The organism is Mesorhizobium sp. BR1-1-6 (assembly GCF_020165355.1).
In the GTDB taxonomy this organism is placed as follows: Bacteria; Pseudomonadota; Alphaproteobacteria; order Rhizobiales; family Rhizobiaceae; genus Mesorhizobium.
Window position 1 is genome coordinate 392,430 of sequence record NZ_JAIUHZ010000002.1, and the last position, 54,781, is coordinate 447,210.

Below are 54,781 nucleotides of genomic sequence, written 5' to 3' on the forward strand. Positions count from 1 at the left end.
ACCTGGGGCGGTCTCATCCAGGAGATCAGGGCAGGGGACGTCATCTCGTTCGCGCCAGGCGAAAAGCACTGGCATGGCGCCGGGCCGAAAACGGCCATGACGCATATAGCCATGCAGGAAGCGCTCGAGGGCGTGCATGCCGACTGGCTGGAAGCGGTGACGCCGGCCCAATATGGCGGCTGAGTACCGTGTCGAGCCGATCTAAAAACCCGGCGTTTGGCCGGGTTTTGTTTTCACGATCAGGTCAGTGATGCCGTAAAGCGCTGGATGCGCGTGCACGCCTCCTCCAGCAGCGTCTCCGACGTGGCGTAGGAGATGCGGAAGTTCGGACCGAGGCCGAAGGCCGAACCGAATACCACCGCCACGCCCTCGGCCTCGAGCAGCTCCGAGCAGAAGGCCTCGTCAGTGTCGATCACCTTGCCGGCCTTGGTCTTCTTGCCGATCAGCTGGGCGCAGGACGGATAGACGTAGAAGGCGCCTTCCGGCGACGGACAAGAGATGCCGCGCGCCTGGTTGAGCATCGAGACGACGAGATCGCGGCGCCCCTGGAAGATCGCCTTGTTCTTGGCGATGAAGTCCTGCGGGCCGTTCAGCGCTTCGACCGAGGCCCATTGCGCGATGGTGCAGGCGCCCGACGTCTGCTGGCCCTGGATCATGTCCATCGCCTTGATCAGCTGGACGGGACCCGCGGCGTAGCCAATGCGCCAGCCGGTCATGGCATAGGCTTTCGACACGCCGTTCATGGTCAGCGTGCGCTCATAGAGCTTCGGCTCGACCTCGGCGATGGTCTTGAAGACGAAGTCGCCGTAGGTCAGATGCTCGTACATGTCGTCGGTCAGCGTCCAAACATGCGGATGCCTGAGCAGCACGTCGGCGAGCGACCGAAGCTCGGCCTCGGTGTAGGCGGCGCCCGACGGGTTCGACGGCGAGTTCATCAGCAGCCACTTTGTACGCGGCGTGATGGCCTTTTCCAGCACAGCGGCAGTGAGCTTGAAGCCATTGTCGATCGAAGTGTCGGCGAACACCGAGGTGCCGCCGCAGATCGCCACCATCTCGGGATAGCTGACCCAATAGGGGCGTGGGATGATGACCTCGTCGCCGGGATTCAGCGTCGCCATGAAGGCGTTGAACAGGATCTGCTTGCCGCCAGTACCGACGATTGTCTGTTCGGGCTTGTAGTCGAGATTGTTCTCGCGCTTGAATTTCTTCGCGATCGCTTCGCGCAGCGGTGCGATGCCAGACACCGGCGGATATTTGGTCTCACCACGGCGGATGGCCTCGATCGCCGCATTCTTGATGTTGTCGGGCGTATCGAAATCCGGTTCGCCTGCACCCAGGCCGATGACGTCGCGGCCGGCATTTTTCAGCTCGCGGGCTTTCTGCGTCACCGCGATGGTGGCGGAAGGCTTCACGCGTGAAAGGGTGTCGGCAAGGAAGGCCATGACCTTTTTCTCTCCAGAAAGGATCAGCGCGGCCAGGAGCGGCCGCGGCGCTTCTCATGTCGCATCATTCCCGTGAGTGCAAGCATTGTCGGCTGGGCCAGTGCCGCAAGGAGGTCAATGAGCCGTGATCGACAACAGAAAGTTCATTAACGGGCGGTAGAGGCTTGCGTGGCAGGATCGCAACCCAATTGCGCCAGTTCGCGGAGCGAGGAACCTTGTCGCGCAGCATCGGGCTTGCCCATATCATCCGTCATGATGACGGCACCTCGTCAGGTGTCTGGGGCATTTATACGCTGCAAAGCGCCTTCCAGCCGATCTTCGCCTTCAGGGAAGGCAAGCTGTCGGTTGCCGCCTTCGAGGGCTTGATCCGGCCGTTCCGCGACGGCGAGCCGCAATCGCCAATGAGCTTCTTCAGCACCTGCCCGGCCGCCGACCGGCTTCATGTCGAGGCGCTGACCAGGACGCTGCATCTGCTGAATGCCGGCGCCTGCCTGCCGCAGGAAGCGTCGATCTTCGTCAATTTCGATCCGTCGGTGTTCACCGAGCGCGCCGTTGCCGACAATGCCTTGCGCGAAATGCGCCTGGTGCTGCATGAGGCCGGCATCGATCCGGGCCGTGTCGTGTGCGAGGTGACCGAGCAGCGTCCAGCCTCGCAGGAGACCCTGCACGGTTTCGTCGCGGCGTTGAAGGGCAACGGCTTTCGCATTGCCGTCGATGACTATGGCGCCGACGATTCCGACATCAACCGCATCAAGGAGTTGAAACCCGACATCGTCAAGTTCGATGCCCACTGGATCACGCAGTTGATGGAGTCCGGCGCCGGCTTCGCGCTGCTGACGTCCATGGTGAAAAGCTTCGAGGCACAAGGCATCCGCACCGTGTTCGAGGGCATCGAGGAAGGCTGGCAGCTGGAGCTGGCCGAGAAATCCGGGGCTTCGATGGTCCAGGGTTTCGTGCTGGCACGGCCGGAACTGGCGCCGACCAGCTTCCGCGTCTTCGGCGAGGACGGGCCATCGCCTGCCGCCGACAGTGCATCTTCCGTCCCGGCAGCCGCGCCGCATACCGCGCGGGCGGCGAAAGCCTTTGGGCGCAGGGGCACACGATGAGGCCCGAGCGGCGGCGCGATGTCGGCGATGCGATCTTCATGGACGAGGTCGGTATCGAATATGGCGTTTATGGCGACTTCCGCCTGCGCAGCGCCTACCAGCCGATCTTCGCGCCGCGCGGCCGCTTCCTGCACGCAATCGCGGTCGAGGGCCTGATCGAGCCGCATCGCGCCGGCCGGCCGGGCGCCGCACGGGCGTTCTTCGAAGGCGTCGCGGCCGAGGACCGGCTGTTCGTCGAAACCATGTGCCGGGTGCTGCATCTCAGGAATTTCCGCAACATCGGCGTCGACGGGCTCGATCTGTTCTTCAACTACAATCCATTGGCCAACGCCCATCGGGGCCGGGCCTTGGCCGAAATCCGGCTGATGAGCAGGCATCTCGGCGAGCTCGGCCTGGCTCCCGGCATGCTGGTCTGCGAAATCACCGAACAGGCGGCCGACGACACGCTGCTGGCCAGGCTGGTGCGCGAGATGCGCCGCGACGGCATCCGCATCGCCATCGACGACTTCGGCACCGGCCACTCGACCGAGGAGCGGGTCAGCCTGCTCAAGCCCGATATCGTCAAGATCGACGGTGGCTGGTTCGCGCAATTCTGCCGCCACGCCGCCGCCGAGCGGTTCTTCCGCCCGCTGGTCTCCAGCCTGCACGACCGCGGCGCCAAGGTCCTGGTCGAGGGCATCGAACAGCCCACCCATCTGCGCGTCGCGCTCGATGGCGGCGTCGACCTGCTGCAAGGTTTTCTACTCGCCCGGCCGGCGCTGGCCGGGGTGATCTTCGACCAGCGACCGCTCGCCATCGACGCGCTGCTGGGCAGGGACAGCAAGGTGGTGCCGCTGTTCGGGTAGCGCCGTGTGCTACACATCAGCGGCGCTGATCGTCGCGCCAAAACTAATCATTGGTGAGGACGGCGCGGCTACGATAATCGCGTCTGCACAGGGCAGCGCTCGGGGGACCAGCGATGATACTTTACAGCATGATCGACAGCGGCAACTGCTACAAGCCGCGCCTGCTGATGGCCAAGCTCGGCCTCCCTTTCACCACTGTCGAGGTGAGTTCGCACACGGGTGATACGCGAAAAGCGGATTTCGTCGCCAAGAATCCGAACGCCATGGTGCCGCTGCTGGAGCTCGACGACGGAAAGCGGATCGCTGAATCCAACGCCATCCTGCTCTACCTTGCGGAGGGCACGCGCTTCCTGCCCGCGGACAAATATGAGCGCGGGCTCGCCTATCAATGGCTGTTCTTCGAACAGTACAGCCACGAGCCCTATATCGCCGTGCGCAAGGCGCTGCTGACCTTTCCCGAAAGGGCCAAGGACGCGACGCCCGAGCGGCTGGCGGTGACACTGGAGCGCGGCAACAAGGCGCTCGGTGTCATGAATAAATACCTGGAGAACAACGCGTTCTTCGCCGGAAACGCCTACAGCGTCGCCGACATCGCGCTTTACGCTTATACGCATACGGCGGAGCAGGGCGGCTTCCAGCTCGACGCCTATCCGGCGGTGGCTGCGTGGCTTGACCGCGTGGTGGCGGATCCGGGGCACGTCTCTATGGAGTGGGTAGGGTAATTTTATCCTCAACCTCGCCACCGCCCCGCGGCTCTTTTGGGCGAGGCGCGCCAAACAGGCGCGAGGCCCGGCCACCCATCGTCCGAGAAGCTGCGCGGGAGCTATTTCAACAAATGGTCGTAGTAGGCATGGGTGCCGATCCAGAACCAGATCACATCTTCATTGTTGCGTATGGCAACAGCCCGGTAGTTTCGTCGACCCGCGCCGACCAATAGCAACCTACCTGCTTGAAATGTAAGGAGGGATGAAAAGGATCGGAACGCAGTCTGAGAAAACTCCTGTCCGCCTTTGTTTTGATCGACGACGACAGTTTTTCATAAGCCTTCCGGAATGATGGAGAGGCGATGTTGTTCACAGAGGCCGAGTCCGGCCGGCGCGATGGTCAGCCAATGCCTGTTCGGCAAGCTTGTCCAATCGCCCCGCCCTCACGTCGGTCTCGATCTGCCGATCCCACAGGTCCGCCTGGAGCGCCTCGAACCATGCGGCAAACGCCTTCAGCTCCTCAGGGCTCAGTTCGGTGATGGACTTTTCGATTTGCTCAAGCTTGGTCATGGCCGGATAATACCACTCTAATGGTACCACAGGTGGGACTCTAGGCTCGGCTTTGCATGCCTGGAATCCAGGCAAATAAAAAGGCGGGACAATGCCCGCCTTCCCATTTCGGTAGCCTGATCGGGAGCGTCCGGTCCGGGCTGGCAGCTATCTGCTGATCCGGCTTGTCGGGTCTTTCCGCTCCGGCGCGCTTCTCGCGCGACCGTCAGTACATCCGTGACTTGCCGCGCGCCCCGGGCTGTCGCCCGGCGCGCGCCATTTTCAAAATCAGGCTGCCTTGCTCAGAGATCCAGCGGACGACTTGCCAGTGCGGCGGTCCTGCTCGATCTCGAAGTTGATCTTCTGGCCTTCGACCAGGGTCGACAGTCCAGCGCGCTCGACAGCGGAGATGTGGACGAAAACGTCCGCGCCGCCCGCGTCAGGCTGGATGAAGCCGAAGCCCTTGGTGGCGTTGAACCACTTGACCGTTCCAGTTGCCATAAAAATAGTCCTTCACATTTGCTTTGGTTTGACTGAACCGAGGTCCAGCCGGTGTGCATCGAGATTTTGGAGATAGACGTCAGCAAACGCGAAGATCGCGAGGCCCGGATCGATCGGCCGAAATATCAATGGGGCTGATATAGGCTGCTTTCGCACGAAATACAAGACTGCGTGAGAAAGCCGTGATCGAGGGACCGCCCAATGGCCGCCCCAATCCGGTGAAACCGTTGCGTCAGATGGCGCTGTCCGTGAGCCGCGCATCAGGGGAGAGGACCATGAAGACCATTCTGCTGGCAGCATGCCTGACGCTGATTGCCGCCGAGGCGCAGGCGATCTCGCGCTACGATCCGACGCGGATGGAGTGTGGCCGCGTGCAGGCGACGATCGCGCGGCAGGGCGCCGTCATCCTGCGTTACCAGTCGAGGCGGGTACCGGGACTGCCACTCTACGACCGCTACGTGCAGAGCCAGCAATTCTGCACAACGGGGGAGGTGAGGACACGCGCCTATGTGCCGAGCGCCGATACGAAATCCTGCTCGGTCTATAATTGCAAGCGCCCGGACAACGATCGGCATTTCCGCCGGCGGTTTTTTCATAACGACTAGGCCATAGCCTGGCGCGGCGGCTATCGTTTCAAAATCCGAATGAGACCTGCGCTGGCGGCGGCGGGCCGACGCGCACGCCTTCCATGGCCAGCATCTTTTCCTTGGTGGTCGAGCCGCCGGGCGCGGAGAAGCCGCCGATCTTGCCGCCGGCGGCGACGATGCGGTGACACGGAATGACCAGAGGCACCGGATTGGCGCCAAGCGCGGCACCCGTTTCGCGCGGCAGGCCGGCATGGCCGGCGCGCTTGGCCAGTTCGCCATAGGTGGTGGTTTCACCATAGGCTAGCTTTCGCGCCGCGCCATAGATGGCGAGGCGGAAATCGTCGATGCCGTCGAGATCGACCGGCACGGAGGAGAAATCGACGTCCTCGCCTGCCGCATAGGCCTTGATCGAGGCGATCAGTTCGACCACCCACGGCGGCTGCACGGTAGCGGCCGAAACGCCGGCATGGCGCAGCAGCCGCCGTTCCACTGCCTCGCTGCTGCGTTCGGGCAGGCAGAGCCGGATCAGGCCCTTTTCGCTCCAGGCAATCCCCATGAAGCCGATCACTGTTTCTAACACTGCGTGGCCGGCTGTGATCTGCGACGGCGTTTGCATGGCGTGCTCCTTTCGCAAAATGGCCAGAAACCGGCATTCATGCCGGTACATATCAGGAACAATATGGCATTTCGGCCCGAGTCTCGCCACCCGAAAACCACCTGAGCGCCCCGATTGCTCGCCAGGAATCGCTGGTGTAAGGGATTTCTTAACATCCGACGAACCGGACCCGAACGCGGCTTGCCAGCAAAACAAACCCTTATCGCGCTCGGCGTGATCGCGGCCATGGCCTGCGTCAGCGGTTGCACGTCGACATCGCAGATGAAATCCGCGTCTTCCCTGACCGAAACAGCGACCGTCGCCGGCACCGATGCCGGCTTCACCATACCGTTGCCGGAGACGGTTTCGGTGCTGCCGGAATCGTCGGGGATTACGCCCGTTCAAACCGCTGAGTTGTCCGCCGGCCCGACCACACAGGCGGCCGCGGCAACCGCGGCCTTTGCCGGAGCGACCCCAACCGCACCGGCCGTGCCGGCGGTGATGACCGCCAATGCCTGGCAGGCGCCGCCGCCGGCTGGCGCCGGCGCACCAATCAAGGCGGCAGCCACCTACGCCACCGCCGGGCTCATCGTGCCGGCGATCGCCAGGAACGATCAGAAAGCCATGCCCGGCGTGCAGCAGGCGGCCTATGTTGTGCCGCAGAATCCGGCTGCCCTCGTCCAGTTTCCTGCCGCTCCGGTGCAGGAAGAGCATGCGACCGGCGTGCGCGGCGATATCGACCGGCTGATCGTAAAATACGCCGCGTTTTATCAGGTGCCGGTCGACCTTGTGCGCCATGTCGTCAACCGCGAAAGCACCTTCAATCCCAAAGCCTACAACAACGGCCATTGGGGGCTGATGCAGATCAAGCACGCGACGGCGCGCGGCATGGGCTATGACGGACCGGCCAGGGGCCTGTTCGATGCCGAAACCAACCTGAAATACGCCGTCAAATACCTGCGTGGCGCCTGGCTGGTGTCGGACGGCAACGCCAAGCGCGCCGACTGGCTCTACCAGACCGGCTACTATTTCGACGCCAAGCGCAAGGGCCTGCTCGAGGCGACCGGCCTCGGCGTCGACCGCAAGCGGCGCCGCCTGCTGCCCGACGCCTGAGCGAAATGCCCGAACCGCGCCCGCCGGCTCCGAACGACATCCGGCTGCGCAAGATCCTCGACGAGACGCTGGTTCCCGCGCACTGGCCGGATGGCTTTGTCATGCGCACCCTCGAGCACGGCGATGCGCCGGCCTTGCATGCGCTGCTGAGCGAGGTGTTCGATGATGGCGCCGACGGCCCGTTCGACGAATGGTGGCCACGCATCTCAGGCGACCCCGAATTCGACCCTGCGCTCTGTTTCCTCGTCATCGACACCAAGGGCCTGCTGGTGGCGGCGGCGCTGTGCTGGACGAGCGCCTTCGTCAGGGATCTCGCCGTGCATCCGCAGGCGCGCGGCAGGGGCATCGGCGAGGCGCTGATGTGGCACGCCTTCGCCGTCTTTCGCGAACGCGGCGCAGACCATGTCGACCTCAAGACCAACACGGTGGAAAACGCCGCCGCTGTCAGGCTCTATCAGCGGCTTGGGATGAGCCCTGTCGCCTGGGAAGGCTGAAGCCGCGGCCCGGCCCACCGCCGCTCGCGGGCATCGCTCGGGAACCCAGAGCGCCGCTCCGCATTCAAAGAGTGGTGGAGGGGTCCGACGAGCTTCCGGAGCCTCGAAGGCTTGCGTCGCCGTTCCGAAAGGAGATCCTCCGCCGCCATGAGGCTCTTTCACGCATTTGCCACGTTGGTCGCTGCCGCGATGATTGCGGCTGTGCCTGCGCGAGCCGTCGAATTGTCAATCGTATCGGGCGACACAGGAATCGGCATCAAGGTGCTGCGTGAAATCCTCGACCGCTATGAGAAGGACAGCGGCAACAAGGTCAGCATCGTCGTCATGCCGGCATCCGGGACCGACCAGTTCGGCCAGTACAGGCTGTGGCTTGCCGCCGGCAATAGCGATATCGACGTCTACCAGACCGATGTGATCTGGGCGCCGCAGCTCGCCAGCCAGCTTGTCGACCTGACCGCGGCGACCAAGGATGTCGTCGGCGCCCATTTCCCCTCGATCATCCAGTCGCAGACCGTCAACGGCAGGCTGGTGGCGCTGCCGATCTTCACCGATGCGCCGGCGCTCTACTACCGCAAGGACCTGCTCGACAAATACGACGCCAAGGTGCCTGCCACCTGGAAGGAGCTGGCCGACACCGCCAGGCTGGTCATGGACAAGGAGCGGGCTGCCGGCAACAAAGATATCTGGGGCTTCGTCTTCCAGGGCAATGCCTATGAGGGGCTGACCTGCGACGCGCTGGAATGGGTGATGTCGAACGGCGGCGGCCAGATCATCGAGCCGGACGGCACCATCTCGATCAACAATCCAAAAGCGGCGGCAGCGCTCGACACGGCCAAAGGCTGGGTCGGAGCCATCGCGCCACCCGGCGTGCTGGCCTATCAGGAAGAGGAATCGCGCGGCGTGTGGCAGACCGGCAATGCGGTCTTCATGCGCAACTGGCCCTACGCCTATGCACTAGGCAATTCCGAAGGCTCGCCGATCAAGGGCAAGTTCGACGTAGCGCCGCTGCCGGCCGGCACCGGCGAAGGCGCGCGTCCGGCGGCGGTGCTGGGTGGCTGGAATCTTGCCGTGTCCAAATATTCCAAGCACCCGGACGCTGCGATCGGCCTCGTCAAATTCATCGCCTCGCCCGCGATGCAGAAATACCGCGCGCTGAGGAACTCCAGCCTGCCGACCATCCAGGCGCTCTATGACGATACCGACATCGCCAGACAACAGCCGATCGTTCCGCGCTGGAAGCAGATCTTCCTCAATGCGGTGCCGCGTCCCTCGGCCGCGGCCAGGATCAAGTACAACGAGGCGTCGAGCCAATTCTGGAACGCCGTCCACAAGACGCTGTCGGGCGATGGCACCGCGGGCGACAATCTGGCCGACCTCGAAGCCATGCTGACCAGGCTGAAGGGGCGTGGCTGGTGACGCCACAACGCGCCTCCATGTCCCGCCCGGCGCGAGGGATGACAGAAGCGGAGCCGAGGACTGAAGCCGTCGCGACCCGCCGCCCGCGCTCGCGGCTGATGCGCCAGCGCGTGCGTTCGGCCTGGCTGTTCCTGGCGCCGATGCTCCTGGTGCTCGCCGCCGCTGCCGGCTGGCCGCTCGCCCGCACCATCTATTTCAGTTTCACCGACGCTTCGCTGGCCGATCTCGACGCCCGCCAGTGGGCAGGTTTCGCCAATTACTTCTCGGTGCTGCGCATGCCGAGCGGCCGGGTGCTCTATGATGGCGTGCTGGCCGATCCGGTCTGGTGGAGCGCCGTCTGGAACACGGTGCGCTTCGCGGTGATTTCGGTGACTTGCGAGACGATCCTCGGCATGGTCGTCGCGCTGGTGCTCAATGCCGAATTCCCGGGCCGCGGCATCGTCAGGGCGGCGATCCTCATCCCCTGGGCGATCCCGACCATCGTCTCGGCCAAGATGTGGCAGTGGATGCTCAACGACCAGTTCGGCATCATCAATGTGGTTCTGCTCAATCTCGGCCTGATCGACACCAAGATCGCCTGGACGGCCAACGCCGACACGGCGATGGCGGCCGTGCTGGTCGTCGACATCTGGAAGACGACGCCGTTCATGGCGCTGCTCATCCTTGCCGCGCTGCAGATGCTGCCGCGCGAGATCATCGAGGTCGCCAGGCTCGACGGCGCCAATCCGTGGCAGATCTTCTGGCGGGTGACCTTGCCGCTGATCCGGCCTGCGGTGATGGTGGCGGTGATCTTCCGCGCGCTCGACGCGCTGCGCATCTTCGACCTAATCTATGTGCTGACGCCCAACAATGTGCACACCAAGTCGATGTCGGTGTTCACCCGCGAGAACCTGTTCGAGTTCGACAAGTTCGCCTACGGCTCGGCCGCCTCGACGCTGCTGTTCCTCATTCTTGCCCTTCTCACCATGGCCTATATCCGGATCGGCCGGATCAGCCTCGAGGGGGGCCGCTGAGATGTGGATCCTGAAGCGGACGGCTCTCTACCTGCTGGTCGGGATCATCGTGCTGGTCGCGGTATTCCCCTTCTATTACGCCATCGTCACCAGCCTGAAATCGGGGACCGAACTGTTCCAGGCCGACCTCTGGCCGAAGACGTTCAGCCTCGGCAATTACAGGAATGTGCTGACAGAAGGCGCTTTCGTGCGCAATCTCATCAACTCGCTGGTGGTCTCCGGCGCGGTCGTCGCGCTCTCGCTGTTGCTCGGTGTCACCGCGGCTTACGCGCTGGCGCGCGTGCGCTTCCGTGGCCGCTCGGCACTGATGCTCGCCATCCTGTCGGTGTCGATGTTTCCGCAGGTGGCGGTGCTGGCCGGGCTGTTCGAACTGGTGCGGATGTTCGGCCTCTACAATTCGCTTCTCGCGCTGATCTTCTCCTACATGATCTTCACCTTGCCGTTCACTGTCTGGGTGCTGACAGCCTTCGTGCGCGACCTGCCGGTCGAGGTCGAGGAGGCGGCGATCCTTGACGGCGCGACGCCGTGGATCATCGTCACGCGCATCTTCCTGCCGCTGATGTGGCCGGCGCTGGCGACTACCGGGCTTTTGGCGTTCATCGGCGCGTGGAACGAGTTCCTGTTTGCGCTGACATTCACCTCCAACAACGCCCAGCGGACCGTGCCGGTGGCGATCGCGCTGCTTTCGGGCAATTCCCAGTTCGAGATCCCGTGGGGCAACATCATGGCCGCATCGGTGATCGTCACCGTGCCGCTGGTGCTGCTGGTGCTGATCTTCCAGCGCAAGATCGTCTCGGGCCTCACCGCCGGCGGCGTGAAAGGGTGAAGGGGAAATTGTCGGAACCGACCGCAGCAGTCCGTCCTTAGGTCTCAGAGCAACCGCGCCGGGACGCCGGCGCTGTGACCAAGGAGCCGATCATGATCACCTTCCCCAACGAATCCGCCAAATACCGCGCCGCCCGCGAAAAGCTGCTGAAGAAGGAAATCGAGCTGCGCCGCGCCATGGAGGATGTGGCCGTGGCACGCCGCGCGTTGCCGCCGGGCGGGCTGGTGCCACAGGATTACGTGTTCGATGGGCTGGATGCCGAGGGCAGGGCGGCCGAGATAAAGCTGTCGCAACTGTTCGCACCCGGCAAGGACACGCTGATCCTCTACCAGATGATGTTTCCGCGCCATCCGCAGGAGACGCGCGACGTGGCAATGACGGGCGGCACGGCGAAGCTGGCTCGGCCGGACCAGCCATGCCCGTCCTGCACGGCGCTGCTCGACCAGTTCGACGGCGCCGTCGGCCATCTCCAGGCGGCCGGCTTCAACTTCGCCGTGGTGGCGAAAACGGCGCTCGAAAACCTCGTTACGCTCGGCCGCGACCGTGGCTGGAAGAACATGCGGCTGGTGTCGTCGGCCTCCAACAGCTTCAAGCGCGACTACAACGCCGAGGATGCCGACGGTGCGCAGATCCCGCTGCTCTCGGTGTTCCACCGCGACGCTGACGGCATCAGGCATTTCTGGTCGTCCGAACTCGGCTTCGCGCCGCCCGAACCCGGCCAGGACCCGCGCGCCATCGGCACCTGCGAGATCCTGTGGAACCTGATGGATTTCACCCCGGAGGGCCGGCCGAACTGGCACGAGCAGCTGCAATATGGCGAGGCATGCTGCCATTGACGGCAAGGCGCCCGGCGCAACTTCCGTGCATCTGCGGCGTTGGAATCCCGAGGGAACCATTCCGATCGGAGATTGCAGATGAAAACGCTTCTGACCATGACCGCCGCGGCCTTGCTCGCCGCCGCGCCCGCCGCGCTTGCCCAATCCACCGCCCAAACGACGCCGTTGGCAGCCGACAGCAAGGTCGACACGCAGACCTTCATCAAGACGGTGCCCGGCGCCAACGAGTTCGAGATCCAGTCGAGCAAGCTCGCCGAGCAGAAATCGGCGTCGGCCGACGTCAAGGCCTTCGCCAAACAGATGATCGAGGACCACACGAAGGCCGGCGAGGACTTCAAGGCGGCACTCGCGCAGGGCCAGACCACCGCCTCGACCAAGCCGGCCGGCCCGGCGCTTCAGCCGAAAGAACAGGGCCAGCTCGACGAACTCAAGGCCACCAGCGGCAAGGACTTCGACACCAAATACATCATGATGCAGACAGCAGCTCACAAGGACGCCGTCGCGCTCTTCAGCACCTACGCCCAATCGGGCGACGATCCGGCGATGAAGGAATTCGCCAAGAAGACGCTGCCGACGCTGAAGATGCACGAGAAGCATGTGAAGGAACTGGGCGCGGCGCATCAGGGGTGAGGGCGGTCGAGAGGGAGCTGAACCGCAGACGATAGCACTCTACGGCGCCCCCCTCTGTCCTGCCGGACATCTCCCCCTCTTGGGGGGAGATTGGCTGTTGCGAATGCTTTCGCCAAATTTTCGGCGTGGGCAGAAAGAGGGCCGTCGCCGAAGCTGCCAATCTCCCCCCTCGTGGGGGAGATGTCCGGCAGGACAGAGGGGGCGCCGTAGGGAGCGACGGCTCAAATCTCGCAACAGGGTTCTTCCCATGCCTGCGTGGGACTACACTGCCGCACCACCCACCCGGGGAAGTACCCATGCCCAAACTCGACCTCGCATCCCTGCCCCTCCGCAAGGGCTCGGGCTATCCCGCGCCCTTCGATGGCCCTTGCGCCGGCCGCAGGCGCCGCCGGCTTGGCGATGCCGGCGGGCTCACCGATTTCGGCGTCAACCTGATGACATTGCCGCCCGGCGGCTGGTCCAGCCAGCGCCACTGGCACAGCCATGAGGACGAGTTCGTCTATGTGCTGGAAGGCGAACTGACGCTGGTCGAGGATGGCGGCGAGACGCTGCTCAGCGCCGGCGACTGCGCCACCTTCGCCAAGAACAGCGGCAATGGCCACCATTTGATCAACCGCTCGTCCACGCCGGCGTTCTACCTCGAGGTCGGCTCGCGCAACCCTGACGATGTCATCACCTGCTCCGACATCGACATGATGAGCCCGAGTTCGGATGGACGCTTCCTGCACAAGGATGGCACGCCCTATCCGGGGCAGGGGTGAAGCGCTGGACAACGCGTCGGCGCCAGGGGGAGCGCCCTACGAGATTTCGCAGGCGAGGGACGAGTTCCGGCTCTGGACTGCGGGTCGGCGCTGGCGTTCCCCGGCCGGCACTATAAGCTCCCCCAAACCCAGGGAGCGTCGCCATGAAGAAAGAAATCATCGAAGTGCCGGTCATGTCGGACAAGGTGCGGGCGCTCGGCCTGCCCTGTTCGACGGCGGTCAAGGCCAACGGCTTCGTGTTCATCTCGGCGACACCGCCGGTGGACATGGTGACCGGCGAGATGGTGCGGGGCGACATCGAGGTGCAGACCGAGGCGTCGCTGAAGGCGCTGAAACACTGCCTGGAAGCGGCCGGCACCTCGCTGGACAATGTCGTGATGGTGCGCATCTACGCCGTCAATTCCGGCTTCTACAACGCGATCAACCGGGTCTATGCCAGGTATTTCTCGACCAACCCGCCGGCGCGGAGCTTTGTGCCGGTGGCTTCTTGGCCGATGGAGTTTGACATCGAGATTGAGTGTGTGGCGGTGGGGTGAGGTAAGAAATAGTTGGGAGAATTGTTTTGTCTACCGGAGCGAGCCTTGCGATTTCTGACAAACAAATTACGTTAGTCTCCTGAATTCAAAGTCGGATAGAATTTATGCAAAGCCCCACGATATCGTTGCGAGAATTTGATACCTTTGGTGATGTCGCTGCGGAAGACGACCCAGTTCTGGAATATTTCCTATCCACGAATGCCGTTGAGAGTATCAGAAAGAACGAATCATTTTTGGTTCTGGGGAGAAAAGGAACCGGAAAAACAGCGATTGTTCGGCATTTTACGGAAACTGGAGGGTCAACTTCAAAGGCTTTGAGCTTGCGAGGATATCCTTGGAATGTACACGCTCAACGCATCGACGGCGGAGCTTCCGATATTGAGGCTTACGTCTCGTCTTGGCGCTATCTAATAGCCGTCGAATTGGCCTCTCTAGTCTTGAAGCAAGAGGGTGCTTGGCAGAGCGGTCTAGTAGGTAGTTTAGATAATTTTCTGAAGGAAAATTATGGCGGCTCAAGCCCAAAATTGGAAGACTAAGGCCTAAGAGACTTAAATTGAACAAGATTTCCTTCATGCCGTCGGTTATGGGCAATCAGTTAGGCGGCGTTGATCTTGAACGGAATTCAAGCGACCATCAGTTCGGTTTGGAATTGAACGCCTTGACCTCGGCGATAATGGATGCCGTTCGCGATGCATTGTCATGGTCAAAAGCAGAGAGTTTAAGCCTGCATTTTGACGAATTGGATCAAGGTATTACGGTACTTGATGACAGCAGAGAGCGTATGATTATTGGCCTCATTATAGCGGCCCGTGAAATTAAAAGAGAAAGCGAGAAGTCAGGAAAGCCTATTAATCCTGTCGTGTATCTTCGCTCGGACATTTGGGAAGAGCTAAATTTTTCCGACAAAAATAAGATTAGTCAGACTTTAACACATATACTTGAGTGGAATTCAGGAACCCTACTTGATCTAATTGAGACGCGTATCAGGGCTAAGCTTGGCCCTTCGGCTAGTTGGGACAAAATAATTGAACCGGAGTTGATGCGCGGCTCTCAGCCGAAGTGGAATCACATTTTGAGTCGTACATTTTTGCGCCCCAGAGATGTTATCCGATTTTTGAATGGTGCGCTTAAGGAGGCGAAGAAGCGAGGTGTGGAGCCAATTTTGCTAAGCAATAAGGACATAGTTGGCTCCAGAGAGGATTATTCCTCCTATCTCAAAGCTGAGCTTGACGATGAAATAAGGCCGCACTGGCAGCATTGGGGAGAGGCGCTGCAGGCGTGCTCAGCAATAAGTACAATCACTTTCGAAAAGAATGATTTTGAACGTGAATATAAAGCGAGAACGAGTAGAGGAAACAAAATAAACACTGAGGAGGCGTTAAGCTTACTGTATCGGTTTTCAGTTATTGCTTACCCTACTCGAAGCGGATATGGAGGGTCGGGTTGGGTGTTCCAGTATATTGACCAACATTCGGGTTGGGACAGCGGTGCAAAGAATTTTAAGGTTCACCTTGGTCTGAAAGAGTACGCCAAGCTTAGAGAGGCTCGTTCTACATAGGCAAAAACAACACGTGGCGTGACAAACAACTTGTGTCGATACAAGCCACGAAGCCTTGACTAGAGCGCTCCCTCAAGCAAAATACTCCTGCAGCGGCCGCACCTCCAGGCTCCCCGCCTTCAACGCCGCAATCGCTTCCGCCACCGCGGCGGCACCCGACAGCGTCGTATAATACGGCACCTTCTGCATCAGCGTTGCCCTGCGCAGCGACTTGGAGTCCGATACCGCCTTCTGCCCGTCCGTCGTGTTGAAGACGATCTGGACCTGGCGGTTGCGGATGGCGTCCTCGATGTGGGGGCGGCCTTCGAGCACCTTGTTTATCTTTTCGGCGACGACGCCGTTTTCGGCGAGGAAGCGGGCGGTGCCTGAGGTGGCCATCACCTTGAAGCCGAGGCCGGCGAGGCGCTTGACCGCGGGCAATATGCCCTTCTTGTCCTCGTCGCGCACCGAGACGAACAGCGTGCCGGAGCGCGGCAGGTCGACGCCGGCCCCCAGCTGGCTCTTGGCGAAGGCGAGGGCGAAGTCGCGGTCGAGGCCCATGACCTCGCCCGTCGAGCGCATTTCCGGGCCGAGCAGAATGTCGACGCCGGGGAAACGGGCGAAGGGGAAGACGGCTTCCTTGACCGCGATGTGGCCAGGGTTCCTGGGGTCGGGCATGGCGCCATAATGGGCGAAGGCGTCTTCCAGGCTCTCGCCGGCCATGATGCGGGCGGCGATCTTGGCGATGGGGCGGCCGATGGTCTTGGCGACGAAGGGCACCGTGCGCGATGCGCGCGGGTTGACCTCCAGCACATAGACCGTGCCGTCCTTGATCGCGTACTGCACGTTCATCAACCCGCCGACATTGAGCGCGCGGGCAAGGGCCGCCGTCTGGCGCTCCAACTCGTCGACCAGCTCCGAGGGCAGCGAGTGAACGGGGAGCGAGCAGGCCGAGTCGCCGGAATGGATGCCGGCCTCCTCGATGTGCTCCAATATGCCCGACACGAAGGTTGCCTTGCCGTCGCAGAGGCAGTCGACATCGACCTCGATGGCGCCCGAGAGATAGGTGTCGAACAAAAGCGGGTTCTTGCCCAGCAGCGTGTTGATCTGGCCGGTCTTGTCGTTGGGGTATTTCTGCTTGATGTCCTCCGGCACCAGGCCGGGCACGGTGTCGAGCAAATAGGATTGCAGCATGCCCTCGTCATGGATGATCTGCATGGCGCGGCCGCCAAGCACATAGGAGGGGCGCACCACCAGCGGGAAGCCGAGCTCGCCGGCGACGAGGCGGGCCTGCTCGACCGAATAGGCGATGCCGTTCTTCGGCTGGCTGAGGTTGAGCTTGTGCAGCAGCTTCTGAAAGCGGTCGCGGTCCTCCGCCAGGTCGATCATGTCGGGCGAGGTGCCGAGGATCGGGATCCCAGCCTTCTCCAGCGCGTCGGCGAGCTTCAGCGGCGTCTGGCCGCCGAACTGGACGATGACGCCGACCAGTTCGCCCGAGGCCTGTTCGGCGCGCAGGATCTCCAGCACGTCCTCCGCCGTCAGCGGATCGAAGTAGAGCCGGTCCGAGGTGTCGTAGTCGGTCGAGACGGTCTCGGGGTTGCAGTTGATCATGATCGCTTCATAGCCGGCGTCGCGCAGTGCGAAGGCCGCATGGCAGCAGCAATAGTCGAACTCGATGCCCTGGCCGATGCGGTTCGGCCCGCCGCCGAGGATGACCACCTTCTTGCGTGACGAGACCTGCGCCTCGTTGGCGAGCGCGCCGGCGAAGGGCACTTCATAAGTGGAGTACATGTAGGCGGTGGGCGAGGCGAACTCGGCCGCGCAGGTGTCGATGCGCTTATAAACCGGATGAACGTCCAGCTTTTCACGAATCTTCTGAACGACTTCCACGTCGCTCTTCGTCAATGAGGCGAGGCGGGCGTCCGAAAAACCCATGGCCTTCAGCATGCGCAGATTGGCGGCGTCCTCAGGCAGGCCGTGCTCCCGGATGCGGGCTTCCATGGCGAGGATCCCGGCGATCTGCTCGAGGAACCACGGATCGATCTTGCACATAGCGTGCACGTCTTCGAGCGAGGTGCCCATGCGGATCGCCTGCGCCACCATGCGCAGCCGGTCGGGCGTCGGCGTGCCCAAGGCGGCGCGGATCGCGTTGCGGTCGTCGGCGCTGTTGGCGGAGCCAAGGCCGGGGATCTCGATCTCGTCGAGACCGGTGAGGCCGGTCTCCAATCCACGCAAAGCCTTCTGCAGGGATTCCTGGAAGGTGCGGCCGATGGCCATCACTTCGCCCACCGACTTCATCGCGGTGGTCAGCACCGGCTCGGCGCCGGGGAATTTTTCGAAGGCAAAGCGCGGGATTTTCGTCACCACGTAATCGATGCTCGGTTCGAACGAGGCGGGTGTCGCGCCGCCGGTGATGTCATTCTCCAACTCGTCCAGCGTGTAGCCGACGGCTAGCTTGGCCGCGATCTTGGCGATGGGGAAGCCGGTCGCCTTGGAGGCCAGCGCCGAGGAGCGGGAGACGCGCGGGTTCATCTCGATGACGACGAGACGGCCATCGGCCGGATTGACGGCGAACTGCACGTTGGAGCCGCCGGTCTCGACGCCGATCTCGCGCAGCACCGCGATCGAGGCGTTGCGCATCATCTGGTATTCCTTGTCGGTCAAGGTCAGCGCCGGCGCGACGGTGATCGAATCGCCCGTGTGCACGCCCATCGGATCGATGTTCTCGATGGAGCAGACGATGATGCAATTGTCCGCTCTGTCGCGGACGACCTCCATCTCGTATTCCTTCCAGCCGAGCACGCTCTCCTCGATCAGCACTTCGGTGGTCGGCGAGGCGTCGAGGCCGGACTGGACGATGTCGAAGAATTCGGCCCTGTTGTAGGCGATGCCGCCGCCGGTGCCGCCCATGGTGAAGGAGGGGCGGATGATGGCGGGCAGGCCGACATGGTCGAGCGCCTGGGCGGCGATCGCCATGGCGTGACTGATGTAGCGCTGCTTGCGGTCGCCTTCGCCGAGGTTCCAGCTTGTCTCCAGCGCGTCGAGCGCGGCGTCGAGGTTGTCGGGCTTTTCGGCCTTCAGTGCCGCGCGTTCGGCCTCATGCGTCTTGCGGTCGGCGTTCTTGACGTCGGTGGCGTTGGCCAGCATCGACTTCGGCGTTTCCAGGCCGATCTTCTTCATCGCCTCGCGGAACAGCGCCCGGTCCTCGGCCTTGTCGATGGCCGTGGCGTCGGCGCCGATCATCTCGACATTATAGCGCTCCAGCACGCCCATGCGGCGCAGCGACAGGGCGGTGTTGAGCGCGGTCTGGCCGCCCATGGTCGGCAGCAGCGCATCCGGGCGCTCCTTGGCGATGATCTTGGCCACGACTTCGGGGGTGATCGGCTCGATATAGGTGGCGTCGGCCAGTTCCGGGTCGGTCATGATGGTGGCCGGGTTGGAATTGACCAGGATCACGCGGAAACCCTCTTCCTTCAGCGCCTTGCAGGCCTGCGTGCCGGAATAGTCGAATTCGCAGGCCTGGCCGATGACGATGGGGCCGGCCCCGATGATCAGGATCGACTTGATGTCGGTGCGTCTTGGCATCTTTATGAATTCCGTTCGGCGAGCGGCTTGCACGAAAAACCGGGACGGGAGACCCGGCCGGTTGTGCTTGCGATTCTGGTATCAGGCTAGGAGGGCCTTATAGGGAAGAGTTTTGCGGGATGTAACCCCGAAAATGAGGGCAGTAGGGCAGTAGGGCAGTCACTCCAGGCACTTCACATATTGCCTTACTGCCCTACTGCCCTATTGCCTTCCAAACTAATCCCCAAACGCCACCGCGTCCGTAATCTCGAATCGCTCCGAGATGCCGACGCGGATCATGCTGAGGCTGCCTTCGCGGGTGAAGCGGAAATCGCTGTCGCCGTCGGAACCTGCGGGCAGGCCGCCGTAGAAGGAGATGACGCGGCTGCCGCCGTCCGGCCAGGTCACGGTGACGTCGGCCTTGTCGCTGCCCTTGTGCTCGACGCTTGCCGCGCAAAGGGTCATCGGCTGGCCAACATTGCGCGCACAGGGAATTTCAATGGCGGCGCCTCCGGCGCTGGCCTCCGCCTGAGGCGGATTCTCCCCAGTGGGCGGCGGTTCATTCGCCACCAGCGCCAGGCCGTAAGCATCCTGCATGGCAACTGCCGCCGCGGATTTCGGCGTGGTTGCAGCCGCGTTGTCGGCTCCGCCCAGCCTCGCCGTCAGGTCGGGCGGCAACGCGGGCGGCGGAGCGGCCGTCGGGCCGGCCGTTGCGTCGAGCGCCTGGCCTCCATCCGCCTGATCCGGATCGGGCGGCGAAGCCGGATTGACGGGGTTCAGGTAGCGGGCAGGGGTCCAGCCGCTGATTTTCGGGTTCTCGGCCTCGACCTTGCACCATTGCCGGCCGTCTACGTCGATGCAGCCGAGATTGTTCACGCTGGCGCCGTTGGCCAGCCGCGCCTCGGTCTTGCCGATCGGCGACGGATGGGCGCGGACGTTGAGGAGATCGTCGGGAGCGAGGCCGGTGACGATGGAGATGAACGGCCCATCCTCGGCATGGGCCACCGTCAGAAGCACAGGAGCGGCGATCAGCGCGAAGAGCGTCGTTCGGAGCGTAGACCAGCGCTTCATCACTTCGCCGTGGCCGATAGATTGCATTACCAAAGGCACCGCCAGATACGAAACGCCGCCACACGCGAAGCCGATTTTATAGGCGACGACGCTGCGCCATGTCCAGAAGCGAGATTTTGTTCCGGCAGGGACGGAGCTGCGTGAGGGCGATGATCGGAGAGCGGGGAGAGAGCAGCCTGGCGGCATGAATGCGAAGAGCATTCAGCCGGGAATGCAAAGAGCATTCAGCCTGGCGGCATGAATGCAAAAAGCATTCAGCCGGGCATGAAGCCGGTTCGCAGCGCATGGGCCCATTCGGGCCGTCCCGCCTGTTCGGCCTGGCCGGCGGCCGCCTCGTGATCATAGTCGACGGCGATGGCCTCGAAACGGTCGGGCCGGCCGGGCTCGCCTGAAGTGACGATGCCGTAGCGCGCATGCGGCGCGCCCTGCTCGGAGGAATGCGCCGGCCGCGTCGAGTCTTCATAGGCGGGACAGCCGACGCTGCCCGGGTTGAAGATCACCGGACCGCCTGGCAAGCGGATCAGTTCGGCCCGGTGGCTATGGCCGCACAGGGCCAGGCGGCAGGCCGGATCGAGCGCCTTCAACCGCCGCCGGATCGCCGCCAGCGGCGCACGCACCAGCCGGCCATCGGTGATCGCATCGAGCAGGTATTTCTCGTCATGATCGGGCCTGGCATGGAAAGCGATCACGCCGGGCGCGATCTCCAGCGTCAGAGGCTGCGCGAACAGCACCTCGCGCTGCGCTCCGGTCAACCGTTCCTGCGCGTAGATGTCGGAGGCCCACATGGTCTCATCGGCCGGATCGGCGGCGACGCGGCGGTCATGATTGCCGCGCACGGTCGGCAGGTCCAGCGCTTCCAGCCGCGCAAACGTCTCGCGCGGCCAGAGCGGACCCGAAACGCTGTCGCCGAGATTGACCGTGAGGTCGGCACCGCCGCGCCGCTCGAGGTCGGCGAGCACGGCGTCAAGCGCCAGCACATTGCCGTGGATATCGGCGAGGACAGCAATGCGCATGGGAGCTCCGGTTGTGAGGCAGCGTTTCCTCTCCCCATTACCGTGGGGCGAGAACCCAGATCCCGCGAGGTCAGGCCGTCACTTCGATATCATGGCCGCCGACGGCCGGCAGCGCTGGATCGTCGCCTGCGGCGGCAATAATGCTGTCGAGCAGGCCGGGGAAGCGGGCATCGAGATCGGCGCGGCGCAGCGTGATCATGCGGTTGGTGCCGGCCACTTCTGCGCGCGTCACGCCGGCCTCGCGCAGCTTTGCCAGGTGGTAGCTCAGATTGGTCTTCGAGGCGAGATCGAGGAATTTGCTGCAGTTCAGCGGCACGCCTTCCTTGCTGGCGAGATAACGCACGATCGCCAGCCGCGTCGGGTCGCCGAGCACGGCGAGCACGATCGGCAGGCTGATCTGGTCCGTATTGGGATGTGGCAGGCTCATGGCTGCAACCTAAGCACAGTTCCGGCCGATTTCAACGCATCCGCTCCGCGTCTGCCGTGCACACGGCTCTCCCCTTCACGACCGTGCTGACACAGGGCTGTCAGGATGGTTGTGCTATTTTTCCCTGGCTTCATTGACATCCTGCCCGGTTATGTCCAATTGTTCAATAACCTTTGAACTAAGGACACATCGCCATGGACAAGCGGATCTTCTGGCTTGCGCTCGGATCGTTTGCGATCTCGACCGAAGGCTTCGTCATCTCCAGCCTTCTGCCCGACATCGCCAGGGACGCCGGCATCTCCGTTCCGCTCGCCGGCACGCTGATCACCGCCTTCGCGCTCGCTTATGCGGTCGGCACGCCGATCCTGGCGACGCTGACCGGCGAATGGGACCGGCGCCGCGTCATCCTGTGGACGCTGGTGTTCTTCGTCATCGGCAACGTTGCCGCGGCCTTGAGCTCCTCCTTCGAAGTGCTGCTCGCCGCGCGCATCATCATGGCGCTGTCGTCTGGCCTGTTCGCGGCGACCGCGCAAGGCACGGCGGTGGCGCTGGTCGATGACCATCACCGGGCCCGCGCCATTGCCGTCGTCGTCGGCGGCACCACGGTGGCGGTAGCGGTGGGCGCCCCACTCGGCGCGCTGGTCGCGGCGATAGCCGGCTGGCGCGGCACGTTCTATGCCATCGCAGGCCTTGGCGCGCTCGCCGGCGCCATCCTCTGGTATCGGCTGCCGCGCGGCATCATCGGCACCAAGCTGCCGCTGAAGCGCCGGCTGGCGGCGGCAATGCGTCCCGGCGTGATGCCGATCCTGGTGACGACCACGCTTGCCCTCGTCGGCGCCTTCACCGTGTTCAGCTTCATCGCGCCGCTGGCCATCGAAGCCAGCGGGCTCTCTCCGATAGCGCTGCCCGGCATGCTGCTCGCTTTCGGCGTCGGCGCCGTCATCGGCAACATCGCCGGCGGCCAGGCCGCGGATCGGTTCGGCGCGACGCGCACCGTCGGCTGGTCGCTGGCGCTGAGCGCTGCCATGCTTGTCACCTTCTCGCTGATCCCGGCCTTCCTGCCACATCATCTCGCCGGGCCGGCGCTGATGGGCATGATGGTGCCGTGGGGCATCGTCGGCTGGGCCTTCCCGCCGGCGCAGGCGAGCCGCATCATCAAGCTCGCCCCGGACGCTGCCCCGATCGTGCTGTCGCTCAACGCCTCCGCGCTCTATCTCGGCGTGGCGCTCGGCGCGGTGGTTGGCGGCGCCGTGCTGCGCTATGGCGGGCCGGCCGATCTCGGCCTCATCGCGGCCGTCTTCCCCGTCGTCGGGCTCGGCATCGTGCTGGCCGGCCGGATGCTGGCGCGGCCGGTCGCCATGCCGGCGGAGTAGAGGGCGCCAAGCTTTTCGTCGCTGGTTCTTTCGCGGCCGCTTCAGCTGGAGGGGGCGGCCGCCCGCGTTTCGAGGTCCAGAGAGGCCACATCATCCAGCGTCGCACGCAGCTTCGCGGCTTGCTCCGCGCCGATCATCTCCTCGAAGCGCTGCTGGGCGACACTCCACAGCCTGATCGCCTCTTCGAGCTTGGCCTGGCCGTGCGGCGTCAGCCGGACGCGCTTGACGCGGCGATCGTCCTTATCGGGGAAGGTTTCGACATAGCCGTCGCGGACCAGCGGCTTCAGCGTATGGCCGAGCGCCGAGAGATCCATGATCAGCGCCTCGGCAACGGTCCCCATCGCCGGTTCGCTGCTGGCACTGATCTGAAAGAGCAGGCCAAATTGCGTGCCTTTCAGCCCGGAAGGCGCAAGCGCGTCGTCGTAGAAGCGGCCGAGCCTGCGCGCGGTGCGCCGCAAGGTGGCATTGTTGCACCGGCTGAATCCCGGCTGCTGAAGGTCGATCATGTCAACTCCTCGCTAGCAAAGAATGTGCCAGCCTGCCCGCAGAAATAGTTTTCGCGGCCGCCGTTGACAAGATAGCGGCATATACCTACTTCGCAAAAGTGGCATATGCCACCAAATGATGATCAAGAAGCTCGGCAGCCGGCGCATCCGTCGAAGCCGACTAGAGCGCAGAGCGCAAAAAGGAACAGGACAATGAGCAAGAATGAGAATAAGGGCACGGCCGTCATCACCGGCGCCTCCTCCGGCATCGGCGCTGTCTATGCCGACCGGTTGGCGGGGCAGGGCTATGATCTGGTGCTGGTGGCACGCCGCGCCGACCGGCTCGAGGAATTGGCTGAAAGGCTGCGCTATGCCTACAGCCGCAAGGTCAGCGTGATCAGTGCCGATCTGGCCGACGACGATGATGTGCGGCGGGTGGAGCGGACGGTATCGACGGATGACAGCGTCACGCTGTTGGTCAACAATGCCGGGCTTGGCGGTGCGCAGGTGGTTGCGACGGCGGACGCCGATGCGGCTGAACGCATGATCAAGGTCAATGTGATCGCCCTGACGCGGTTGACGCGTGCTGTGCTGCCGGGATTTCTCGCGCGCAACCGCGGCGCTATCGTCAACATCGCGTCGGTGCTGGCCTTCGACACCTCGTTCGGCGGCATCTACAGCGGCACCAAGGCCTATGTCGTCAACTTCACCGAAGCCCTGCAGCGCGAGGTCGCCGGCACCGACGTCCAGGCGCAGGTGGTGCTGCCGGGGGCGACCCGGACCGATTTCTGGGAAGTCGCGGGAAGCGATATCGACCAGCTTCCGAAGGAAATCATCATGACTGCCGACGATATGGTCGATGCTGCCCTTGTCGGCCTGGCCAGAGGCGAAGCCGTCACCGTGCCCGCGCTTGCCGATACGGCCAAGCTGGACGCCTTTCTTGGCGCCCGGCAGACCTTCTACGGCAGCCTGCACGCCGACAAGCCAGCCGCACGCTACGCGGCTTGACAGGATTCGGGTTCCTCGACTCGCCTTGCGGGGGCGAGGAACCCAGGTTCTGCAGGCCCATCTTACGCCTGCCGCCACATCGGAATGATCGATGCCGCCAGCACCAGGCCGAGCAGGATATTGAGCGCGCGCCATTGCTGCTCGGTCTTCAGCAGCCGGGCGAGCAGCATGCCGGCCACACACCATAGCGACAGCGAGAAGGCGGCGGTGAGGCCGAAGGTGGAGCCGAGCAGCAGGGCCAGCCGCGCCGGCCCGTCGGCGAGTGCGGCGAAGGATGCCGCGGCTCCAAGCCCCATCGCCCAGCCCTTGGGGTTCAGCCACTGAATGCCGGCACCGCCGAGAAAACTGTTCGGTTTGATCATCGTCACATCGAGCTTGGGCGCCCCCGCACGGCCGATCTTGAGCGCCAGCCAGACGAGGTAGAGCGAGCCGGCGATCTTCATGGCAAGCTGCAAGGACGGCATGGCGAGAAGCAGGCCGGCCAGCCCGGCGGCCGCCGCTCCGGTGACTGTGGCTAGGCCGGCCGCGCTGCCGACCACCAGCGGGATGGAGCGGCGAAAGCCGAACTGCGCGCCCGACGCCGTCGACAAGGTGGTGGCGATGCCGGGCGTGCTGGTCGCCACCAGGGCGAACAGGATCAGCGGGATGACGGGTTGGACCATGCGGCGTCCTCTGTCGAAGGCCCCATGTTAGATGCAGCCGCATATCAGTAAATGCAATGTTTACGATGACAGGCATTAGCATCTATAATGCAGGACATGATCCGCAACCTCGATACGACGCTCATGCGCACCTTCGTCACCGTCGCCGACAAGGCCAGCATGACGGCGGCGGCCAATGCGCTGCACCTGACGCAAGGCGCCGTCAGCCAGCAAGTCCGGCGGCTGGAGGAGGCGCTCGGCCGCAGCCTGTTCGAGCGCGACCGGCGCGGCTTGCGGCTGACCTCTTCCGGCGAGCGGCTGTTCGGCAAGGCAAAGCGGCTGCTCAGCCTCAACGACGAGATCTGGGCCGAAATGGCTGCCAATGTCGTGGCCGGCCAGGTGCGGTTCGGCGTGCCTTACGACCTTGTCGGCACGACGCTGGCGCCGGTGCTGAAGGCCTATGCGCAAACCTATCCGCAGGTCGAGATATCGCTGGTCTGCGCCTCCTCGCCGGAACTGGCCGCGGCGCTCGCGGCCGGCACCATCGACCTGGCGGTCATCGAGGAACGGGTGGGGGCATCGGATGGCGAGTGCCTCGCCATCGATCGGCTGGTGTGGGTCGGCGCCAAGGGCGGTGTCGCGCGCGCCAAGCGCCCCCTACCGGTCTCGATGGTCGCCGACAGCTGCGCCTTCCGGCCGGTTGTGCTTTCGGCGCTCCACGAGCATGGGCTGGAATGGCGCACCGTGTTCGAGAACGGCAATATCGACGCGACGACCGCAACGGTGCGCTCCGACCTGGCCGTCACCACCTGGCTGGCCTCGACGGTGCCGGCCGATCTCGACATATTGCCGTCCGAGTCCGGCCTGCCGCCGCTGCCGAATTTCTCGATCAACCTGCATCTGCCGAGGCACGGCGTCGGCCCGGCGGCGCAAGCGTTCGCACGGCATATACGCGACGGGCTGGCGCGCCGGCCGCAGGCGGCTTGAGGGAATTTTCAGAACCTGGTTTCCTCTCCTCCGCGTTCGTGGAGGAGAGGAAAAGAAGCGTTTACTTCCAGGTCCTGCGCCGCTCGAGCTCGGCGTCGGATGGCTCCCCCGTGACAAAGGAACCGGTCTTGATTTCGCCGGCGCGCTCGTAGGTCGCCATGATGACGCCGGTGCTGGAAGCCTGCGAGCGGGTCAGCTTGAAGGCGGCCGGCATCGCGTCATCGCCGAACAGCCGCTTGCCCTTGCCCAGCAACAGCGGGAAGATCATCAGCCGAATCTCGTCGATCAGCCCATTGGCGAGCAGGGTCTGGATCAGATTGGCCGATCCCTGGATGAGCAGGTCAGGTCCATCTTCCTGTTTGAGGCGGCGCAACGCCGGGACGATATCAGGCCCAAGCGATTGCGTGTTCTGCCAGGTGAGCGAATCCGGACGATGCGTCGCTACGTATTTGGTCGCAGGGTTGAAGGCATCCGCGATCGGATCTTTCTGATACGGCCAGTATGCGGCGAATATGTCGTAGGTTCTGCGGCCGAGCAACAGGGCGAAGGGTTTGGAGAATAGTTCATCCATTGCCGCGCCCGCCACTTCGTCAAAATAGTGGAACGTCCAGCCGCCGAACTTGAAGCCGCCGACGGGATCCTCCTCCGGGCCGCCCGGCGCCTGCATGACGCCGTCGAGGCTGACGAATGTCGCCGCTATGATCTTTCTCATGGGATGCTCCTCCTGTTTCGATCCACGCCGTCAGGGCCGGACTTCAGCCCAAGGACGGATGACTGGCTGGCCGTCCGACAGGGCGTGCCGAATTTCGGTTCGTCAGACCCGAGGCCGCGCATCGAGGCTGCGTGACGAAAACCAGACATGCTCAAAGATCGCGGTGGCGGTGCGGTCCGGCAACTTGTCCGCTGTCAGCCAGATCGAGCGGCTGCGCGCGGCCTGGTCGCGCGTCGGGATTTTTGCCGCGAGACTTGCAACCGACGCGCCGGAGCAAGGGATGAACCAGGAGCGCATGAAAGGGTCGCAGGCAAAACCGTTTTCGGTGCGGGTCACCAGAACGGCCAGGGGAACGCGCTCGGCCGGGCGCCACGGGAAGATCATGCGGCCGTCCGGCTTCAGCGCCTTGAGCCAGCCGGGTGGAGGTGCCGCGACGCCGGCATTGACATAGATGACGTCCGACGGCGGCAAATCCGATGTGACGGCATCGCCAGGAATGACAGTGACGTTCTCGTAGCCCGCAAGGTTTGCCTTTGCCCGCGAGGCAAGATCGGCGTCCAGTTCGAAGGCGGCAACGGTGCCGCCAGGTGAAACCAACCTGGCCAGCAAAGCCGTGTAGTAGCCGGTGCCGGCGCCGATGTGAGTGACAGCCTCGCCGGGCCTGGGCGCGAGTTTCCCGATCCACATGGCGTGCAGGAACGGCTCGCCATTGTTGATGCCCTTGTCGGCATCGAGCACCACCAGCACGTTCTGATAGATGAAGCGCGGGTCGGCGCTCGGGGTCTCGACCGCCCCTTGGCCGGCGACGATCGTCCATGGGCCAGGACCGAGAAACGCCTCGCGCGGCACGGCCGCGAACACCTCTTCAAGACGCGGATCGGAGGAACGCGCCTGGGCAGCCATCAGCTTGGCATAGAAGCTTCGGGATTGGGCTATCGTGGTCATGATCGACCGAGAAATAGCGCGGGCCGCGTCTTTGTCGCGGCCGATCTCAGCCGATCCCGAACAGCGTGTCGTAGAGCAGCTTGAAGTTGAGCACCAGGATGATGGCGGCGACCACCCAGGCGAGCGCCGCAACGCCGCGCGGGATGGCAAGGCTGCCCATCTTCTTCCTGTCAGAGACGAACTGGACCAGCGGGATTACCGCGAAGGGCAGTTGCATCGACAGGATCACCTGGCTGAACACCAGCAACTGGCCGGTGCCCTTTTCGCCGTAGAGCGCGGTGACGACCACCACGGGGATGATGGCGAGGCCGCGCGTCAGCAGGCGCCGCGCCCATTGCGGAATGCGCAGGCGCAGGAAGCCTTCCATGACGATCTGGCCGGCAAGCGTGGCGGTCACCGTCGAGTTCAGGCCGGAGGCGAGCAGCGCCACGGCAAACAGGATCGAGGCGATGCTCAGGCCGAGCAGCGGCGACAGCAGTTCGAAAGCCTGGCCAATCTCGGCGACGTCCTGGTGGCCGGTGTTGTGGAAGGCGACCGCCGACACGATCAGGATCGAGGCGTTGACGAACAGGGCCAGCATCAGGGCGATGGTCGAGTCCGTCGTTGCCCATTTGATGGCGTCGCGCTTGCCCTCGTCGGTGCGTTCATAGGCGCGGGTCTGCACGATTGAGGAGTGCAGATAGAGATTGTGCGGCATGACGGTGGCGCCGATGATGCCGATGGCGATGTAGAGCATCGCCGGATTGGTGACGATTTCGGATGACGGCACGAACATCGAATGCAGGATCGTGCCGGCTGGTGGCGCGGCGACGAAGATCTGGATGGCAAAGCAGCTGAAGATGATGATCAGAAGCGCGATGACGAAGGCTTCGAGATAGCGGAAGCCCTTGTTCATCAACAAAAGCACCAGGAAGGCGTCGAGCGCGGTGAGCATGGCGCCGCCGATCAGCGGAATGCCGAACAGGAGCTGCAGCGCGATCGCGGTGCCGATCACTTCGGCGAGGTCGCAGGCGATGATGGCGAGCTCGCAGGCGATCCACAGCACGAAGTTGACCGGACGCGGGTAGTAGGCGCGGCAGGCCTGGGCGAGGTCGCGGCCGGTGGCGATGCCGAGACGCGCGGCCAGCGCCTGCAGCAGGATCGCCATCAGGTTGGACAGCATGATGATGAACAGCAGCGTGTAGCCGAACTGGGCGCCGCCGGCGAGGTCGGTCGCCCAGTTGCCCGGGTCCATATAGCCGACCGAGACCATGTAGCCCGGCCCCATGAAGGCAAACAGGCGACGGAACCAGACGCCCGAATTCGGTACGGCGATCGAGGAATTGACCTCGCGCAGGCTTGGCTGCTCATCGCCTGGCCTGTCGAACCGCCACGTTGCTCTGGCTATGGCGGTGGCGTCGGTCTCGGACATGGCGAATTCCGCTTGATGCAATGGATGATGCCTCCTATCTATGCCACGGCTCAACATTATGCAATATGCTATATTTCATTGATCATGCTTTTGTGATGCGATCGATCGTGCTCCGACGCGGCGGCGATGCGGTTGCGCCTGGGCCCGAATGCAAATAAACGCCAGGATTGTCGGGGCCCGTGCTATGAATGCGGGCCGATTCAATCTTCGGGCAGCCAAGGAGGAGCGCATATTGGCGCTGAAGAACAGACCGGTCCCGCGTGAGCCGCTGCCCGATGCCGATGTCCATTCGGAAGGGTTCAGGCAGACGCGCGAAGCGCGCCGCAGCGCGCTGGTCGAGGACTATGTCGAGTTGATCGCCGACCTGATCGAGGACGGCAACGAGGCCCGCCAGGTCGACATCGCAGCCAGGCTGGGGGTCGCTCAACCGACAGTGGCCAAGATGCTGACCAGGCTGTGTGCCGACGGGCTGGTCTCCAGAAAGCCCTATCGCGGCGTGTTCCTCACCGAAGCCGGTCGCAAGGTCGCGGAAGAGAGCCGCATTCGCCACCAGACGGTGGAGGCTTTTTTGCGTTCGCTCGGCGTCAGCGCCGAGACGGCGCGCATCGATGCCGAGGGCATAGAGCACCATGTCAGCGCCGAGACACTGGAAGCGTTCCGCAAGGCGATGACGGCGGGCTAGGGACTTTGCCAAGCCGTTGGCTCGTTTCGCCGGCGATGCCATAGACATTCCACAGTCGCGGCCAGAGCAGCGGAGCCATCATACCAGCACGGCCACGGCTGCGAAAAATGCTGTGACTTGGCGCAACCATTGAGATAATTGTTTATGAGGTGGAGCCGGCCTCGCGCCGGATCGACCAGTAAATTCGCAGCGCGGGGAGTTGCCATGCTCTGGAGAGGCCGTCGTCAGAGTGACAATGTCGAGGACCAGCGCAGCAGCGGCGGCGGCGGATTTGGTGGCGGCGGACCCGGTCAGTTCCGCATTCCGATCGGCGGCAGCAGCGGCGGCGGCATGTCGATCTCGACCATCATCATCCTCGTCGTGCTCTATTTCGGCCTGAAAGCCTTCGGCATCGATCCGATCCAGGTGCTGAGCGGCGGCGGTGGAGGCCTGCTGCCTGGCGGCGGCGAGATAACCGACAACAGCGGCAGCCAGGACGGCGGCGCCGGCGCGCCGGCTTCCGACGAGATGAAGCAGTTCGTGGCAACCGTTCTGGCCGAGACCGAGGACACATGGACCGGCATTTTCAAGGCCAACGGACTGACCTATGAGGACCCCAAGCTGGTGCTGTTCAGCGGGCAGATCCGCTCGGCCTGCGGCTTCGCCTCGTCGGCGGCCGGACCGTTCTATTGCCCCGGCGACCACAAAGTCTATCTCGACATGACATTCTTCCAGCAGCTGGACCAGCAGTTCGGCGCCTCGGGCGAGTTCGCGCGGGCCTATGTGATCGCGCATGAGGTCGGCCATCACGTGCAGAATCTGACCGGCATCATGTCCAAATTCAACCAGATGCGGCAAAGCATGGGCGAGGCCGAAGCCAACCAAATGTCGGTGCGCGTCGAGCTTCAGGCCGACTGCTTCGCCGGCGTCTGGGCGCATTACACGGCGCAGAAGGGCATATTGGAGCAAGGCGATATGGAAAGCGCGCTCAATGCCGCCAGGCAGATCGGCGACGATACGCTGCAGAAGAAGATGCAGGGCTACGTAGTGCCGGAAAGCTTCAACCACGGCACGTCGGCGCAGCGGCAGACCTGGCTGGCGCGCGGCTACAAGAGCGGCAAGCTTTCCGACTGCGATACGTTCAACAACCCGATCTGAGCATCCGGTTCTTTCACGGGTGACCTGACGGCAAGGATGTCGTCAGGGGGTGTCAGGATGCGAACGTCCTGCTTGTTCCCTCATTGTTCCTGACGGCCTGCTCGCCTATAAGTGCCTCCGCCTGCGCGCCAGGCGCCGGGAAGGAGCAGACGAAACCATGATCGATCCCAAAACCGCCAAGCGGGGGCTTGCGCTCGTCTTCACGACGCTGCTCCTCGACATCATCGGATTCGGCATCATCATGCCGGTGCTGCCGGCCTACCTGCAAGAATTGACCGGCGTCGGCGTCTCGCAGGCGGCGATCGAAGGCGGCTGGCTGTTCTTCGTCTATGCGGCCATGCAGTTCTTCTTCGCGCCCATCATGGGCGGGTTGAGCGACCGGTTCGGCCGGCGGCCGATCCTTCTCGCCTCCGTGCTGACGTTTTCCATCGACAATCTGATCTGCGCCATAGCCTGGTCCTACCCGATGCTGTTCATCGGGCGCGTGCTGGCCGGCATTTCAGGAGCCAGCTATTCGACCACATCAGCCTTCATCGCCGACATCTCGAACGATGAGAACCGGGCCAAGAATTTCGGCCTGCTCGGCATCGCCTTCGGCGTCGGCTTCGTCATCGGGCCGGTCCTTGGCGGGCTGCTCGGCACCTTCGGGCCGCGCGTGCCGTTTTATTTCGCCGCCGGACTTGCCTTTGTGAACTTCCTGATCGCGCTGTTCCTGCTGCCCGAAACGCTCGATGAAAAGCACCGCCGGCGCTTCGAGTGGAAGCGCGCCAACCCAGTCGGCACGCTTCTGCAGATGCGCCAATATCAAGGCATTGGCTGGATCGGGCTCGTCTTCTTCCTGATGACGCTCGGCCACATGATGTATCCGGCGGTCTGGTCGTTCGTCTCCAACTATCGCTATGGCTGGAACGAGCAGCAGATCGGTTTTTCGCTCGGCGCTTTCGGCCTGTGCGGAGCCATCGTCATGGCAACGGTGCTGCCACGCATCATTCCCAGGCTTGGCGAGTGGAGGACGGCGGTGATCGGTCTGGCGTTCACGGCGCTCAGTGCTTTCGGCTACGCCTTCGCGACGCAGGGTTGGATGATTTATGCGGTGATCGTCGTCGGCTGCCTGGAAGCGCTGGCCGACCCGCCGCTCAGGAGCCTCGCCGCCGCCAAGGTGCCGCCTTCGGCGCAGGGTGAATTACAAGGCGCGATGACGTCGATCTTCTCGATCACATCGATCGTCACGCCGCTGCTCTATACCGCGATCTTTTCCTGGTTCACCGGGCCAAGCGCGCCAGTGACCTTCGGCGGTGCGCCTTACCTGGTTGGCGCGGTTTTCCTAGTGCTGGCGCTCGTTGTCTTCGTTACGAAAGTGGCGAGGCCTGCGGCACTCGGAACCGTCACCAAAGGCGTCGCGGAAGATGGGGCACGAATATGAGGATCTGTCGGAACTAAGCCCGTTCGGCCAGCAGTTCCTCGCCGCGCTTTTCGCGGATCAGGTTGACGAAGCGGCGGAACAGATAATGCGAATCCTGCGGGCCGGGCGAGGCCTCGGGGTGGTGCTGGACCGAGAATACCGGCCGGCCTGTCAGCGCGATGCCGCAATTCGAGCCGTCGAACAGCGAGACATGGGTTTCCTCGACGCCTGACGGCAGCGAGTCGGCGTCGACGGCAAAGCCGTGGTTCATCGAGACGATCTCGACCTTGCCTGTAGTGTGGTCCTTGACCGGATGGTTGGCGCCGTGATGGCCCTGATGCATCTTGGCGGTCTTGCCGCCCAGCGCCAGCGCCAGCATCTGGTGGCCGAGGCAGATACCGAACACCGGAATCTCGGTCCTGAGCAGGTCCTGGATGACCGGCACGGCGTAGGCGCCGGTGGCTTCAGGGTCGCCGGGGCCGTTGGACAGGAAGATGCCGTCCGGCTGCATGGCGAGGATTTCCTCGGCGCCGGTCTTGGCCGGAACCACGGTCACCTTGGCACCAAGCCCCGCAAGCAGGCGCAGGATGTTGCGCTTGACGCCATAGTCGATGGCGACGACATGCATGGAGGGCTCGTCCTGTTCGCCAAAGCCCTCGTCCCACACCCAAGGCGTCTCGCGCCACACCGAGGACTGGCCTGACGTGACCTCCTTGGCGAGGTCGAGGCCGATCAGGCCGGACCACGCGGCGGCGCGGCGTTTCAGGTCGTCAAGATCGAAGACGCCGTCGGGCGCATGCGCGATAACGGCGTTGGGCATGCCCTTTTCGCGGATCAACGCGGTCAACGCGCGGGTGTCGATGCCCGAGAGGGCGACGATGCCGCGCTTCTTCAGCCATTGATCGAGATGGCCGGCAGCGCGGTAGTTGGAGGGATTGGTGACATCGGCCTTGAACACGGCGCCGACGGCACCGGCGCGAGCAGCCGGATTGAGGTCCTCGATGTCTTCGCCGTTGGTGCCGATATTACCGACATGCGGGAAGGTGAAGGTGACGATCTGGCCGGCATAGGACGGATCGGTCAGGATCTCCTGATAGCCGGTAAGCGCGGTGTTGAAGCAGACCTCGGCGACCGCCGAACCCGTTGCGCCGAGACCGCGACCCTCAATGACGGTGCCGTCGGCCAGCACCAGCAATGCCGTCGGTTTCTCGGTGGCCCAAGCGGGGGTGGACGCGGTGTCGGCCATGGCGGCACTCCTATCAGGCCGCGCGCTTCAAACAGGCCCGGCGGGCTATTTGCGCGGCAAACGGCGCGGAGCGGCGAATTCGCTGCCTCCACGCACTCAAGCTTCAGTTCATGCAAGGCCCAGTACATAGGGGAAGGGGGCAGGTCGGTCAATGATGATGGGAAATGCCGCTACGATTTATTTCATTGAGCAATATCATAGGCTTGCCTCGACATATCAGGGTTTGCGTTGGTCCGCACCGGGCGCTATTGTCCGCGCCGACCGAAGGAGAGAGCACGATGCGCGCAAAAATCGCCGAATCCCTGAAGAGCGCGATGAAGGCGCAGGACAAGCACCGGCTGCCGACATTGCGGCTGATCCAAGCCGCCATCCACGATCGCGATATCGCCAATCGCGGTGCCGGCAAGGAACCGGCCAGCGACGAGGCGATCCTGCAGATCCTGGCCAAGATGGTGAAGCAGCGCGAAGAATCGGCCAAGGCCTTCGAAGACGGCAAGCGTCCGGAACTGGCCGCGCAGGAGCGCAGCGAGATGGAGATCATCCGCGATTTCCTGCCGACGCAGCTCGACGATGCCGCCATCACCGCCGCGGCGCGCGAGGCGATCGCGGCGACCGGTGCCGCCAGCCAGAAGGACATGGGCAAGGTGATCGCGGCACTGAAGCAGAAATATGCCGGCCAGATGGATTTCGGCAAGGCAAGCGGCATCATCAAGGGGCTTTTGCAATAGTCGGCGCGTCGAGCGCGAGCGCCAGCGCTCGCCTGCCTATAAAACAACCTTCTGGGGCTCCAACGCGTGGCGCAATGCTGGCGCCTCCTGCTGGATATGATCCCACAAACGGTTGGCGACCGGCCCGTGGGGACGGTCGCGGCGACGCGCAACCACCAGTTCGTCGGTGCGGCCCGGCATATGAGGGCCGGCGATGGACCGCAGGCGTCCATCACGCAGCTCCTCCTCGATCAGGAAGCGTGGCAGGTGGCCCCAGCCGAGGCCCTGCAGGATGATCTCCTTCTTCATGCCCTGGTCGGCGACCAGGCATTGCGGCGCGCCTTCGACCATGAAGTAGTCTTGTTGCGGTGAATGGCGGGCAGTGTCGCGCATCACGCATTGGGTGAGCGCCTGCATCTGGTCGGGTGTGATCGGCGGCTCGATGCGCTCCGGCAGAAAGCCCGGTGCCACCACGGGAATGAACGGCACCTTGCACAAATCGATCCATTCCACCCGCGCATCGCCCTTGTCGATCCAGTGCAGGACCAGATCGGCCTCGTCGTCGAAAAGGCGTTCCCAAGGGCCGCCGACGGCCTCGAAGTGCAGGTGCAGACGCGTGCCGGGACATTGCGCGAAGAACCGCCCGAGCAGGCCCAGCACCTGCGGTCGTGGGCATAGGTCGCCGATCACCACATGGATTTCGCTTTCTTCGCCCATCGAGAGCTGGGCGGCATGCACGCGCAGGCCTTCCAGTTCGCGCAGCAGCGATTGCGCCCGGCGGTGGAACGACAGCCCGGCCTCGGTCGGGCGCACGCGATAGCCGCTGCGGTCCAGGAGAACGAGGTCGAGCTGCCGTTCCAGCTTGGCGACAGCGGCGAATACAGCCGGGTGTGAACGATGCAACAGGGCCGCCGCCGGCTGAAAGCCGCCGGTGCGGATCACGGCGTCGAAGCACTGCAGGTCGTGCAAGGTGAATTCAGCCATGTCAGCTTTGATTACAGAGATTGTCCTGACTTTGTAATATCAACAAACCAACGATCTGACTACGCTCTGTCATTCAACCCTTCCAGAAGGATCTTTCATCATGAGTGAGCTGAATTTTGTGACTGTTGGCGACGGCACGCGCATCGCCTACCGTTTCGACGGCGATGCGCGAAAGCCGGTTCTGATGCTGTCGAACTCCATCGGCACCACGCTGCATATGTGGGATGGACAGGTCGGCGAGTTGTCCAGGCATTTCCATCTTCTGCGCTATGATTTTCGCGGCCATGGCGGATCGAGCGTGCCGGCCGGCGCCTATTCGCTCGATCGGCTCGGCGGCGACGTGATCGAACTGCTCGACGCGCTCGGCCTTGGCCGCGTGCATTTCCTCGGCCTGTCGCTGGGCGGCTTCGTCGGGCAATGGCTCGGCATCCACGCGCCGGAGCGGATCGACCGGCTGATCCTGAGCAACACCTCGTCGCATCTCGGACCGGCAAGCTATTTCGACGAGCGCATTGCCGCCGTCCGGCAGGCGCCCGACATGGCCGAAACCGCCGAAACGTTCCTCAACAATTGGTTCCCGGCAAAAATGGTGGCGGCCAACGAGCCCGTCATCGAGGAATTTCGCGCCATGCTGCTCGCCATCGACCGGCAAGGCCTGGCGGGCCTCTTTGCGGCGGTGCGCGACGCCGACCTTCGCCGCACCGTGGCGCTGATCTCGCGGCCGACGCTGGTGATCGCCGGCGAGCACGACACGGTGACGGCGGCCAGCCACAGCGAACTGATCGCCGCGGCGGTGCCCGGCGCGAAGCTGGTCGTCCTGCCGGCGGTTCACCTGTCGAATGTCGAATATCCATCCGGTTTCATTCAGGCGGTGTTCGATTTTCTGCGCTGAGGGATGCGATCCCGTAGCCCCCGCATCCCCCGAGCCGGGACGGACCTCAAGGCTCCTTGCAGATCGGCACCGGCTGCGGCGGCGGTGCCGGGTGGTCCTTCCTGTATTGGGCAATGATCGGCTCGAGCGTCTTTCGCGGCCAGAATTTCGGCGTGCCGATTTCCTTCAGGCAGGATGCGTTCCAATAGGGGCCAGCGTCCGACAGCGAACGGCCCGCCGCCACGATTTGCGCAACGGCGGCGATGTCGCGCGATTCAGGGTAGATGTAGAGCGTAGTCGGATTGTCCTTCACCATCGGGATGATCTGCCGCGCATCCGCCGCCGACCAACTGGTGCAGCCATTGCTGCGGCCGCCGGCATAATCCACCAGTTTGCCGAACGGCACGTAGCCGTCATGGTCGGCATGCGAGCTGGCCGGGTCTTTGCGAAGACACATTCCCTTCAGCACTTCCGCCGGATGCCCGCCGATCACGCGCTGCCTGGCGTTCGCGGCCTCGCCCTCGCCATCGAACTGCACGAAGGTACGCATGAAAGCCACGTCCTGCTTCGCTGCGGTGCGATAATAGCCCTTGAACGAGGTTTTCGCCTCGCCGGTCATATAGGCGCCGCCGGCGGTCAGTGACGAATCCAGCGCATTGCCGAAGTTCTTCGCGCAGCGCTTGCCATTGGCGAAATCTGCGACGCCCTTCAGATTCCGGCCGCTGCCGTGGCCCGCCGAAACGGCGCGAAACGCCTGGCTGGCCTCGCAGATGATGTAATAACGGTGACCCAGTTTGTTGTTGCCCAGATCGCTAGGGCGCGTCGCATCCATGGCGAAGTAGCAGGGATTGTTAACGGCTCCTGCGCCGACTTTCTTCAGGTAAAGCGCTCGGGCCCGCTCCAGGACCACAGTTGAGATCTGGCCATCACCTTCGCCGACATGGGCCTGCAGCCAGGCCGGAATGGCCGAGGGCGCGGCAAAGGACCGTGCCGTCAAAGCGACGACAACGAGGAAGAGGCTGGCGACGACACCCAGCGGGATAGATCTCAACCGCACCAGACCCGTTCTCCTGTCGAAGCGTTTGTGTTTTGGCGGTGAATCACCCCGGCACGATCATAAATCGGCTTACGCCGGCCGGCGAAACACATCTTGTTCAGCATTCCCGGTACGTATGCGCGTTTTCGACCCGCCAGCATTAGGGTATTGTCTGATTCCGGCGCGCCCACGCCTCCTCCCTCCGTCGGGAAAGCATCATTCATGCGGGGCAATCCGATCATCGAACCGACTGTTCGAGCACCAGGCATAAGGAGGGGTTGCGAAGACTGCTCGCACCAGGAGGTTTGCGATGATTGCGCCCATTTACAATCTGAAGCGTCAAGCCAGGCTGTTGTCCCGCGAGGAGAAGATTCCGCTCCATCAGGCGCTTGACCGTATTGCAGCCCGCGAAGGTTTTGCGAGTTGGAGTCTGCTTGCGGCTAAGGCAGCCGAGACGACGGCCGCCGGCAGGCTGTTCTCGCGGCTGATGCCCGGCGACCTGGTTCTGGTCGGTGCGCGACCAGGCCACGGCAAGACGCTGATGAGCCTCGAACTCGCGGTCGAAGCCATGAAGCGTGGCCATCGCGGCGTGTTCTTCTCGTTGGAATACACGCATCGCGATGTGCTGGACCGGTTTCGCGCCATCGGGGCGGACCCCGCCCAGTTCGACCGATTGTTCGCGTTCGACACTTCCGATGGCATCAGCGCCGACTACATCGTCGAGGTGTTGGGATCGGCGGCGCGCGGGACGCTCGCTGTCATCGACTATCTGCAACTGCTCGACCAGAAACGGGACAATCCGGAGCTGATGGATCAGGTCCGCACGCTGAAAGCTTTTGCGCGTGACACGGGCGTGATCCTGGTCTTCATCTCGCAGATCGACCGCTCCTACGATCCGTCGACGAAGCCGCTTCCCGATCTGAATGACGTTCGGCTGCCGAACCCGTTGGATCTGTCGCTGTTCAGCAAGGCATGTTTCCTCAACAGGGGCGCGATCCGGTTCCAGCCCGCTTGAGCGTTCCAGTGGCCATCGCTATGCCTGCTTGCTTGCAAGGAAGCATGGATCATGATCGAAATCATCAAGCCCGGGCTCAAGCATCTGGCGTCCTACAAGGCTGCGCTCGAGCGCGGCTGGTCGCCCGACAATGTACGGCTCATGGAGGCAGCTCGCGAGCAGCTTGCCGCAATCGAGGAGGATCCGGCGGCGTTCCTGGCCAGCCTCGATGATCCCGAGGCCAAGGGGCCGCCGATCACCTTGCCTGACGGCAGACAGGTCCCGCGCCTGCCGGGCTTCAGGCGCTGGATGTGGGACGGCGAGACGTCAGGCTCGATCGGCCTGCGCTGGCAGAAGGGCACGTCGGCGCTGCCGCCGCACGTGCTTGGCCATATCGGCTACGCCGTGGTGCCGTGGAAACAGCGACGCGGCTACGCGACGGAAGCGCTGCGGCTTATGCTGGATGAGGCGAGGGCGGTCGGCCTGGCTCATGTCGACATCACCGCAAAACCTGGCAATCCGGCCTCGCACAAAGTGATCCTGGCCAACGGCGGCAGACTGGTCGAACGTTTCCTCGAAGATGCCGCCTATGGCGGAGCGGAGAGCCTGCGGTTCCGCATCGATCTGTAATGCGTTGGAGCTGCGCAGCCGCTGGGCGAGACATGACTGTTCATCGCGTCGTGCTTGCGCCGGTGGACGCCCGGATCAGGCATGATCGGTGGTGGATGTCCTGACGCGGATAATCTACTCAGCCGCTGCCGTCAGCGGTGGCGTGGCGTTGCTGCGCCACTCCCAGATGTGCGAGGCGAGCGCCACCGCGACGGCGACGAGCATCGCCACAGCGCCAAGCAGCGGCAGGCTGCGATAACCGTAACCGCCATTGAGCATGGCAGCACCGAGCGATGCCGCGAGCGCTATACCGACATTGAAGCCGGATGGGATCAGCGAGGAGGCCAGGTTCGAGGCATCCGCAGTCCAGGACAGGATGCGGGTCTGGATCGGCGTACCGATGGCGAAGTTGAGGCCGCCCCAGATGACGATCGCCACGATCATCGGCACGGGATAGGGGCTGACGGCATAGATCACCGCAAGCGTCACCGCCTGCAGGGCCAGCATGGTGATCAGCGAGGGCATCAGCTTCCAGTCGGCTAGCCTGCCGCCGAGGAAGACGCCAAGCGTGGCGCCGACGCCATTGAGCAAGAGCACCCAGGGCACCAGGTTCTCGTCGAGGCCGGTGATCTCAAGCAATGTCGGGGTGATGTAGGTGAACAGGCCGAACTGGCCGATCATCAGCATCAGCATCAGGATCAGCGAGGTCCAGACCTGCTGGCGGGCAAGCACGCGGACCTCGCGGGCGAGGCCGGCGGGTTTGGCCTGATAGCCTGCGGTGCGCGGCAAAAGGGCTGCCATGGCAAGCGTGGCCGCCACGCCCAATGCGCACATAACCCAGAAGGTCGCGCGCCAGCCCCAGATGTTGCCGATGGCAGTGCCCGCTGGCACGCCGATCACGTTGGAGACAGTGAGGCCCGACAGGATGACGGCCACCGCCATGCCGCGCTGGTCCCCGCGCACCAGCCCGACCGCAACCACCATGGCGACGCCGAAATAAGCGCCATGCGCGACTGCGACGGCAATGCGCAGAAGCAGCATCGAGGTGAAGTCGGGCGCCAGCGCGCAGGCCGCCTGACCGATGGTGAAGGCGACCGCGAGGCCGAGCAGCAAGGTTTTGCGCGGCAAGGACTTGGTGGCAAGTGCCAGAAGCGGACCGCCGATGGCGATGCCGCAGGCATAGCCGGAGACGAGATAGCCCGATGTCGGAACCGAAACGCCAAGCCCTTGCGCCACCTGCGGCAGCACGCCGGCGATGACGAATTCGGTGGTGCCGAAAGCGAAGGCAGCGATGAACAGGGCGATGAGCGGAAGCGACATGGCGGGAATTAAATCCTCGAATGCAGGCCTCAAACCACGGATGCGCGCTGCCGGCAATCCAGAAATTTTTGTCGCCGCTTTAGCTTTTCTTGATCTCCGGGTTCAAAATCTTGACCCCGGGTTCAGAACGGGGTCTTGCGTCCATAAGGAACCTTCAGCCATGCCCGCTCATGAAAATAATAGAGCAGCGACTTGGTGAAGACTTCTGTCACGCCGATGGCGGCCGCCAGCTTGACGCTTCCGGTCACCACCAGCGAGATGATCATCGTATCGATGGTGCCGGTCACGCGCCACGAAAGCGCCTTGGCGAAACTGCGCGAATGGGTGTCCATCGATCTCCTCCGAAAGCTTTGGCTGATATGCCTAGCCCGAGCGATGGAAACGCGGCAATGGCAATTTTGCCGCCGAAGGACCGACGCCATGCAATTCTGCCGCAATACAATTTTTTCGACAGAGTGCGGCGCTCTTCCTTCTGCCCTTGTTTGTTGGGAGGTGGCGTCGCAAAGCGAGGTGGGATGAGGTGTCTCAAAGAAGGGAGAGATGTCGTTGATCAGCTCGCCTTCAACCTGGATCCGCCGAGGAGGCCGCGTTCTTCCAGCACGGGATAGGCCATAGATGCCAGCAGCGAGTTGATCTGTTTGAGATCGCGGATGGTGTCGAGGTGGATCGAACTGGTCTCGACGCTTTTGGCAGTGCCTTCGCGCAGCCGCAGGAAATGGCTGGCGCTGGTCTCTTTTTCGGCGTCGCGCAGCCGTTCCTTCTCCAGCACCAATTGGCGAGCCGTCTCGGCATCGCGCGACACCAGCACGTTGAAGGCAAGCCGCGCATTGGCGAGCACCGAAGCGTGGAAGGCGCACAGCTCGCTCCAACCCTCGTCGGTGAATTCCAGTCCACGGTCGAACTTCTTCTTCACATGTACCAGCATGTTGCGCACGATGATGTCGCCGACCTGCTCCAGCTTGACGCAGGCGCCGATCAGTTCCTGGCAGCGCAACGCCTCGTCCTCGGTCAGCGGGTTCTTGGTGACCTTGGCGAGGTAGAGCTTGATCGCCGCGTGCTTGCGGTCGACGCGGTCGTCAAGGGCGGCCAGCGCCTTGATCTTGTCGGCATCGGCGCTCTCGTAGAGCTCGATGATGCGCTTGAGCATGATCTCGACCGTCTCGCAGACCCGCACCACCTCGCGGGTGGCATTGGCCAGCGCCTGGCTCGGCACGTCGAGCGCGCTTTCGTTGAGCGCCGAGAGTTCGACGACGTCGAGCGTGGCGGCTGGCGTCTTGGTGCCGAGCACCACGATCTTCTCCGAGGCGCGGTAGACGAGACCCGCCAGCGGCAGGCCGGCGAGCAGGATCAGCACATTGAACAGGATGTGGGCATTGACGATCTGGTCCGCTGCCGTCGCGCCAAGGAACGCGAAATGCGGCCTGAAGATCATGACCAGGATCAGCATGACCAGCGAGCCAAGCCCGCGCATCAAGAGGTTGCCGATCGGCACGACGCGCACTTCGGGGCCGGAGGAGCGGGTCAGCATGGGCGCGATGATCGACGAACCGAGATTGACGCCCAGGATGAGGACGACGCCGAGTTCGGGCGTGATCAGGCCGCGGCCCGCCAGCGTCGCCATCAACAGGACCGCGGCGATGCTCGATTGGAACAGCCAGGTGATCAGCGCCGCCAGCAGATAGGCGGTGATGGAATCGCCGGAGAAGTAATTGATGATGACCGGCATCAACTGGCTGTTGCGCAGCGGCTCGGATGCCTGACCGATCATTTCCAGCGACAGGATCAAAAGGCCGATGCCGACCAGGATGCGACCGGTCTGGCGCCAGTCGCGCCGCTCGGTGGCCATGAACATGACCGTGCCGGTGATCAGGCAAAGCGGCACCAGCAGCGTGAGATCGAAGGTGAGCAGCTTGACCACGAGAGCCGAACCGATCTCGGCGCCGCGGACGGCCAGTTGCCCGGCCGCGCCCGAGACAATGCCGGAGCCGGCGAAGGAGCCGACCAGCAGCGTGACGGCGGTGGAGCTCTGCAGCGCTATAGCGAGGCCGGTGCCGGCCAGCACCGCCATGACAGGATTGCGCATGGTGGCGCGCAGCTTGTGGCGCAGCACGTCGCCATAGGCGCGCTCGACGCCGGTCTTCACCATGCGCGTGGCAAACAGCATCAGCGCCACGGCGCCGGCCAGATGCAGGAGAACCACGGAGCCGCTCATTGCGGCGCACCGATACGGACAAGGCCGGCGATACGGGCAGCGCGGCGGTCGGGAGAAAGAGGAGGGGTGCGAATCATGATCATGACGTTGGCCGATAATAGCTCGAATATTTTAGCCGGATAATAAAAATTTGTCGATTTCAAGGGCTCTCCGCGCGCGACGGGGCGTGTCGGAGAATGGACGGATGCCGAAATGGTTGCATGAGCCTCGCCGCCTTGACGCGGCGGATCGGCCGGTGCTGCCGCCCGCCCTTCGCCCGGAATTTGCGAGGATGTTCAACCAATCGGCCTAAAGCTTCGGATTCATTACGGAATTGTAATGTTCATGTTCAGTTTCGGTTCATTCTTCGACGGCTATTTCTGCGGCATCGACAACCAAGGAGATTCCTTCATGAAGCGCATTGTTCTTTCCGGTCTTGCTTTCTCGATGCTGGCCGCCACGTCCCTGACGGGCCAGGCCGCACCGCTCAATGCGCCGGTCGCGCCGCAGTCGAACTATACCAATGTCGATTGGCAGAAGCCCACCAACCGGGATGTCAGGAAGCGCGTCATCCAGAAGCGCGTTATCCAGAAGCGTATCATTCAAAAGAAGGTCGTCGTGAAGCGGAACAACTGGCGCAATGGCCAGAAATATTCCGGCTGGCGGCAGCATCAGCCGGTCCGCGATTATGGTCGCTACGGCCTGCATCGTCCTGGCCGTGGCCAGGAATGGATCCGCGTCGGCAACGACTATGTGCTGGTCGGCGCCCTCTCCGGCATCATCTTTGGCGCCATCGCCGCGCAGTAAAGTCCCGATAGTGCCAGACTGGAGGAAGGGCGGCCCGCAACGGCCGCCTTTCCTTTTGCCCTGTGGAAACCGGGCATCGTCAGCATTAGGGGTCGCCGGACTTCGCGGGCATGATTATATGGGGGATAAACGAGTTCCCCGATGCGCTTTCCGCCCGCCTTCCTCGACGAGATACGCGACCGCGTGCCGATTTCGCAGGTCATCGGCCAGCGCGTCGCCTGGGATCGCAAGAAGACCAATGCGTCGCGCGGCGACTATTGGGCCTGCTGCCCGTTTCATGGCGAGAAGAGCCCGTCCTTCCATTGCGAGGACAAGAAGGGCCGCTATCATTGTTTCGGCTGCTCGGTCTCGGGCGATCACTTCAAGTTCCTGACCGAACTTGACGGACTGAGCTTTCCCGAGGCGGTCGAGAAGATCGCAGACATGGCCGGCGTGCCGATGCCGGTTCGCGACATGCAGGAGGAGCGGCGCGAGAAGGAACGCGCCAGCCTTACCGACGTCATGGAAATGGCGACTGCTTTTTTCCAGGAGCGGCTACAGGGCGCGGAGGGCGCCAAGGCCCGTGCGTATCTGCGCGACCGCGGACTGACGCCCGCGACGCAGCATGCGTTCCGGCTGGGCTATGCGCCCGACAGCCGCAATGCGCTGAAGGAGCATCTGGCCGCAAAGGGCGTGCCGAAGGCCGATATCGAGGCCTGTGGGCTGGTGCGCCATGGGGATGACATTCCGGTCTCCTATGACTGGTTCCGCGACCGCATCATGTTCCCGATTCCGGATTCGCGCGGCAAGATCATCGCTTTCGGCGGGCGAGCGCTGGCGCCGGATGCGCTCGCCAAATATATGAACTCGCCCGATACCGAGCTCTTCCACAAGGGCAACGTACTCTACAATTTCGCCCGCGCGCGAAAAGCGCTGGCCAAGGGCGGCACGGTCATCGCCGTCGAAGGCTATATGGATGTCATCGCATTGGCGCAGGCCGGCTTCGAGAATGTCGTGGCGCCACTCGGCACGGCGCTTACCGAAAACCAACTCGAACTGTTGTGGCGTATGGCCGCCGAGCCGGTTCTGTGCTTCGACGGCGACAAGGCCGGGCTGAAGGCCGCATGGCGGGCCGCCGACATGGTGCTGCCCGTAGTCCAAGCCGGGCGCACGGCGCGTTTCGCGCTGCTGCCGGAAGGCAAGGATCCCGACGACCTGGTCAAGGCGGAGGGGCCGGATGCCTTCCGCGCCGTGCTGGCGGAAGCGCGTCCTCTTGCCGATCTGTTATGGATGCGCGAGACGGCGGGCGGCGTCTTCGACACGCCGGAGCGGCGGGCCGAACTGGAGAAGCGGCTGCGCGAACTGACCAGCCGCATCCGTGATGAAAGCCTGCGATATCACTACCAGCAGGAGATGCGCGAGCGCGTGCTGAGCTTCTTCGGTTCTCAGCGCGCAACGCGGCAAGGTCGTCCGGACTGGAAACCGGGGCAGGGCAAGGCGCCCGCTCCCGGCGGACAATTCGCTAAAGCCGGCGGTGGTCGCATCGCCATCACGGAAAGTCTCGGCCAGTCGGCACTGGTCAAGCGCGGCAACGAAGGAATGTCGGTGCGCGAAGCGACGATCATCGTGGCACTGGTCAACCACCCGGCGCTGATCGACGAGAATTTCGCCCATGTCGAGTTCCTTGATCTCGCCAACCCCGAGCTGAGGCGGCTGCACGGTGCCATCCTCGACGCGATGGCACATGACATGGCCAATGACCGCCACGCCGTGGTGGCGACGATCGAGCGCGCCGGCTGCGCCGAGATCTGGGAGCGTGCCGTCAGCCTGATCAGGCGGGCGCGGCAGTGGCCGGCGCTGGAGACGGCGGCGCTCGAGGATGCCCGCGACGCTCTGAACCAGGCGCTGCACTTGCAGCGTAGCGCGCGCACCTTACATAAGGAGCTGAAACAGGCGGAAGCGGCGATGGATGCGGATCCTTCGGACGAGAATTTCCGCCATCTGATCGAAATTCAAGCGCAATTTCGGGATGTACAAGCGACGGAAGCGCTGATCGAAGGTTTCGGTGTTTCGTCGGGCAGGGCTGGTCGGGCCTGAAGCATGGTTCCGAAAAGCGGGACCCGGTTTTCGGGAACGATCATACTCCAGCAGAAGAAAGGCGGAGCTCATTTCGGCCCGAGGGTTGGGACGGGCTCATGCCAGCAAGTGCAGGAATGACGGCGTTGTCATGGATCTTCTAGAGCCGGACCGCGCTAAGTCGGGTAATTGATTCGCTTTTTTCATGCGAATCATGCGAGAGGCGCTTGACCTTCCGGCAGAATGGCGGAATCAGGACGATTCGAAACGTTAACCCGCACCCGCGTCGACGGGAAAAGCAGCGATGTGAGGTCTTGGTCACTGGACAGGCAGCCAGCCTGCCACAGATATCAGGGTTAATCTGGACTTAATGCATGTCGCCCAAAAATGGAAACCGGTTTTGGGCGACGACAGGGCACCAACAAAGAGATGATGCAGTTATTGGCCCGGTGAAGCGCGTTGCAAAAGCGAGCCCAGCCGATTTGACCGGTCCGACAGCTTGCGCGGCCTCGATGTCGGGCCGCTAGGAGAAGATAAAGACTATGGCGACAAAGGAAAAGGAAGAGGTCGAGACCGAACGCGAAGGCGCCACCGATGGCCCTCTGCTCGACCTTTCCGATGATGCTGTCAAGAAGATGATCAAGGCCGCCAAGAAGCGCGGCTATGTCACCATGGACGAGCTGAATTCGGTGCTGCCCTCCGAGGAAGTGACCTCCGAGCAGATCGAGGACACGATGGCGATGCTGTCCGACATGGGCATCAACGTCGTCGAGGACGACGAGCAGGGCGAAGAGGCCGAGGCCGGCGACACCGCGGCGGATGCCGAGGAAGACGCCAACGAGCTGGCCGAGCAGACCGGCACCGCCGTCGCCGCCACAACCACGAAGAAAGAGCCGACCGACCGTACCGACGATCCGGTGCGCATGTACCTGCGCGAAATGGGTTCGGTCGAGTTGTTGTCGCGCGAGGGCGAAATCGCCATCGCCAAGCGCATCGAGGCCGGCCGCGAGACGATGATCGCGGGCCTGTGCGAAAGCCCGCTGACCTTCCAGGCCATCATCATCTGGCGCGACGAGCTCAACGAATCCAAGATCCTGCTGCGTGAGATCATCGACCTCGAAGCCACCTATGCCGGCCCCGAGGCCAAGCAGGCGCCGGTGGTGGAGCGCGTCGAGGAAGCGCCCAAGGTCGAGGAAAAGCCACGCCGCGGACGCGACGATGAAGACGACATCACCAATGTCGGCGCCGACACGCGCGGCATCGGAGATGACGACGACGAGGACGAGGACGAGGCCAGCCTGTCGCTGGCGGCAATGGAAGCCGAGCTGCGCCCGCAGGTCATGGAAACGCTCGACGTCATCGCCGACACCTACAAGAAGCTGCGCAAGCTGCAGGATCAGCAGGTCGAGAACCGGCTGGCCGCGGCCGGCACGCTGTCGCCCAGTCAGGACCGCCGCTTGAAGGAGCTGAAGGATCAGCTCATCAAGGCGGTGAAGTCGCTGTCGCTCAACACGGCGCGCATCGAGGCGCTCGTCGAGCAGCTCTACGACATCAACAAGCGCCTGGTGCAGAACGAGGGCAAGCTTCTGCGTCTCGCCGAAAGCTATGGCGTGCGCCGCGAGGAGTTCCTGAAGGAATATCAGGGCTCCGAGCTCGACCCGAACTGGACGCGCTCAATTGCCAATCTGACCTCGCGCGGCTGGAAGGAGTTCACCAAGAACGAGAAGGACGCGATCAGGGACCTGCGCGCCGAGATCCAGAATCTGGCCACGGAAACGGCCATCTCGATCCTGGAATTCCGCAAGATCGTCAACCAGGTGCAGAAGGGCGAGCGCGAAGCGGCTATCGCCAAGAAGGAAATGGTCGAGGCCAATCTGCGCCTCGTCATCTCCATCGCCAAGAAATACACCAATCGCGGCCTGCAGTTCCTCGACCTGATCCAGGAAGGCAATATCGGCCTTATGAAGGCCGTCGACAAATTCGAGTATCGCCGCGGCTACAAGTTCTCGACCTACGCGACATGGTGGATCAGGCAGGCGATCACGCGTTCGATCGCCGACCAGGCGCGCACCATCCGCATTCCGGTGCACATGATCGAGACGATCAACAAGATCGTGCGCACCTCGCGCCAGATGCTGCACGAGATCGGCCGCGAGCCGACGCCGGAGGAACTGGCCGAGAAGCTCGCAATGCCGCTCGAAAAAGTGCGCAAGGTGCTGAAGATCGCCAAGGAGCCGATCTCGCTCGAAACGCCGGTCGGCGACGAGGAGGATTCGCATCTGGGCGACTTCATCGAGGACAAGATGGCGATCCTGCCGATCGACGCGGCGATCCAGGCCAATCTGCGCGAGACCACCACGCGCGTGCTCGCCTCGCTGACGCCGCGCGAGGAGCGTGTGCTGCGCATGCGCTTCGGCATCGGCATGAACACCGACCATACGCTCGAGGAAGTCGGCCAGCAGTTCTCGGTCACCCGCGAGCGTATCCGCCAGATCGAAGCCAAGGCGTTGCGCAAGCTCAAGCACCCGAGCCGCTCGCGCAAGCTTAGAAGCTTCCTGGATAGCTGAGGCCTACCGATTGTGAAGAGATCAAGGGCGCCCATCGTGGCGCCCTTTTTCTTTGGCGCTCGCCATTGCGGCACGCGCCCTTAGGGAGGATAATTTCGTGTCGGATGCATTTTTCTGGGCGACAGCCCGGGAAGCCCGCCCCGGTCGAGGCCGTGTCGACATCGCCATGGCCTGAGCACCGTGCTCCGTGGCCCCGGAGGAGGCGTGCCATGACGACTTACATCATGCTGATGAACTGGACCGAGCAGGGCGCGAAGAACGTGCGCGAATCCCCCAAGCGCCTCGATGCCGCCAAGACGCAGCTGGGCGAGATGGGGGGATCGTTCAAGTCGTTCTACCTGACCATGGGCGAATTCGACATGGTGGCGGTGGTCGAAGCGCCCGACGATGCGGTGCTGGCGCGTTTCGCGCTGATGCTGGCCGCGGGCGGCAACGTCAAGTCACGGACCCTGAAGGCTTTCCCGGAGCTTGCTTACCGCGAGATCATCTCGTCGCTTGGATGATGCAAATCGGGACGTTCCGGAGCCGATGAGCAGGTGCCGGCTCGACGGCGCCTTGCGGCAAGACGGTGCGCTCCATCGTGATAGAGTGCAGCCAGCGGAGATCGCGATGAAGAAAGTTTCGATATTGGCTATCAGCCTTGCCGCGTGGTCGTCGATGCCGATCGATGCCCACACTGCCCCGCAAAAACCGGTCGGCATGTCCAATCCCGCATCGGTCCATTGCGGAGAGATCGGCGGGCGCCTGATGATCAAGAAGGACAAGGCTGGCAATGAATATGGATTTTGCCGCTTGCCCAATCGGCGGCTGTGCGAAGAGTGGGCGCTGTTTCGCGACAACAAATGCGTCGGGTCGAAGACGGCGATGGGCCTGAAGTGATCGATAGCAGAACCAGGCCATTGCTGACCGTCTGGTACAACACGCGCTGCCCGGTCTGCGATGCCGGCATTGCCAGGCAGAAGCGGCGGTTGATCGAGGCGGTCAAGGCCGGGCGGATCGAATTTCGCGACATCAATCATGAACCGGCAGCCTTGGCCGGATTTGGCGCTTCGCTGGAAGACATCCGCCGCCGGCTGCACGCGACCGATGCTCAGGGCAGGCTGCTGGTCGGCGCCGATGTCGCCATCGCCGTGTGGGCGCTGACGCCGGGCGAGGGCTGGCTGGCAAAGCTGCTCGGCAACGCCCTTACGCTACCGCTCGCTCGCTTCGGCTACGACCGCTTCGCCGACCTGCTCTATGCCTGGAACCGGCGCAACGGCCGCTGGTAGCGCCGGCTACTCCAATCATGATGAACGCATGTTCGAGCGCGACCGACGGATCGGCGTCCGACAGATGCTGTTCGCTTCCGGCCCGATACATCGTAAGATATATCTTGACTCCACGCTGGCGTGTGCCTAGCTAAGATATGTCGTAAGATATAACTCAAGGAGCAATCAATGCACGGACACAATCATTTTGGCGATCGCGCCGAGCGCGTCTTCATGCACATGGCCGGCAAATTTGGCGGCAGAGGCGGGGGCGGCGGCTTTGGCCCGTTCGGCCATGGCAGGGGCGGCGGACGCGGCGGCCCGGGCGACATGTTCCGCGCCGGGCGCATGCTGGCCGACGGCGACCTCAAGCTGATCACGCTGTCGCTGCTGGCCGAGGCGCCACGCCATGGCTATGACATCATCAAGGCCTTGGAGGAGCGCACCAGCGGCATCTACAGCCCGAGCCCGGGCGTGGTCTACCCGACGCTGACCTTCCTGGAAGAGGCAGGCTATGCCGTGTCCTCGAGCGAAGGCAACAAGAAGGTGTTTTCGATCACCGAGGCCGGGCAGGCGCATCTTGCCGACAACCGTGAGATGATCGACGGCGTGCTAGACCATCTCGAGCGCTTCGGCCGCAAGATGGCCAAGGCGCGCGACTGGTTCGGCTGGAACGACGATAGCGAGGATCGGCGCGACGGCCGAGGCGGCCGTTCGGAAAAGCGCGACGAATTCCGTGCGCTGCGCCACCGGCTGCGCGCCGCGCTGAGCGACATCGTCGATGCGCCGGCGGACAAGCAGGCCGAGGCGATGAGCATCCTCGAAGACGCCGCCGCGGCGCTCGAAGCGCTGTCGCGCAAATAACCCGGCTTCGGTCCAACCGGCACGGCCCTTGCCCGTTCAGGCAAGGAGCGATAGTGAAATTCATCCCGCGCCAGATTATGTGGTGCGGGATGAATGCTGTTGGAGGAAGTCCGATGTCTTTTCTGAAGCGTCTTTTCGGCGGTGGCGGTGATGAAGCGGCCGAGCCAAAGAGCGCCGCACCGGCCAAGCAGGTCGAGCACAAGGGTTTCACGATCAGCGCCACGCCCTACAAGGCCGATGGCCAGTACCAGACCTGCGGCGTCGTCTCCAAGGATGTCGACGGCGTCCTGAAGGAACACAGATTCATCCGCGCCGACCGCTTCGCCGGGTTGGACGATGCCGTCGACATCTCGATCAAGAAGGGCATCCAGCTCGTCGACGAGCAGGGCGAGCGGATGTTCGGGTAGGCGCCGACGAACAGCTCAAGAATTCGACAGACCCGAGGGCCGGCCCAGATCCTGGGCCGGCCCTTTCGTTTGCTCCGCTATGCCGGCTGCAACGCTCTGCGCGGCAGTGGCGGGAAGGCGATGGCGATGCCTGCCGCACCCAGCCCGATGAGGGCCGAACCGATGAACAGCCAATGGTAGTTGGCGTAGGCGTCGAACACCATGCCGCCGGCCAGCGGGCCGAGCGCCATGCCGAGGCTGGACAGCATGGTCGCGGCGCCGAACACGGTGCCCAGGATGCGCTGGCCGAAATATTCGCGCGCCAGCACCGCGTAGAGGGGCATGACGCCGCCATAGGTGGCGCCGAAGATGACGGCCAGCATGTAGAACTGGTCGAGCTGGCTGACCGAGAGATAGGCGGCGATCACCACGGCCTGGATCAACAAGCCGGCGATCAGCACCGGCTTGACGCCAAGCCTGTCGGCGAGCACGCCATAGAGCAGACGCCCGCCAAGCCCGGCAAGGCCCTCGACGCTGTAGATCGAGACGGCGGCCATGGGCGCCACGCCGCACAGCATGGCATAGCTGACCATGTGGAAAATCGGCCCCGAATGCGCCGCGCAGCAGGCGAAGAAGGTCAGCCCCAGCACGATGAATTGCGGCGAGCGCAGCGCTTGGCCGACGCTCAGGCCGGCGCCCTCGGCAACCGGCGAGGAGCCGGTGTCGGTCACGACAGGCTTCGGTGGCTGGCGCACCAGAAGCACCGCCGGCAGGAGCAGCACCCAAGCCATGATGCCGATGTCGAACATGGCGGTGCGCCATTCATAGGCCGAGATCAGCCAGCGGGCGAAGGGCGAGATCGTCATCGGCGCGACGCCCATGCCGGCCGAGACCAGCGACACGGCAAGGCCGCGATTGGTGTCGAACCAGCCTGTTGTAAGCGCGATCATCGGTGCGAAGAAGGCGCTGGCCGCGAGCCCGACGAGCACGCCAAAGGTGATCTGGAAGGTGATAAGCGAGCCCGCGCGGCTGGCCAGCACCAAGGCCAGGCCGAGAAGCAACGCGCCGATCGTGACGACGATGCGGGCGCCGAAGCGGTCCGACAGCGCGCCCCAGGCGAAGCCGCCAAGGCCCATGACCAGGAAATTGAGCGTCATCGCGCTCGATATGCCGGCGCGTGACCAACCGGTATCGAGCGCCATCGGCTCGAGGAAGATCGCCAGCGAAAACATGGTGCCGATGGCGACACAGGACATCAGCGCGCCGGCCGCGACAATGACCCAACGATAGGAAAGGTTCATGGTTTTCTCCCATGCCGTAAGGCATTTGTTGTGCGGCACGGCCTGACTTGGCCTGCCGCTTGCGTCCGAAGGACGCCGGCGCCGGCACCAATCCTACAATCCGGTTGCATTTTTTATCCAGTCCGGGATGGGCCATTCCCCGGCGCCTAGATCGGCAGTTCCGATGTGTATTTGATGGTCTGGCTGGGAACGTCGGTCTTGACGTTCTGCACGCCCCTGATGCGGCTGAGATGTTCCGACTGGAAGCGGCGGTAGTCGTCGATGCCGGCCGCCACCACGCGCACCATGGCGTCGCAGTCGCCGAGCATCAGATAACATTCCATCACCTGCGGCAGCTTGGCCACTTCGGTGGCGAAATGCTCGATCGTGTCTTCGTCCTGCGCTTTCAGCCAGATGCGGGTGAAGAAGGTCAGGCCCTTGCCGATGCGGGCCGGATTGAGCACTGCGACGTAGCGGTCGATGACGCCGGCCTCCTCCAGGAGCTTGACGCGACGCAGGCACGGCGACGGCGACAGGCCGACTTCAGCGGCCAGTTCATTGTTGGCCATGCGCCCGTCGCGCTGCAGTGCCCGCAGGATGCGCCTGTCGATCTCGTCAAGTTTCATGGCTCTAAATTCCGTTTATCTGTTGATTCATGGCATAAGATGCCAAAATCTGGTAAAAGACAACAATCTTCGCAACCAAATTGCGAGGCCTGGCGGCTATGGTTGCCCTGACATCAGCGGCATCCAATGGAACCGGCAGAGGCGGCCGCGCGGCGCGGCCGGAGGAAGATCATGAGCATTGCAGAGACCAGATCGGCGGCGGGCGGCGGACTGAACTCCGAGTTCCGGCGCGGCGTGGCCTCCTGCGCGCCCGTGCTGTTCGGCACCATCCCTTATGCGCTGGTGCTTGGTGCACAGGCCACACAAAGGGGGCTCAGCACCGCAGAACTGTCGCTGCTGACGGGACTGAACTTCGCCGGCGGCTCGGAATTCGCGGCGATCCAGCTGTGGACGTCGCCGCCGCATGTCCTGCTCATCGTCGCCATTACCTTCCTGGTCAACAGCCGCCATCTCCTGATGGGGGCGGCACTGGCGCCGTTCCTGCGCGACCTGCCGCGGCGCAAGGCGTTTTCCGCGCTGTTCTTCATGTGCGACGAAAGCTGGGCGCTCGGCCTGGCCGACGCCAAACGGCGCGCCGCCGACGGCGTCGCGCCAGCCTTCAGCCCGCGCTACTATATGGGCGCGGCAGTGGCGATGTACCTGACCTGGGTGGCCTTCACCACAATTGGCGCCTTGCTCGGGCCGGTGCTGGGCGAAGCCGAGACCTACGGCTTCGACATGGCGTTCGCGGCCGTCTTCCTGGTACTGCTGCGCGGCATGTGGAAGGATGTTGCCGCTGCGCGGCCGTGGCTGGTCAGTCTGATCATCGCGGCGCTGACCTACCTTTTCGTTCCCGGCGCCTGGTATGTAGCGGCGGGCGCCCTGGCGGGGCTGGTCTCGGCCTGGCTGTTGTGGAGGGATGAGGCATGATCGACGCGCAGACGCTTCTCACCATCGTGCTGATGGCCGGTGTCACGTACCTCAGCCGCGTCGGCGGCTATGTCGTGCTGCGCAATCGGGTGCTCAGCGCGCGGGCAACGGCCGTGATGGAGGCGGCGCCCGGCTGCGTGCTGATCTCGGTGATCGCGCCTGCCTTCGTCTCGAAAAACCCGGCCGATCTTCTGGCTCTGGCCGTCACGCTGATTGCCGCCACGCGATTTTCGATGCTGCCGACCGTGCTGATCGGGGTCGCTTCGGCGGGACTGCTGCGGCACATCATTGGATAGGCCAAAAAAGGCAGGCGCGGGCGCCTGCCTTCGATCTGGTTGGCAATCAGAGCTTTTACGCGGCTGCCGCGACATCCCGGCTGGCAGCCACCACGGCGTCGACCTTGGCGGTTGCCTTGGCGAGCGCTTCGCTTACTGCATCAGGACCCTTGGCGACGCCTTCGATGCGGATGACGTCGACGTCGGTCATGCCGATGAAGCCGAGCACCGAGCGCAGATAGGGAACGGCGTGATCGAACTGCACGGCCGCGCCTTCCGAGTAGATGCCGCCGGATGCCAGCACGATATAGACCTTCTTGCCGGTGACGAGGCCTTTGGGTCCATTTTCGCCGTAAGCAAAGGTTTTGCCGGAACGGGCGACATGGTCGACCCAGGACTTCAGCGTCGAGGAGATGTTGAAGTTGATGAAGCCTGTCGCCAGGATCACCGTGTCGGCGGCAAACAGTTCGTTGAGCACGGCATCCGAGACTCCGACCACTTCGGCCTGACGCGGCGTGCGGGCTTCGGCAGGCGTATATATGCCGGTCGCATAGTCGGTATCGATATGCGGCAGCGGATTGGCGACAAGGTCGCGCACGACAAGCGTGTTCGACGGGTCGGCTGCGAGCAGCTTCTGAGCGAATTCGGTGGCGATACGGGTCGAGTGCGAGGCAGCGCCGCGCGGGCTCGACGTGACGAGAAGAATGGACATGTTGGGTCTCTCCAGTGGAATTGGATTGTCCCGCTACATATGGGCTATCAACCAATCAGATAAACTGGTATATTTTCTATATTATCCATCCATTAATTAGATATGATGATGCAGCCTAATCCGACACTCGACCAGCTTCAGATCCTCGTGGCCGTTGCCGACACCGGCAGTTTTTCCGCCGCCGGCCGCAAGCTCAACCGGGCGCAATCCGTCATCAGCTACGGCATCGCCAATCTCGAGGCGCAACTCGGGCTGAAGCTGTTCGAGCGCGAGGGCACGCGAGAGCCGCAGCTGACCGAGATCGGTCGGGCGATGCTGGAAGACGCGCGGCGGATGATCGGCGTGCTGCACCGCATACGCTCGCGCGTCGATGGTCACCATCGGGGGCTGGAGGCGGAAGTCGCGCTGTCGGTGGATGCGGCGCTGCCTTCGCCAGTGCTGGTGCGGGTGCTCAAGGCGTTCGAGGCGCAATTTCCGACCGTGATGCTGCGCCTGCACATCGGCACACTCGGCCTGATCCCCGACCATGTTGTCGGTGGCCAGGCCGATCTCGGCATTGGCGGCCTGCTGGGCGATGTCGACGTCCACTTGGTGGGCATAGGCTTCATGTCGATAGTGCTGGCGGCCGCGCCCAGTCACCCGCTGGCGCTGCTGCCCAAACCGGTAGCGATCGAGGACGCGCGCGAACACACGCAACTCGTCGTCACCGACCAGTCGGAGCGTACCAAGGGGCGCGATTTTGGCGT

Annotated in this window: 60 protein-coding genes (2 of these 60 only partly in view); 37 read left to right on the forward strand and 23 right to left on the reverse strand. The window is 63.4% G+C overall.

What is annotated here, in order from left to right; genetic code table 11:
- Positions 1 to 183: the final stretch of a cupin domain-containing protein gene (locus tag LB545_RS07145; protein WP_140495951.1), read on the forward strand. Its footprint begins 213 nt before the window's first position; 183 of the gene's 396 nt are visible here — the last part of the coding sequence; its start codon lies off the left edge, out of view; its stop codon occupies positions 181 to 183.
- Positions 184 to 239: 56 nt separating this feature from the next.
- On the opposite strand, the gene LB545_RS07150 is transcribed toward LB545_RS07145, so the two are convergent.
- Positions 240 to 1,442 carry a pyridoxal phosphate-dependent aminotransferase gene (locus LB545_RS07150; protein WP_140516803.1) on the reverse strand — a complete coding sequence of 401 codons (1,203 nt, stop codon included), beginning with the start codon at positions 1,440 to 1,442 and terminating at the stop codon, positions 240 to 242.
- Positions 1,443 to 1,657: 215 nt separating this feature from the next.
- Here LB545_RS07150 and LB545_RS07155 point away from each other — a divergent pair, with 215 nt between their 5' ends.
- The 3 genes from LB545_RS07155 (at position 1,658) to LB545_RS07165 (ending at position 4,115) form a co-directional block, all read left to right on the forward strand.
- A complete protein-coding gene (locus LB545_RS07155) occupies positions 1,658 to 2,548 on the forward strand; it encodes an EAL domain-containing protein (protein WP_140556021.1) in 891 nt (296 codons plus the stop codon).
- Positions 2,545 to 3,393, forward strand: a complete 849-nt coding sequence (locus tag LB545_RS07160) for an EAL domain-containing protein (protein ID WP_224704708.1) — start codon at positions 2,545 to 2,547, stop codon at positions 3,391 to 3,393. Before LB545_RS07155 ends, LB545_RS07160 begins: the two co-directional genes overlap by 4 nt.
- A 113-nt stretch (positions 3,394 to 3,506) precedes the next feature.
- Positions 3,507 to 4,115, forward strand: coding sequence for a glutathione S-transferase family protein (locus tag LB545_RS07165; RefSeq protein WP_224704710.1), 609 nt, complete (start codon positions 3,507 to 3,509; stop codon positions 4,113 to 4,115).
- A 351-nt stretch (positions 4,116 to 4,466) separates the two neighbouring features.
- Here the strand turns inward: LB545_RS07165 and LB545_RS07175 are convergent, their stop codons facing one another.
- Together LB545_RS07175 and LB545_RS07180 are read right to left on the reverse strand one after the other, a co-directional pair.
- Positions 4,467 to 4,667, reverse strand: coding sequence for an iron-containing alcohol dehydrogenase (locus LB545_RS07175; RefSeq protein ID WP_140556015.1), 201 nt, complete (start codon positions 4,665 to 4,667; stop codon positions 4,467 to 4,469).
- 267 nt (positions 4,668 to 4,934) lie between these two features.
- Positions 4,935 to 5,147: a cold-shock protein gene (locus tag LB545_RS07180; protein WP_010910991.1), complete on the reverse strand. Its 213-nt coding sequence runs from the start codon at positions 5,145 to 5,147 to the stop codon at positions 4,935 to 4,937.
- A 275-nt stretch (positions 5,148 to 5,422) separates the two neighbouring features.
- On the opposite strand from LB545_RS07180, the gene LB545_RS07185 reads away from it, so the two are divergent.
- Positions 5,423 to 5,752: a hypothetical protein gene (locus tag LB545_RS07185; protein ID WP_224704712.1), complete on the forward strand. Its 330-nt coding sequence runs from the start codon at positions 5,423 to 5,425 to the stop codon at positions 5,750 to 5,752.
- Between the two features lie 28 nt (positions 5,753 to 5,780).
- Here LB545_RS07185 and LB545_RS07190 read toward each other — a convergent pair whose 3' ends face one another.
- Entirely contained in the window at positions 5,781 to 6,350 is a 570-nt protein-coding gene (locus LB545_RS07190) for a methylated-DNA--[protein]-cysteine S-methyltransferase (protein ID WP_224704714.1), read from the reverse strand.
- Positions 6,351 to 6,530: 180 nt separating this feature from the next.
- Here LB545_RS07190 and LB545_RS07195 point away from each other — a divergent pair, with 180 nt between their 5' ends.
- From LB545_RS07195 to LB545_RS07245, 11 genes are all read left to right on the forward strand, one after another.
- Positions 6,531 to 7,442 (forward strand): lytic transglycosylase domain-containing protein, encoded by a 912-nt coding sequence (locus tag LB545_RS07195; protein ID WP_140495943.1) that lies wholly within the window; start codon positions 6,531 to 6,533, stop codon positions 7,440 to 7,442.
- A gap of 5 nt (positions 7,443 to 7,447) precedes the next feature.
- Positions 7,448 to 7,936 (forward strand): GNAT family N-acetyltransferase, encoded by a 489-nt coding sequence (locus LB545_RS07200; RefSeq protein WP_140566986.1) that lies wholly within the window; start codon positions 7,448 to 7,450, stop codon positions 7,934 to 7,936.
- Positions 7,937 to 8,083: 147 nt separating this feature from the next.
- Positions 8,084 to 9,352 (forward strand): ABC transporter substrate-binding protein, encoded by a 1,269-nt coding sequence (locus LB545_RS07205; protein ID WP_224704716.1) that lies wholly within the window; start codon positions 8,084 to 8,086, stop codon positions 9,350 to 9,352.
- Positions 9,353 to 9,390: 38 nt separating this feature from the next.
- Positions 9,391 to 10,365 (forward strand): carbohydrate ABC transporter permease, encoded by a 975-nt coding sequence (locus LB545_RS07210; protein WP_140556008.1) that lies wholly within the window; start codon positions 9,391 to 9,393, stop codon positions 10,363 to 10,365.
- A gap of 1 nt (position 10,366) precedes the next feature.
- Entirely contained in the window at positions 10,367 to 11,191 is an 825-nt protein-coding gene (locus LB545_RS07215) for a carbohydrate ABC transporter permease (RefSeq protein ID WP_140649745.1), read from the forward strand.
- Positions 11,192 to 11,283: 92 nt separating this feature from the next.
- A complete protein-coding gene (locus LB545_RS07220) occupies positions 11,284 to 12,027 on the forward strand; it encodes a DUF899 family protein (RefSeq protein ID WP_224704718.1) in 744 nt (247 codons plus the stop codon).
- A 78-nt stretch (positions 12,028 to 12,105) separates the two neighbouring features.
- A complete protein-coding gene (locus tag LB545_RS07225; RefSeq protein ID WP_140686112.1) occupies positions 12,106 to 12,657 on the forward strand; it encodes a DUF4142 domain-containing protein in 552 nt (183 codons plus the stop codon).
- 296 nt (positions 12,658 to 12,953) lie between these two features.
- Complete coding sequence (locus LB545_RS07230) at positions 12,954 to 13,418, forward strand: cupin domain-containing protein (RefSeq protein ID WP_224704720.1); 465 nt, start codon at positions 12,954 to 12,956, stop codon at positions 13,416 to 13,418.
- A 143-nt stretch (positions 13,419 to 13,561) separates the two neighbouring features.
- The gene (locus tag LB545_RS07235; RefSeq protein WP_140495935.1) at positions 13,562 to 13,954 is read left to right on the forward strand and encodes a Rid family hydrolase; all 393 of its coding nucleotides are present in this window, start codon (positions 13,562 to 13,564) and stop codon (positions 13,952 to 13,954) included.
- Positions 13,955 to 14,058: 104 nt separating this feature from the next.
- Positions 14,059 to 14,490, forward strand: coding sequence for a P-loop ATPase, Sll1717 family (locus tag LB545_RS07240; RefSeq protein ID WP_224704722.1), 432 nt, complete (start codon positions 14,059 to 14,061; stop codon positions 14,488 to 14,490).
- Between the two features lie 17 nt (positions 14,491 to 14,507).
- A complete protein-coding gene (locus LB545_RS07245) occupies positions 14,508 to 15,512 on the forward strand; it encodes a P-loop ATPase, Sll1717 family (RefSeq protein WP_224704724.1) in 1,005 nt (334 codons plus the stop codon).
- Positions 15,513 to 15,584: 72 nt separating this feature from the next.
- Here the strand turns inward: LB545_RS07245 and carB are convergent, their stop codons facing one another.
- The 4 genes from carB to LB545_RS07265 form a co-directional block, all read right to left on the reverse strand.
- Positions 15,585 to 19,076: a carbamoyl-phosphate synthase large subunit gene (gene carB, locus LB545_RS07250; RefSeq protein WP_140686115.1), complete on the reverse strand. Its 3,492-nt coding sequence runs from the start codon at positions 19,074 to 19,076 to the stop codon at positions 15,585 to 15,587.
- A 216-nt stretch (positions 19,077 to 19,292) separates the two neighbouring features.
- Complete coding sequence (locus LB545_RS07255; protein ID WP_140760496.1) at positions 19,293 to 20,126, reverse strand: SH3 domain-containing protein; 834 nt, start codon at positions 20,124 to 20,126, stop codon at positions 19,293 to 19,295.
- A gap of 254 nt (positions 20,127 to 20,380) precedes the next feature.
- A complete protein-coding gene (locus LB545_RS07260; RefSeq protein WP_140547449.1) occupies positions 20,381 to 21,139 on the reverse strand; it encodes a metallophosphoesterase family protein in 759 nt (252 codons plus the stop codon).
- A 70-nt stretch (positions 21,140 to 21,209) separates the two neighbouring features.
- On the reverse strand, positions 21,210 to 21,566 hold the full coding sequence (locus LB545_RS07265) for an ArsR/SmtB family transcription factor (protein ID WP_140495932.1): 357 nt from the start codon (positions 21,564 to 21,566) through the stop codon (positions 21,210 to 21,212).
- Positions 21,567 to 21,760: 194 nt separating this feature from the next.
- On the opposite strand from LB545_RS07265, the gene LB545_RS07270 reads away from it, so the two are divergent.
- Positions 21,761 to 22,939 (forward strand): MFS transporter, encoded by a 1,179-nt coding sequence (locus tag LB545_RS07270; protein ID WP_224704726.1) that lies wholly within the window; start codon positions 21,761 to 21,763, stop codon positions 22,937 to 22,939.
- Positions 22,940 to 22,980: 41 nt separating this feature from the next.
- Here LB545_RS07270 and LB545_RS07275 read toward each other — a convergent pair whose 3' ends face one another.
- Positions 22,981 to 23,445, reverse strand: coding sequence for a MarR family winged helix-turn-helix transcriptional regulator (locus LB545_RS07275; protein WP_224704729.1), 465 nt, complete (start codon positions 23,443 to 23,445; stop codon positions 22,981 to 22,983).
- Between the two features lie 192 nt (positions 23,446 to 23,637).
- Between LB545_RS07275 and LB545_RS07280 the strand changes: the two genes are divergently transcribed.
- On the forward strand, positions 23,638 to 24,432 hold the full coding sequence (locus LB545_RS07280; protein WP_224704730.1) for an SDR family NAD(P)-dependent oxidoreductase: 795 nt from the start codon (positions 23,638 to 23,640) through the stop codon (positions 24,430 to 24,432).
- Between the two features lie 62 nt (positions 24,433 to 24,494).
- On the opposite strand, the gene LB545_RS07285 is transcribed toward LB545_RS07280, so the two are convergent.
- Positions 24,495 to 25,094 carry a LysE family translocator gene (locus LB545_RS07285; protein WP_224704731.1) on the reverse strand — a complete coding sequence of 200 codons (600 nt, stop codon included), beginning with the start codon at positions 25,092 to 25,094 and terminating at the stop codon, positions 24,495 to 24,497.
- A 96-nt stretch (positions 25,095 to 25,190) separates the two neighbouring features.
- Between LB545_RS07285 and LB545_RS07290 the strand changes: the two genes are divergently transcribed.
- Positions 25,191 to 26,060, forward strand: coding sequence for a LysR substrate-binding domain-containing protein (locus LB545_RS07290; RefSeq protein WP_140524953.1), 870 nt, complete (start codon positions 25,191 to 25,193; stop codon positions 26,058 to 26,060).
- A gap of 61 nt (positions 26,061 to 26,121) precedes the next feature.
- On the opposite strand, the gene LB545_RS07295 is transcribed toward LB545_RS07290, so the two are convergent.
- The 3 genes from LB545_RS07295 to LB545_RS07305 form a co-directional block, all read right to left on the reverse strand.
- Complete coding sequence (locus LB545_RS07295) at positions 26,122 to 26,772, reverse strand: dihydrofolate reductase family protein (protein ID WP_140524852.1); 651 nt, start codon at positions 26,770 to 26,772, stop codon at positions 26,122 to 26,124.
- A 102-nt stretch (positions 26,773 to 26,874) separates the two neighbouring features.
- Entirely contained in the window at positions 26,875 to 27,717 is an 843-nt protein-coding gene (locus LB545_RS07300; RefSeq protein ID WP_224704732.1) for a protein-L-isoaspartate O-methyltransferase family protein, read from the reverse strand.
- Between the two features lie 46 nt (positions 27,718 to 27,763).
- Entirely contained in the window at positions 27,764 to 29,128 is a 1,365-nt protein-coding gene (locus LB545_RS07305; protein ID WP_140495926.1) for an Nramp family divalent metal transporter, read from the reverse strand.
- 232 nt (positions 29,129 to 29,360) lie between these two features.
- Between LB545_RS07305 and mntR the strand changes: the two genes are divergently transcribed.
- From mntR to LB545_RS07320, 3 genes are all read left to right on the forward strand, one after another.
- Positions 29,361 to 29,810, forward strand: a complete 450-nt coding sequence (gene mntR / locus LB545_RS07310) for a manganese-binding transcriptional regulator MntR (protein ID WP_181165236.1) — start codon at positions 29,361 to 29,363, stop codon at positions 29,808 to 29,810.
- A gap of 204 nt (positions 29,811 to 30,014) precedes the next feature.
- Positions 30,015 to 30,947, forward strand: a complete 933-nt coding sequence (locus LB545_RS07315; protein WP_224704733.1) for a neutral zinc metallopeptidase — start codon at positions 30,015 to 30,017, stop codon at positions 30,945 to 30,947.
- Positions 30,948 to 31,068: 121 nt separating this feature from the next.
- A complete protein-coding gene (locus tag LB545_RS07320; RefSeq protein WP_224704865.1) occupies positions 31,069 to 32,370 on the forward strand; it encodes a TCR/Tet family MFS transporter in 1,302 nt (433 codons plus the stop codon).
- A gap of 13 nt (positions 32,371 to 32,383) precedes the next feature.
- Here LB545_RS07320 and carA read toward each other — a convergent pair whose 3' ends face one another.
- Positions 32,384 to 33,595, reverse strand: coding sequence for a glutamine-hydrolyzing carbamoyl-phosphate synthase small subunit (gene carA / locus LB545_RS07325; RefSeq protein ID WP_140555988.1), 1,212 nt, complete (start codon positions 33,593 to 33,595; stop codon positions 32,384 to 32,386).
- A 278-nt stretch (positions 33,596 to 33,873) separates the two neighbouring features.
- Here carA and LB545_RS07330 point away from each other — a divergent pair, with 278 nt between their 5' ends.
- Positions 33,874 to 34,323, forward strand: coding sequence for a GatB/YqeY domain-containing protein (locus LB545_RS07330; protein ID WP_140524847.1), 450 nt, complete (start codon positions 33,874 to 33,876; stop codon positions 34,321 to 34,323).
- A 36-nt stretch (positions 34,324 to 34,359) separates the two neighbouring features.
- Here LB545_RS07330 and LB545_RS07335 read toward each other — a convergent pair whose 3' ends face one another.
- Positions 34,360 to 35,286: a LysR family transcriptional regulator gene (locus tag LB545_RS07335; protein WP_140560658.1), complete on the reverse strand. Its 927-nt coding sequence runs from the start codon at positions 35,284 to 35,286 to the stop codon at positions 34,360 to 34,362.
- 100 nt (positions 35,287 to 35,386) lie between these two features.
- On the opposite strand from LB545_RS07335, the gene pcaD reads away from it, so the two are divergent.
- Positions 35,387 to 36,178: a 3-oxoadipate enol-lactonase gene (gene pcaD / locus LB545_RS07340; RefSeq protein WP_224704734.1), complete on the forward strand. Its 792-nt coding sequence runs from the start codon at positions 35,387 to 35,389 to the stop codon at positions 36,176 to 36,178.
- A 46-nt stretch (positions 36,179 to 36,224) separates the two neighbouring features.
- On the opposite strand, the gene LB545_RS07345 is transcribed toward pcaD, so the two are convergent.
- Positions 36,225 to 37,214, reverse strand: coding sequence for a hypothetical protein (locus LB545_RS07345; RefSeq protein WP_140495919.1), 990 nt, complete (start codon positions 37,212 to 37,214; stop codon positions 36,225 to 36,227).
- Positions 37,215 to 37,503: 289 nt separating this feature from the next.
- Here LB545_RS07345 and LB545_RS07350 point away from each other — a divergent pair, with 289 nt between their 5' ends.
- Positions 37,504 to 38,208, forward strand: coding sequence for a DNA helicase (locus LB545_RS07350; RefSeq protein ID WP_140495918.1), 705 nt, complete (start codon positions 37,504 to 37,506; stop codon positions 38,206 to 38,208).
- Positions 38,209 to 38,259: 51 nt separating this feature from the next.
- Complete coding sequence (locus LB545_RS07355; protein ID WP_140495917.1) at positions 38,260 to 38,817, forward strand: GNAT family N-acetyltransferase; 558 nt, start codon at positions 38,260 to 38,262, stop codon at positions 38,815 to 38,817.
- Positions 38,818 to 38,931: 114 nt separating this feature from the next.
- Here the strand turns inward: LB545_RS07355 and LB545_RS07360 are convergent, their stop codons facing one another.
- The 4 genes from LB545_RS07360 to LB545_RS07375 all read right to left on the reverse strand — a co-directional run bounded on the left by LB545_RS07360 (position 38,932) and on the right by LB545_RS07375 (position 42,471).
- Complete coding sequence (locus LB545_RS07360) at positions 38,932 to 40,116, reverse strand: MFS transporter (RefSeq protein WP_140671237.1); 1,185 nt, start codon at positions 40,114 to 40,116, stop codon at positions 38,932 to 38,934.
- Between the two features lie 122 nt (positions 40,117 to 40,238).
- Positions 40,239 to 40,448 (reverse strand): DUF2061 domain-containing protein, encoded by a 210-nt coding sequence (locus LB545_RS07365; RefSeq protein WP_140495915.1) that lies wholly within the window; start codon positions 40,446 to 40,448, stop codon positions 40,239 to 40,241.
- Between the two features lie 218 nt (positions 40,449 to 40,666).
- Complete coding sequence (locus LB545_RS07370; protein ID WP_140566952.1) at positions 40,667 to 42,328, reverse strand: Na/Pi cotransporter family protein; 1,662 nt, start codon at positions 42,326 to 42,328, stop codon at positions 40,667 to 40,669.
- On the reverse strand, positions 42,325 to 42,471 hold the full coding sequence (locus LB545_RS07375; RefSeq protein WP_224704735.1) for a hypothetical protein: 147 nt from the start codon (positions 42,469 to 42,471) through the stop codon (positions 42,325 to 42,327). The genes LB545_RS07370 and LB545_RS07375 overlap by 4 nt, the downstream gene beginning before the upstream one ends.
- A gap of 247 nt (positions 42,472 to 42,718) precedes the next feature.
- On the opposite strand from LB545_RS07375, the gene LB545_RS07380 reads away from it, so the two are divergent.
- The 8 genes from LB545_RS07380 (at position 42,719) to LB545_RS07415 (ending at position 50,254) form a co-directional block, all read left to right on the forward strand.
- Positions 42,719 to 43,114: an RcnB family protein gene (locus LB545_RS07380; RefSeq protein WP_140495913.1), complete on the forward strand. Its 396-nt coding sequence runs from the start codon at positions 42,719 to 42,721 to the stop codon at positions 43,112 to 43,114.
- 141 nt (positions 43,115 to 43,255) lie between these two features.
- On the forward strand, positions 43,256 to 45,190 hold the full coding sequence (gene dnaG / locus LB545_RS07385; protein WP_224704736.1) for a DNA primase: 1,935 nt from the start codon (positions 43,256 to 43,258) through the stop codon (positions 45,188 to 45,190).
- A gap of 521 nt (positions 45,191 to 45,711) precedes the next feature.
- Positions 45,712 to 47,736, forward strand: coding sequence for an RNA polymerase sigma factor RpoD (gene rpoD, locus LB545_RS07390; RefSeq protein ID WP_140739331.1), 2,025 nt, complete (start codon positions 45,712 to 45,714; stop codon positions 47,734 to 47,736).
- 209 nt (positions 47,737 to 47,945) lie between these two features.
- Positions 47,946 to 48,239 carry a GYD domain-containing protein gene (locus LB545_RS07395; RefSeq protein WP_140495910.1) on the forward strand — a complete coding sequence of 98 codons (294 nt, stop codon included), beginning with the start codon at positions 47,946 to 47,948 and terminating at the stop codon, positions 48,237 to 48,239.
- Positions 48,240 to 48,345: 106 nt separating this feature from the next.
- Complete coding sequence (locus tag LB545_RS07400; protein WP_140666149.1) at positions 48,346 to 48,615, forward strand: DUF333 domain-containing protein; 270 nt, start codon at positions 48,346 to 48,348, stop codon at positions 48,613 to 48,615.
- A gap of 20 nt (positions 48,616 to 48,635) precedes the next feature.
- Positions 48,636 to 49,004 (forward strand): thiol-disulfide oxidoreductase DCC family protein, encoded by a 369-nt coding sequence (locus tag LB545_RS07405; protein ID WP_140524950.1) that lies wholly within the window; start codon positions 48,636 to 48,638, stop codon positions 49,002 to 49,004.
- 168 nt (positions 49,005 to 49,172) lie between these two features.
- Positions 49,173 to 49,847, forward strand: a complete 675-nt coding sequence (locus LB545_RS07410) for a PadR family transcriptional regulator (RefSeq protein WP_140516739.1) — start codon at positions 49,173 to 49,175, stop codon at positions 49,845 to 49,847.
- A 113-nt stretch (positions 49,848 to 49,960) separates the two neighbouring features.
- Positions 49,961 to 50,254 carry an HlyU family transcriptional regulator gene (locus LB545_RS07415; RefSeq protein WP_140495907.1) on the forward strand — a complete coding sequence of 98 codons (294 nt, stop codon included), beginning with the start codon at positions 49,961 to 49,963 and terminating at the stop codon, positions 50,252 to 50,254.
- Between the two features lie 77 nt (positions 50,255 to 50,331).
- Here the strand turns inward: LB545_RS07415 and LB545_RS07420 are convergent, their stop codons facing one another.
- Positions 50,332 to 51,534, reverse strand: coding sequence for an MFS transporter (locus tag LB545_RS07420; protein ID WP_140560661.1), 1,203 nt, complete (start codon positions 51,532 to 51,534; stop codon positions 50,332 to 50,334).
- Between the two features lie 146 nt (positions 51,535 to 51,680).
- Positions 51,681 to 52,139 carry an Lrp/AsnC family transcriptional regulator gene (locus LB545_RS07425; protein ID WP_140524836.1) on the reverse strand — a complete coding sequence of 153 codons (459 nt, stop codon included), beginning with the start codon at positions 52,137 to 52,139 and terminating at the stop codon, positions 51,681 to 51,683.
- A gap of 171 nt (positions 52,140 to 52,310) precedes the next feature.
- Between LB545_RS07425 and LB545_RS07430 the strand changes: the two genes are divergently transcribed.
- Positions 52,311 to 53,048: an AzlC family ABC transporter permease gene (locus LB545_RS07430; RefSeq protein ID WP_140555975.1), complete on the forward strand. Its 738-nt coding sequence runs from the start codon at positions 52,311 to 52,313 to the stop codon at positions 53,046 to 53,048.
- Positions 53,045 to 53,344, forward strand: coding sequence for an AzlD family protein (locus LB545_RS07435; RefSeq protein WP_140495903.1), 300 nt, complete (start codon positions 53,045 to 53,047; stop codon positions 53,342 to 53,344). Before LB545_RS07430 ends, LB545_RS07435 begins: the two co-directional genes overlap by 4 nt.
- 55 nt (positions 53,345 to 53,399) lie before the next feature.
- Here the strand turns inward: LB545_RS07435 and LB545_RS07440 are convergent, their stop codons facing one another.
- Positions 53,400 to 54,035 (reverse strand): FMN-dependent NADH-azoreductase, encoded by a 636-nt coding sequence (locus LB545_RS07440; RefSeq protein ID WP_224704738.1) that lies wholly within the window; start codon positions 54,033 to 54,035, stop codon positions 53,400 to 53,402.
- Positions 54,036 to 54,143: 108 nt separating this feature from the next.
- Here LB545_RS07440 and LB545_RS07445 point away from each other — a divergent pair, with 108 nt between their 5' ends.
- Positions 54,144 to 54,781, forward strand: the 5' portion of a protein-coding gene (locus LB545_RS07445; RefSeq protein WP_140581999.1) for a LysR family transcriptional regulator. Its footprint extends 316 nt past the window's final position; only the first 638 of its 954 coding nucleotides appear in the window; it begins with the start codon at positions 54,144 to 54,146; its stop codon lies beyond the right edge, outside the window.

Bases quoted from the DNA above. Each gene is read 5' to 3' on its own strand.
- LB545_RS07265 (WP_140495932.1), bottom strand. From the start codon at position 21,566: ATGAGCCTGCCACATCCCAATACGGACCAGATCAGCCTGCCGATCGTG.
- LB545_RS07360 (WP_140671237.1), bottom strand. From the start codon at position 40,116: ATGTCGCTTCCGCTCATCGCCCTGTTCATCGCTGCCTTCGCTTTCGGC.
- LB545_RS07210 (WP_140556008.1), top strand. From the start codon at position 9,391: ATGACAGAAGCGGAGCCGAGGACTGAAGCCGTCGCGACCCGCCGCCCG.
- LB545_RS07285 (WP_224704731.1), bottom strand. From the start codon at position 25,094: ATGGTCCAACCCGTCATCCCGCTGATCCTGTTCGCCCTGGTGGCGACC.
- LB545_RS07240 (WP_224704722.1), top strand. From the start codon at position 14,059: ATGCAAAGCCCCACGATATCGTTGCGAGAATTTGATACCTTTGGTGAT.
- LB545_RS07255 (WP_140760496.1), bottom strand. From the start codon at position 20,126: ATGAAGCGCTGGTCTACGCTCCGAACGACGCTCTTCGCGCTGATCGCC.
- LB545_RS07400 (WP_140666149.1), top strand. From the start codon at position 48,346: ATGAAGAAAGTTTCGATATTGGCTATCAGCCTTGCCGCGTGGTCGTCG.
- LB545_RS07380 (WP_140495913.1), top strand. From the start codon at position 42,719: ATGAAGCGCATTGTTCTTTCCGGTCTTGCTTTCTCGATGCTGGCCGCC.
- LB545_RS07350 (WP_140495918.1), top strand. From the start codon at position 37,504: ATGATTGCGCCCATTTACAATCTGAAGCGTCAAGCCAGGCTGTTGTCC.
- LB545_RS07235 (WP_140495935.1), top strand. From the start codon at position 13,562: ATGAAGAAAGAAATCATCGAAGTGCCGGTCATGTCGGACAAGGTGCGG.
- LB545_RS07215 (WP_140649745.1), top strand. From the start codon at position 10,367: ATGTGGATCCTGAAGCGGACGGCTCTCTACCTGCTGGTCGGGATCATC.
- LB545_RS07275 (WP_224704729.1), bottom strand. From the start codon at position 23,445: ATGATCGACCTTCAGCAGCCGGGATTCAGCCGGTGCAACAATGCCACC.
- LB545_RS07280 (WP_224704730.1), top strand. From the start codon at position 23,638: ATGAGCAAGAATGAGAATAAGGGCACGGCCGTCATCACCGGCGCCTCC.
- LB545_RS07205 (WP_224704716.1), top strand. From the start codon at position 8,084: ATGAGGCTCTTTCACGCATTTGCCACGTTGGTCGCTGCCGCGATGATT.
- LB545_RS07290 (WP_140524953.1), top strand. From the start codon at position 25,191: ATGATCCGCAACCTCGATACGACGCTCATGCGCACCTTCGTCACCGTC.
- LB545_RS07185 (WP_224704712.1), top strand. From the start codon at position 5,423: ATGAAGACCATTCTGCTGGCAGCATGCCTGACGCTGATTGCCGCCGAG.
- LB545_RS07160 (WP_224704708.1), top strand. From the start codon at position 2,545: ATGAGGCCCGAGCGGCGGCGCGATGTCGGCGATGCGATCTTCATGGAC.
- LB545_RS07270 (WP_224704726.1), top strand. From the start codon at position 21,761: ATGGACAAGCGGATCTTCTGGCTTGCGCTCGGATCGTTTGCGATCTCG.
- LB545_RS07335 (WP_140560658.1), bottom strand. From the start codon at position 35,286: ATGGCTGAATTCACCTTGCACGACCTGCAGTGCTTCGACGCCGTGATC.
- LB545_RS07365 (WP_140495915.1), bottom strand. From the start codon at position 40,448: ATGGACACCCATTCGCGCAGTTTCGCCAAGGCGCTTTCGTGGCGCGTG.
- LB545_RS07230 (WP_224704720.1), top strand. From the start codon at position 12,954: ATGCCCAAACTCGACCTCGCATCCCTGCCCCTCCGCAAGGGCTCGGGC.
- LB545_RS07370 (WP_140566952.1), bottom strand. From the start codon at position 42,328: ATGAGCGGCTCCGTGGTTCTCCTGCATCTGGCCGGCGCCGTGGCGCTG.
- LB545_RS07355 (WP_140495917.1), top strand. From the start codon at position 38,260: ATGATCGAAATCATCAAGCCCGGGCTCAAGCATCTGGCGTCCTACAAG.
- LB545_RS07430 (WP_140555975.1), top strand. From the start codon at position 52,311: ATGAGCATTGCAGAGACCAGATCGGCGGCGGGCGGCGGACTGAACTCC.
- LB545_RS07180 (WP_010910991.1), bottom strand. From the start codon at position 5,147: ATGGCAACTGGAACGGTCAAGTGGTTCAACGCCACCAAGGGCTTCGGC.
- LB545_RS07315 (WP_224704733.1), top strand. From the start codon at position 30,015: ATGCTCTGGAGAGGCCGTCGTCAGAGTGACAATGTCGAGGACCAGCGC.
- LB545_RS07150 (WP_140516803.1), bottom strand. From the start codon at position 1,442: ATGGCCTTCCTTGCCGACACCCTTTCACGCGTGAAGCCTTCCGCCACC.
- carB (WP_140686115.1), bottom strand. From the start codon at position 19,076: ATGCCAAGACGCACCGACATCAAGTCGATCCTGATCATCGGGGCCGGC.
- carA (WP_140555988.1), bottom strand. From the start codon at position 33,595: ATGGCCGACACCGCGTCCACCCCCGCTTGGGCCACCGAGAAACCGACG.
- pcaD (WP_224704734.1), top strand. From the start codon at position 35,387: ATGAGTGAGCTGAATTTTGTGACTGTTGGCGACGGCACGCGCATCGCC.
- dnaG (WP_224704736.1), top strand. From the start codon at position 43,256: ATGCGCTTTCCGCCCGCCTTCCTCGACGAGATACGCGACCGCGTGCCG.
- LB545_RS07200 (WP_140566986.1), top strand. From the start codon at position 7,448: ATGCCCGAACCGCGCCCGCCGGCTCCGAACGACATCCGGCTGCGCAAG.
- LB545_RS07220 (WP_224704718.1), top strand. From the start codon at position 11,284: ATGATCACCTTCCCCAACGAATCCGCCAAATACCGCGCCGCCCGCGAA.
- LB545_RS07415 (WP_140495907.1), top strand. From the start codon at position 49,961: ATGTCTTTTCTGAAGCGTCTTTTCGGCGGTGGCGGTGATGAAGCGGCC.
- LB545_RS07410 (WP_140516739.1), top strand. From the start codon at position 49,173: ATGCACGGACACAATCATTTTGGCGATCGCGCCGAGCGCGTCTTCATG.
- LB545_RS07440 (WP_224704738.1), bottom strand. From the start codon at position 54,035: ATGTCCATTCTTCTCGTCACGTCGAGCCCGCGCGGCGCTGCCTCGCAC.
- LB545_RS07225 (WP_140686112.1), top strand. From the start codon at position 12,106: ATGAAAACGCTTCTGACCATGACCGCCGCGGCCTTGCTCGCCGCCGCG.
- LB545_RS07260 (WP_140547449.1), bottom strand. From the start codon at position 21,139: ATGCGCATTGCTGTCCTCGCCGATATCCACGGCAATGTGCTGGCGCTT.
- LB545_RS07330 (WP_140524847.1), top strand. From the start codon at position 33,874: ATGCGCGCAAAAATCGCCGAATCCCTGAAGAGCGCGATGAAGGCGCAG.
- LB545_RS07305 (WP_140495926.1), bottom strand. From the start codon at position 29,128: ATGTCCGAGACCGACGCCACCGCCATAGCCAGAGCAACGTGGCGGTTC.
- LB545_RS07425 (WP_140524836.1), bottom strand. From the start codon at position 52,139: ATGAAACTTGACGAGATCGACAGGCGCATCCTGCGGGCACTGCAGCGC.
- LB545_RS07190 (WP_224704714.1), bottom strand. From the start codon at position 6,350: ATGCAAACGCCGTCGCAGATCACAGCCGGCCACGCAGTGTTAGAAACA.
- LB545_RS07165 (WP_224704710.1), top strand. From the start codon at position 3,507: ATGATACTTTACAGCATGATCGACAGCGGCAACTGCTACAAGCCGCGC.
- LB545_RS07395 (WP_140495910.1), top strand. From the start codon at position 47,946: ATGACGACTTACATCATGCTGATGAACTGGACCGAGCAGGGCGCGAAG.
- LB545_RS07435 (WP_140495903.1), top strand. From the start codon at position 53,045: ATGATCGACGCGCAGACGCTTCTCACCATCGTGCTGATGGCCGGTGTC.
- LB545_RS07420 (WP_140560661.1), bottom strand. From the start codon at position 51,534: ATGAACCTTTCCTATCGTTGGGTCATTGTCGCGGCCGGCGCGCTGATG.
- LB545_RS07295 (WP_140524852.1), bottom strand. From the start codon at position 26,772: ATGAGAAAGATCATAGCGGCGACATTCGTCAGCCTCGACGGCGTCATG.
- rpoD (WP_140739331.1), top strand. From the start codon at position 45,712: ATGGCGACAAAGGAAAAGGAAGAGGTCGAGACCGAACGCGAAGGCGCC.
- LB545_RS07300 (WP_224704732.1), bottom strand. From the start codon at position 27,717: ATGACCACGATAGCCCAATCCCGAAGCTTCTATGCCAAGCTGATGGCT.
- LB545_RS07175 (WP_140556015.1), bottom strand. From the start codon at position 4,667: ATGACCAAGCTTGAGCAAATCGAAAAGTCCATCACCGAACTGAGCCCT.